Annotated in this window: 42 protein-coding genes (1 of these 42 running past the window's edge); 31 read left to right on the top strand and 11 right to left on the bottom strand. The window is 56.0% G+C overall.

Annotated elements, in window-relative coordinates:
• The 3 genes from G516_RS0118130 to G516_RS0118120 all read left to right on the top strand — a co-directional run.
• Positions 1-36, top strand: partial view of a sodium-dependent transporter gene (locus G516_RS0118130; protein WP_028294850.1) — the final stretch only. Its footprint begins 1,323 nt before the window's first position; 36 of the gene's 1,359 nt are visible here — the last part of the coding sequence; the start codon falls outside the window, past its left edge; its stop codon occupies positions 34-36.
• Between the two features lie 80 nt (positions 37-116).
• A complete protein-coding gene (locus tag G516_RS0118125; RefSeq protein WP_028294849.1) occupies positions 117-548 on the top strand; it encodes a type II toxin-antitoxin system RatA family toxin in 432 nt (143 codons plus the stop codon).
• Positions 541-831, top strand: coding sequence for an RnfH family protein (locus tag G516_RS0118120; protein ID WP_028294848.1), 291 nt, complete (start codon positions 541-543; stop codon positions 829-831). The genes G516_RS0118125 and G516_RS0118120 overlap by 8 nt, the downstream gene beginning before the upstream one ends.
• Before the next feature lie 146 nt (positions 832-977).
• Here G516_RS0118120 and G516_RS23210 read toward each other — a convergent pair whose 3' ends face one another.
• On the bottom strand, positions 978-1,385 hold the full coding sequence (locus G516_RS23210) for an outer membrane protein assembly factor BamE (RefSeq protein WP_036537415.1): 408 nt from the start codon (positions 1,383-1,385) through the stop codon (positions 978-980).
• 93 nt (positions 1,386-1,478) lie between these two features.
• Between G516_RS23210 and fur the strand changes: the two genes are divergently transcribed.
• Positions 1,479-1,886: a ferric iron uptake transcriptional regulator gene (gene fur / locus G516_RS0118110; protein WP_028294847.1), complete on the top strand. Its 408-nt coding sequence runs from the start codon at positions 1,479-1,481 to the stop codon at positions 1,884-1,886.
• Positions 1,887-2,248: 362 nt separating this feature from the next.
• Here fur and recN read toward each other — a convergent pair whose 3' ends face one another.
• On the bottom strand, positions 2,249-3,937 hold the full coding sequence (gene recN / locus G516_RS0118105; RefSeq protein WP_028294846.1) for a DNA repair protein RecN: 1,689 nt from the start codon (positions 3,935-3,937) through the stop codon (positions 2,249-2,251).
• 167 nt (positions 3,938-4,104) lie between these two features.
• On the opposite strand from recN, the gene grpE reads away from it, so the two are divergent.
• From grpE to dapB, 4 genes are all read left to right on the top strand, one after another.
• The gene (gene grpE, locus G516_RS0118100) at positions 4,105-4,692 is read left to right on the top strand and encodes a nucleotide exchange factor GrpE (RefSeq protein WP_028294845.1); all 588 of its coding nucleotides are present in this window, start codon (positions 4,105-4,107) and stop codon (positions 4,690-4,692) included.
• 186 nt (positions 4,693-4,878) lie between these two features.
• Positions 4,879-6,810, top strand: a complete 1,932-nt coding sequence (dnaK, locus tag G516_RS0118095; protein WP_028294844.1) for a molecular chaperone DnaK — start codon at positions 4,879-4,881, stop codon at positions 6,808-6,810.
• Between the two features lie 130 nt (positions 6,811-6,940).
• Positions 6,941-8,065: a molecular chaperone DnaJ gene (dnaJ, locus tag G516_RS0118090; protein ID WP_028294843.1), complete on the top strand. Its 1,125-nt coding sequence runs from the start codon at positions 6,941-6,943 to the stop codon at positions 8,063-8,065.
• Positions 8,066-8,141: 76 nt separating this feature from the next.
• Positions 8,142-8,945: a 4-hydroxy-tetrahydrodipicolinate reductase gene (gene dapB / locus G516_RS0118085; protein WP_028294842.1), complete on the top strand. Its 804-nt coding sequence runs from the start codon at positions 8,142-8,144 to the stop codon at positions 8,943-8,945.
• Between the two features lie 111 nt (positions 8,946-9,056).
• Here dapB and G516_RS0118080 read toward each other — a convergent pair whose 3' ends face one another.
• Entirely contained in the window at positions 9,057-9,635 is a 579-nt protein-coding gene (locus G516_RS0118080; RefSeq protein ID WP_051219592.1) for a TetR/AcrR family transcriptional regulator, read from the bottom strand.
• A gap of 720 nt (positions 9,636-10,355) precedes the next feature.
• On the opposite strand from G516_RS0118080, the gene carA reads away from it, so the two are divergent.
• The 7 genes from carA (at position 10,356) to G516_RS0118045 (ending at position 21,217) form a co-directional block, all read left to right on the top strand.
• A complete protein-coding gene (gene carA / locus G516_RS0118075; RefSeq protein WP_028294840.1) occupies positions 10,356-11,498 on the top strand; it encodes a glutamine-hydrolyzing carbamoyl-phosphate synthase small subunit in 1,143 nt (380 codons plus the stop codon).
• A gap of 17 nt (positions 11,499-11,515) precedes the next feature.
• Positions 11,516-14,731, top strand: a complete 3,216-nt coding sequence (carB, locus tag G516_RS0118070; RefSeq protein WP_028294839.1) for a carbamoyl-phosphate synthase large subunit — start codon at positions 11,516-11,518, stop codon at positions 14,729-14,731.
• A gap of 39 nt (positions 14,732-14,770) precedes the next feature.
• The gene (greA, locus tag G516_RS0118065) at positions 14,771-15,247 is read left to right on the top strand and encodes a transcription elongation factor GreA (RefSeq protein ID WP_028294838.1); all 477 of its coding nucleotides are present in this window, start codon (positions 14,771-14,773) and stop codon (positions 15,245-15,247) included.
• A gap of 193 nt (positions 15,248-15,440) precedes the next feature.
• Positions 15,441-15,920, top strand: coding sequence for a DUF4124 domain-containing protein (locus G516_RS0118060; protein WP_028294837.1), 480 nt, complete (start codon positions 15,441-15,443; stop codon positions 15,918-15,920).
• 486 nt (positions 15,921-16,406) lie between these two features.
• Positions 16,407-17,921: a glycerol kinase GlpK gene (gene glpK, locus G516_RS0118055; protein WP_028294836.1), complete on the top strand. Its 1,515-nt coding sequence runs from the start codon at positions 16,407-16,409 to the stop codon at positions 17,919-17,921.
• 48 nt (positions 17,922-17,969) lie between these two features.
• Positions 17,970-19,685 carry a glycerol-3-phosphate dehydrogenase/oxidase gene (locus G516_RS23205; RefSeq protein ID WP_051219591.1) on the top strand — a complete coding sequence of 572 codons (1,716 nt, stop codon included), beginning with the start codon at positions 17,970-17,972 and terminating at the stop codon, positions 19,683-19,685.
• Positions 19,686-19,819: 134 nt separating this feature from the next.
• Positions 19,820-21,217, top strand: coding sequence for a glycosyltransferase (locus tag G516_RS0118045; protein WP_084645204.1), 1,398 nt, complete (start codon positions 19,820-19,822; stop codon positions 21,215-21,217).
• A gap of 89 nt (positions 21,218-21,306) precedes the next feature.
• Here G516_RS0118045 and G516_RS0118040 read toward each other — a convergent pair whose 3' ends face one another.
• From G516_RS0118040 to G516_RS0118025, 4 genes are all read right to left on the bottom strand, one after another.
• On the bottom strand, positions 21,307-22,506 hold the full coding sequence (locus G516_RS0118040; protein ID WP_028294834.1) for a cation:proton antiporter: 1,200 nt from the start codon (positions 22,504-22,506) through the stop codon (positions 21,307-21,309).
• A 50-nt stretch (positions 22,507-22,556) separates the two neighbouring features.
• Positions 22,557-22,886, bottom strand: a complete 330-nt coding sequence (locus tag G516_RS0118035) for a hypothetical protein (protein ID WP_028294833.1) — start codon at positions 22,884-22,886, stop codon at positions 22,557-22,559.
• A 140-nt stretch (positions 22,887-23,026) separates the two neighbouring features.
• Entirely contained in the window at positions 23,027-24,052 is a 1,026-nt protein-coding gene (locus G516_RS0118030) for a patatin-like phospholipase family protein (protein WP_028294832.1), read from the bottom strand.
• Positions 24,053-24,101: 49 nt separating this feature from the next.
• Positions 24,102-24,932, bottom strand: a complete 831-nt coding sequence (locus G516_RS0118025) for a TatD family hydrolase (protein WP_028294831.1) — start codon at positions 24,930-24,932, stop codon at positions 24,102-24,104.
• A 197-nt stretch (positions 24,933-25,129) separates the two neighbouring features.
• Here G516_RS0118025 and G516_RS0118020 point away from each other — a divergent pair, with 197 nt between their 5' ends.
• The 4 genes from G516_RS0118020 to G516_RS0118005 all read left to right on the top strand — a co-directional run bounded on the left by G516_RS0118020 (position 25,130) and on the right by G516_RS0118005 (position 29,701).
• On the top strand, positions 25,130-25,852 hold the full coding sequence (locus tag G516_RS0118020) for a P-loop NTPase family protein (protein ID WP_028294830.1): 723 nt from the start codon (positions 25,130-25,132) through the stop codon (positions 25,850-25,852).
• A gap of 70 nt (positions 25,853-25,922) precedes the next feature.
• Positions 25,923-26,549 carry a YigZ family protein gene (locus G516_RS0118015; protein ID WP_028294829.1) on the top strand — a complete coding sequence of 209 codons (627 nt, stop codon included), beginning with the start codon at positions 25,923-25,925 and terminating at the stop codon, positions 26,547-26,549.
• A 20-nt stretch (positions 26,550-26,569) separates the two neighbouring features.
• Positions 26,570-27,364 carry a 2,5-didehydrogluconate reductase DkgB gene (gene dkgB / locus G516_RS0118010; RefSeq protein ID WP_028294828.1) on the top strand — a complete coding sequence of 265 codons (795 nt, stop codon included), beginning with the start codon at positions 26,570-26,572 and terminating at the stop codon, positions 27,362-27,364.
• Positions 27,365-27,553: 189 nt separating this feature from the next.
• Positions 27,554-29,701 (top strand): TonB-dependent receptor domain-containing protein, encoded by a 2,148-nt coding sequence (locus tag G516_RS0118005; protein ID WP_028294827.1) that lies wholly within the window; start codon positions 27,554-27,556, stop codon positions 29,699-29,701.
• Positions 29,702-29,794: 93 nt separating this feature from the next.
• Here the strand turns inward: G516_RS0118005 and G516_RS0118000 are convergent, their stop codons facing one another.
• Positions 29,795-30,379 (bottom strand): hypothetical protein, encoded by a 585-nt coding sequence (locus G516_RS0118000; protein WP_028294826.1) that lies wholly within the window; start codon positions 30,377-30,379, stop codon positions 29,795-29,797.
• A 287-nt stretch (positions 30,380-30,666) separates the two neighbouring features.
• Between G516_RS0118000 and G516_RS0117995 the strand changes: the two genes are divergently transcribed.
• Together G516_RS0117995 and G516_RS0117990 are read left to right on the top strand one after the other, a co-directional pair.
• Positions 30,667-31,293: a LysE family translocator gene (locus G516_RS0117995; protein ID WP_028294825.1), complete on the top strand. Its 627-nt coding sequence runs from the start codon at positions 30,667-30,669 to the stop codon at positions 31,291-31,293.
• 165 nt (positions 31,294-31,458) lie between these two features.
• Positions 31,459-32,319 carry an LEA type 2 family protein gene (locus tag G516_RS0117990; RefSeq protein ID WP_028294824.1) on the top strand — a complete coding sequence of 287 codons (861 nt, stop codon included), beginning with the start codon at positions 31,459-31,461 and terminating at the stop codon, positions 32,317-32,319.
• A gap of 19 nt (positions 32,320-32,338) precedes the next feature.
• Here the strand turns inward: G516_RS0117990 and G516_RS0117985 are convergent, their stop codons facing one another.
• The gene (locus G516_RS0117985; RefSeq protein ID WP_028294823.1) at positions 32,339-33,268 is read right to left on the bottom strand and encodes a LysR family transcriptional regulator; all 930 of its coding nucleotides are present in this window, start codon (positions 33,266-33,268) and stop codon (positions 32,339-32,341) included.
• A 93-nt stretch (positions 33,269-33,361) separates the two neighbouring features.
• Here G516_RS0117985 and G516_RS0117980 point away from each other — a divergent pair, with 93 nt between their 5' ends.
• From G516_RS0117980 to G516_RS0117970, 3 genes are all read left to right on the top strand, one after another.
• Complete coding sequence (locus G516_RS0117980) at positions 33,362-34,486, top strand: TauD/TfdA family dioxygenase (protein WP_028294822.1); 1,125 nt, start codon at positions 33,362-33,364, stop codon at positions 34,484-34,486.
• A 2-nt stretch (positions 34,487-34,488) separates the two neighbouring features.
• Entirely contained in the window at positions 34,489-35,097 is a 609-nt protein-coding gene (locus G516_RS0117975) for an HD domain-containing protein (RefSeq protein ID WP_028294821.1), read from the top strand.
• A gap of 223 nt (positions 35,098-35,320) precedes the next feature.
• Positions 35,321-36,913, top strand: a complete 1,593-nt coding sequence (locus G516_RS0117970) for a BCCT family transporter (protein ID WP_084645203.1) — start codon at positions 35,321-35,323, stop codon at positions 36,911-36,913.
• Positions 36,914-37,108: 195 nt separating this feature from the next.
• Here the strand turns inward: G516_RS0117970 and G516_RS0117965 are convergent, their stop codons facing one another.
• Positions 37,109-38,338, bottom strand: coding sequence for a 5-methyltetrahydropteroyltriglutamate--homocysteine S-methyltransferase (locus tag G516_RS0117965; RefSeq protein WP_051219590.1), 1,230 nt, complete (start codon positions 38,336-38,338; stop codon positions 37,109-37,111).
• 196 nt (positions 38,339-38,534) lie between these two features.
• On the opposite strand from G516_RS0117965, the gene G516_RS24145 reads away from it, so the two are divergent.
• From G516_RS24145 to G516_RS0117950, 3 genes are all read left to right on the top strand, one after another.
• The gene (locus tag G516_RS24145; RefSeq protein WP_051219589.1) at positions 38,535-39,551 is read left to right on the top strand and encodes an OmpA family protein; all 1,017 of its coding nucleotides are present in this window, start codon (positions 38,535-38,537) and stop codon (positions 39,549-39,551) included.
• Between the two features lie 307 nt (positions 39,552-39,858).
• Entirely contained in the window at positions 39,859-47,706 is a 7,848-nt protein-coding gene (locus G516_RS0117955) for an Ig-like domain-containing protein (RefSeq protein ID WP_028294818.1), read from the top strand.
• Positions 47,703-48,371, top strand: coding sequence for an outer membrane beta-barrel protein (locus G516_RS0117950; protein ID WP_028294817.1), 669 nt, complete (start codon positions 47,703-47,705; stop codon positions 48,369-48,371). The genes G516_RS0117955 and G516_RS0117950 overlap by 4 nt, the downstream gene beginning before the upstream one ends.
• 318 nt (positions 48,372-48,689) lie before the next feature.
• Here G516_RS0117950 and G516_RS0117945 read toward each other — a convergent pair whose 3' ends face one another.
• Complete coding sequence (locus G516_RS0117945; RefSeq protein ID WP_028294816.1) at positions 48,690-49,706, bottom strand: AraC family transcriptional regulator; 1,017 nt, start codon at positions 49,704-49,706, stop codon at positions 48,690-48,692.
• A gap of 214 nt (positions 49,707-49,920) precedes the next feature.
• Between G516_RS0117945 and bktB the strand changes: the two genes are divergently transcribed.
• From bktB to G516_RS0117925, 4 genes are all read left to right on the top strand, one after another.
• Entirely contained in the window at positions 49,921-51,099 is a 1,179-nt protein-coding gene (gene bktB, locus G516_RS0117940) for a beta-ketothiolase BktB (RefSeq protein WP_028294815.1), read from the top strand.
• Positions 51,100-51,352: 253 nt separating this feature from the next.
• Positions 51,353-53,491 (top strand): fatty acid oxidation complex subunit alpha FadB, encoded by a 2,139-nt coding sequence (gene fadB / locus G516_RS0117935; protein WP_028294814.1) that lies wholly within the window; start codon positions 51,353-51,355, stop codon positions 53,489-53,491.
• A gap of 67 nt (positions 53,492-53,558) precedes the next feature.
• The gene (locus tag G516_RS0117930) at positions 53,559-55,331 is read left to right on the top strand and encodes an acyl-CoA dehydrogenase (protein ID WP_028294813.1); all 1,773 of its coding nucleotides are present in this window, start codon (positions 53,559-53,561) and stop codon (positions 55,329-55,331) included.
• 371 nt (positions 55,332-55,702) lie between these two features.
• The gene (locus G516_RS0117925) at positions 55,703-57,424 is read left to right on the top strand and encodes an electron transfer flavoprotein-ubiquinone oxidoreductase (protein ID WP_036537405.1); all 1,722 of its coding nucleotides are present in this window, start codon (positions 55,703-55,705) and stop codon (positions 57,422-57,424) included.
• Positions 57,425-57,671: the final 247 nt, after the last annotated feature.

Genomic DNA, 57,671 nt, shown 5'->3' with positions numbered 1-57,671 from the left:
GGTTACATCTTCATTAAAGGTCTGGGCATCTTCTGATCCGCGTGATCAGCCAACGTTAGATGCATGCGTCAGCGCCTTCGGGCGCTGGCGCTGTTTTGGCCAAGCAACGAGGTATCATGACCACCATTACACGCAGTGCGCTGGTAATGCACAGTGCCGAGCAAATGTTTGATCTGGTAAATGATGTGCGTCGCTATCCTGAGTTTCTGGATGGCTGCAAGAAAACGGAAGTGATTGATGAGGGCGATGATTTTATCAAAGCCACGCTGACGATCTCGAAGGCCGGGATTAATCAGAGCTTCAGCACGCATAACCGTTTGGTGCATCCCGAGAAGATGGAAATGGAGCTGTTGGACGGCCCGTTTACCCGTTTTCACGGCGTTTGGCACTTTCAAAAACTGTCTGACGATGCATGCAAGGTATCCCTGGACATGGAATTTGAAGTGGCGAACAAGATTACCGGTATGGCCCTCAGTGCCGTATTCAAGCAGGTAGCCAATATGATGGTTGATTCATTTGTAAAACGCGCGAAGGAAATTTATGGCTGAGCAGATTACCGTTGAAGTGGCGTACGCCTTGCCGGAAAAGCAGCGTATCCTCAGCGTAACGGTGCCGGAAGGCACGACCATTCTGGAAGCGGCCAAGCTGTCCGGTATCACCCGTGAATTTCCGGATCTGGATGTTGAAAATGCCAAAATGGGTATTTTTGGCAAGGCGGTGCGTAATCTGGGCGATGCCGTCAACGATGGCGATCGCATTGAGATTTACCGTCCGTTGCTGATTGATCCAAAGCAGGCTCGTGCCAATCGGGCGGCCAAAACCAAGGATTGAAGCTGACGGCTCAGAAAAGCAGTATCAAAAAAGCCCGTGCTGTTCACAGTACGGGCTTTTTGTTTGTGTTTCTTATGCATGGTGCATATTCACGACGCATATTCACTGCAATGCTCACAACAGGCGACTGCCGTGAACGGCGCTGGTTATTCAACCATGTCGGCAGGCACTGTATTCAGGTTGGTTTCTTCTTTTGGTAAGGCATCCAGCGCGTCTTTTTCGTCAACCGCGTTGGTTGGCAAGCTGCCGCTGTAATGGTCGAAGCGATTGTTGGCATCGAAATACACCTTGATGAGGTAGCGGTTGGTTACCTCGTCGTCTTGTTCCAGGGTATACAGGTAGTCCCAACGGTTGGCTTCCATGCTGTTCTTCAGCACCGGGGTGCCCATCACGAATTCAACCTGGTCCTGGGTCATGCCGGGTTGCAGCTTATCCAGCATGTCCTGGGTAACGATATTACCTTGTTGAACATCAAGCTTGTAAACGCCGGGGAAAACGCAGCCTGAAAGGGTTGCAATACCTAGTAAAAAAGTCAGAATTGTCGCACGTATCATTCAGCTGTTGTCTCGTCCGGTGGTTTGCTTTTGGGCAGTGGCGGTGGATGATAACTGAAGAATCAACTTGCTGTGAAATATTCGAGGGTTGCAATGTCCGATCAAAACGTAGAGCTGCGCAAGGCGGGACTTAAGGTCACTCTGCCGCGTATCAAAATCCTGAGCATTCTGGAGAACAATCCGGAAGCCCACCTGAGCGCGGAAGATGTATACCGTTCCCTGATTGACGCAGGCGAAGACGTTGGTCTGGCTACGGTTTATCGGGTTCTGACCCAATTCGAAAGCGCAGGTCTGGTTACCCGTCACAACTTTGATGGCGGCCACTCTGTATTCGAACTGGACCGCGGTGATCACCACGACCACATGGTGGATGTAGATGACGGTACTGTCATTGAGTTCACTAATCAGGAAATCGAGCGTCTGCAACACGAAATTGCAGAGCAGCATGGCTACGAGCTGGTTGACCACTCGTTGGTGCTGTACATCCGCAAGAAGAAGTAAGCGCTAGGGACCCTCTGAATAACTCGGTGCCCGCTCTGGATTACAGGGCGTTGGTGAATCACGAAGCTGGTTTGCAGGCCTGACGGGTCAAGTCAAAAATCAGCGACACAGAGTCAGCAATGCCCTGTCATCCCCATTGGGCGCGGCCTGCAGCCCGCCAGAACGGTGTTGGCGAACTTGGAAATGGCTAGCCATTCCGATGCATTCGCCGCCTTGTTCTGACAACCTGCAGGACCTGCGCAGAGCTGTGCAGAGTTATTCAGAGGGTCCCTAGGCATTGCTTGCAGACTCAAACAAAAACGGCGCCTGTTAGGGCGCCGTTTTTGTTTCTGCGTTGGTTTAAGCTTCGGGGGGAGTGAAGCTCAAACCGCTGCCTGTTGTTTCGCCAGGGAGAGCATTTCCTTGGCGTGTGAAAGGGTGCTGCGGGTGATGTCGACACCGCCCAGCATACGAGCAACTTCGCGTATGCGTTGATCGCCGTTCAGTTCCTGAATGCGGGTGTGGGTGTGCTCATCGCCAGCAATTTTGCTCACCATAAAGTGCTGGTGGGCTTGAGATGCCACTTGCGGCTGGTGAGTGACACACATCACCTGACCTCGATCGCCCAGTGTGCGCATCAGACGTCCAACGCGCTCGGCGGTACCACCGCCAATACCAACATCCACTTCGTCAAAGATCATGCAGGAAATATCACTGGTTGCCGCGGTAACCACCTGAATCGCCAAACTGATGCGCGACAATTCACCGCCAGAAGCGACTTTGCCAAGCGGACCCGATGGCATGCCGGGGTTGGTTTGCACCATAAACTGAATGTGATCGATGCCGTGTTTGTTGTGCTCGTTGTCTGGCAAGGTTTCTACGCGGGTTTCAAAAATCGCCCGCCCCAGCGACATGGCTTCAAAATGACTGCTGATATCGGCATCCATCGATTGTGCTGCGTGCTGACGTTGCAGGCTCAGTTGCTCGGCTTCGGCCCGGTAGTCCAGCTCCAGCTGTTTCACATCGGCGACCAGCTGTTCCAGGTCATCGTCTGACAGGTTCAGCTCGGCCAATGCGGCTTCCTGTTCTTGCCAGTGTTCGTAAAGTCGTTCCGGCTGAATCTGGTGCTTGCGCGCCATACTGAAAATATCACTGAGGCGTTGTTCCACCTGTTGCAGCCGGTGCGGGTTGATATCGACCTGTTCGAGATAGCGGTTCAACGAACTGCCAGCTTCTTCCAGCAGGATGTTGGCTTGCTGCATCAGGTCACGGGCTTCGGCCAGGCTTGGGTGTTCGTCATCGATGCGCTCGAGCTGTTGCAGTGCCATATAGGCAAGCTGGGCTGCACCGTTGTCGCTGTGGTCGCCGCCGTTGGTGGCGGCGAGGGCGTTTTGGCCGTCCAGCAGCATGGATTCGGCGTTGGCCAGTCGCTTGTGCTCCAGCTCCAGCTCATCCAGTTCTTGCTCACCCAGCGCCAGTTCCCGCAGCTCTTCTACCTGATAGCTTAATAGCTGTCGCTGAGCCTGAATTTCACTGCTTTCTTCTTGCAGTCGCAGCAGCCGTTTGCGGCTTGTTTGCCAGTTGGAATACAGCTCTGCCACCTGTTTGGCCAGTGGCTTCAGGCCCGCATAGGCATCCAGAATTTGTCGTGGTGTGTCTTTTTCCAACAGGCGCTGGTGAGCGTGCTGGGAGTGCACTTCAATCAGATGCTGAGCCACGTCTTTCAGATCGGCAGCGGATGCCGGGCGGCCGTTGATGTAGCCACGGGAGCGCCCCTCGGCTGAAATCACCCGGCGAAGCAGAATCTGGTCTTCTTCATCGGGCAGGTCGCGGCTCTTGAGCCAGGCGCGGGCGTTCGGCGTAGGCAGGAAGCTGGCGCACACTTCGGCTTTATCTGCACCTTTGCGCACCATGCCGCCTTCGGCCCGTTGCCCCAGAGTGAGGCCGAGGGCATCCAGCAAAATGGACTTGCCTGCACCGGTTTCGCCGGTGATCACGGCCATGCCTTTGGAAAATTCCAGCTCCAGGTGTTCAACCAGAGCGAACTGATGAATTGACAGATGAGCGAGCATAACGGGCTCCGTATCTGAATGGATATACAGTGTTTTTATATACAGTGGTTTGATCTGTCAACTCAAAAAATGATCAATTTGAAAAAACCTGTTCCATTTTGCCCTTGAATCCCGATTTGGCAGCCCCATATAGGCTCCAGTGCAGATTTTCGAGAGAGGAAACATTCATGTCTGAAGAGCAAAAGGTTCAGGAAGAAGCAGTTCAGGCTGCGGAAGAGCAGCAAGCAGAAGCGACGGTAGAAACCCAGGAAGACGTCGTTGAACAAGGCAATGAACTGGAAGGCCAGCTGGAAGCAGCACAGGCTGAAATCGCCGAGCTGAAAGAGCAGGTGTTGCGTGTTCAGGCAGAGATGCAGAACGTTCGTCGTCGTGCCGAAATGGACGTTGAAAAAGCCCACAAGTTTGGTCTTGAGAAATTTGCCAATGAAATGCTGAACGTGGTCGACAATCTGGAGCGCGGTTTGGCCGCAGCGCCGGAAGAAGACGCCACCAAAGCGATTCGTGAAGGCATTGAAATGACCCTGAGCGGTTTCACCAGCGCACTGTCCAAATTCAGCGTTGAAACCGTTAACCCACAGGGAGAAACCTTCAATCCGGAATTGCATCAGGCAATGACCATGATTGAAGTACCAGGCACTGCGCCAAACACCGTTATTGACGTGATGCAGAAGGGTTACACCCTGCACGGTCGTTTGCTGCGTCCTGCCATGGTTGTGGTCAGCAAAGGTGGCCCGGCCATCGACGAAAACGCCTGATCGAATGGCGTGAACAGACGGTAAATTTGTTAAAAAAATTTACCGTCGGCCCTTGAAACAAAATGTTTCGGGCCCAGATAGAAGACATGGGACAACGACAGCCCGGCAGAGTGATTCAGAACGGGTTGTCATCGAAATCAAGATTATGCAGGCAGCAAGGGCTGCCCAAGTTTGGAGAGATTTATCATGGGTAAGATTATTGGTATTGACCTCGGTACCACCAACTCTTGTGTGGCAATCCTGGACGGCGAAAAAACCAAGGTTATCGAGAACGCAGAAGGCGATCGTACAACCCCTTCCATCATCGGCTACACCGATGATGAAGTACTGGTAGGCCAGTCTGCCAAACGTCAGGCGGTAACCAACCCAACCAACACCCTGTTTGCTGTGAAGCGTCTGATCGGCCGTCGTTTTGAAGACGATGTGGTTCAGAAAGACATCAAAATGGTGCCTTACAGCATCGTCAAAGCCGACAACGGCGACGCGTGGGTTGAAGTAAAAGGCAACAAGATGGCTCCGCCACAGGTTTCCGCAGAAATTCTGAAGAAAATGAAGAAGACTGCTGAAGACTACCTGGGCGAAAAAGTAACTGAAGCGGTTATTACCGTTCCTGCTTACTTCAACGATGCTCAGCGTCAGGCCACCAAAGACGCCGGTAAGATTGCCGGTCTGGACGTGAAACGTATCATCAACGAACCAACCGCTGCGGCACTGGCTTACGGTATCGATAAAGAAGGCGGCGACCGCACTGTTGCCGTATACGACCTGGGTGGTGGTACCTTCGATATCTCCATCATTGAAGTGGCAGACGTTGACGGCGAGAAGCAGTTTGAAGTTCTGGCCACCAACGGTGACACCTTCCTGGGTGGTGAAGACTTCGACATGCGTCTGATCGAGTACTTGGCGGAAGAATTCAAGAAAGAATCCGGCATCGATCTGCACAACGACCCACTGGCTCTGCAGCGTTTGAAAGAAGCCGCTGAAAAAGCCAAGGTTGAGCTGTCTTCCAGCAGCCAGACCGACGTAAACCTGCCGTACATCACTGCAGATGCAACCGGTCCTAAGCACCTGAACGTAAAAGTGACCCGCGCCAAGCTGGAAAGCCTGGTAGAAGAACTGGTTACCCGTTCTCTGGAACCATGCAAAATGGCTCTGAAAGACGCTGGCCTGTCTGCTTCTGAAATCGACGAAGTGATTCTGGTGGGTGGTCAGACCCGTATGCCACTGGTACAGAAGAGCGTTGCTGACTTCTTCGGCAAAGAGCCACGTAAAGACGTGAACCCTGACGAAGCCGTTGCCGTTGGTGCTGCGATTCAAGGTGCGGTTCTGTCCGGTGACGTGAAAGACGTACTGCTGCTGGACGTTACCCCGCTGACTCTGGGTATTGAAACCATGGGTGGCGTGGCGACTCCTCTGATCGAGAAGAACACCACCATCCCGACCAAAAAGTCCCAGGTGTTCTCTACTGCTGACGACAACCAGACTGCCGTGACCATTCACGTTGTTCAGGGTGAGCGTAAGCAAGCGGCGCAGAACAAGTCACTGGGTCGTTTCGACCTGGCCGACATTCCGCCAGCACCACGTGGTGTGCCACAAATTGAAGTTACCTTCGACATCGACGCCAACGGTATTCTGAACGTTAGCGCCAAAGACAAGGCGACTGGCAAGGAACAGTCCATCGTGATCAAGGCCTCTTCCGGTCTGAGCGATGACGAAATCGAGAAGATGGTTCAGGACGCTGAAGCCAACGCTGAAGCGGACAAGAAGTTCGAAGAGATGATTCAGGTGCGTAACACTGCCGACGGCATGATCCACGCAACCAAGAAGACTCTGGAAGAAGCAGGCGACAAAGCCACTGCTGAAGAAAAAGAAGCCATCGAAAAAGCCATCGCCGATCTGGAAGAAGCCCTGAAAGGTGATGACAAGGACGATATCGAAGCCAAGACCAACGCGCTGACCGAAGCGTCCGGTACTCTGGCCCAGAAACTGTACGCTGAGCAGGCCCAGGCCGAGCAAGCGGCAGGCGGCGCTGACGCCGGTGCTTCCTCTTCCTCTTCCAGCAAAAACAACGACGATGACGTTGTTGACGCTGAATTCGAAGAAGTGAAGGACAAGTAAGGTCGCTTCCTGAAACAGGGAGTAGTTCGCCCCCGGCGGGCTACTCCCTTGTTTTGTTTTTGGAGGTTTTGTTTCTGGAGGTCTGCTTCAGAACACAGAAGAATATTTCTGATTTGAGGCGTTTAAGACAATGGCCCAACGAGATTATTACGACATTCTGGGTGTTTCCCGGGATGTAGACGGTAAAGACCTGAAAAAGGCCTACCGCAAACTGGCGATGAAGTATCACCCGGACCGTAACCCGGACGATAAAGACGCCGATGCCAAGTTCAAGGAAGCCACCGAAGCTTACGAGATTCTCGGTGACCCACAAAAACGTGCCGCTTACGACCAGTACGGCCACGCGGGCGTTGACCCTAACGCCGCTGGTGGTTTTGGCGGTGGCGCAGGCGCTGGTGGTTTCAGTGACATCTTTGGTGATGTGTTCGGCGATATTTTCGGCGGCGGTGGTGGTGGCGGCCGTGGTGGCCCACAGCGTGGTTCCGACTTGCGCTATACCCTCGACCTGACCCTGGAAGAAGCCGTTCGTGGCGTTGAGAAGAAAATTCGTATCCCGACGCTGGTTGGCTGTGAAACCTGTGACGGTTCCGGTGCCAAGCCGGGCACGCATCCAAAAACCTGTGGTACCTGTAACGGTATGGGTCAGGTGCGGATGCAGCAGGGTTTCTTCTCTGTTCAACAAACCTGTCCGACCTGTCGTGGTCAGGGCACCATTGTTGAAGATCCATGCAACAGCTGTCATGGCCGTGGCGTAAAAGAAGAAACCAAGACCCTGTCGGTGAAGATCCCAGCTGGTGTGGATACTGGCGACCGCATCCGTCTGGCGGGTGAGGGCGAAGCTGGCTCCATGGGTGGCCCATCCGGCGACCTCTATGTGCAGGTGTCGGTACGTGATCACGCTTTGTTCAGCCGTGACGGTCGTAACCTGTACTGCGATGTGCCAATCAGCATTGTTGATGCAGCACTGGGCGGTGAACTGGAAGTGCCAACACTGGATGGCCGCGTGAAGCTGAAGATTCCGGCCGAAACCCAGTCTGGCAAGATGTTCCGTCTGCGCGGCAAGGGGGTAACCCCGGTGCGTGGCGGTGGTGCTGGTGATTTGATGTGCCGTGTACAGGTTGAAACGCCGGTGAACCTGACCGAACAGCAGAAAGACCTGCTGCGTCAGTTCCAGGAATCCCTGACCGGTGAGAAGCATTCACCGCAGAAGAAGAGCTGGTTCGAAGGCGTGAAGAAGTTCTTCGAAGAGATCTGATTCAATTTTTTGAAAAACATCAGCCCGTGCTCGGTTACACTGCCGTCACGGGCTTTTTATTGTTGGGAAAATAACCATGACACGTATTGCGGTTACCGGTGCTGCCGGTCGAATGGGACGCGTATTGATTCAGGCAGTCGATGCGGCTGAAGGTGCCGAGCTGGGCGCTGCTATTGTATTGCCGGGTGATGCAATGGAAGGCGTGGACGCGGGTGCCATTGCCGGCCTGGGTAAAGACCTGGGCGTGAAAGCGGTTTCCAGCCTGGAAGCTGTCGTCGACGACTTTGACGTACTGATCGACTTTACCTCTCCGGCGGCGACGCTGGCGAACCTGAAAATTTGTGGCCAGCACGGCAAAAAAATCGTCATCGGCACCACGGGTTTGGACGAAGCCCAGAAAGTCGAGCTGCAAGCCGGTGCCGAGCAAACTGGCGTGGTGTTCGCCCCGAACTACTCCGTGGGTGTGAACCTGTGCCTGAACCTGCTGCGCATGGCGGCATCCGTAATGGGTGATGAAAGCGATATCGAAGTGATTGAAATGCACCACCGTCATAAAGTGGATGCACCTTCCGGTACCGCGCTGCGCATGGGCGAAGTGGTTGCAGAAACCATGGGTTGGGATCTGAACGAAGTGGCTTGCTACGGCCGTGAAGGTCAAACCGGTGCGCGCCCTCACAAGCAGATTGGTTTTGAAACCATTCGTGGTGGTGACGTAGTCGGCGACCACACCGTGATGTTTGCCACCGAAGGCGAGCGCGTTGAGATCACACATAAGGCTCAAAGCCGCATGACCTTCGCCAAGGGCGCGGTTCGCTCTGCGTTGTGGGTAACCGGCAAGGACAGTGGCCTGTTCGATATGCAGGACGTACTGGGCTTCTGATAACGAATCAGCAAGTTATCAAGAGCGTGAAGAACGCATAAAAAAACCGGCGCAAACGCCGGTTTTTTTATGGCTGCTTTTCAGGGCGGCTGTTTGGCGTCAAGAGCCAGACTATTTGACGATCAACAGGTGATCCAGCGCCCGGTCGAGCATTTCGTTCATGTTGTCAGGCTTGCCCATCGGGTCGAACATCATGCCGGTCAGCATCTGGCTGTTGCCCAGTAACCAGCGAGCGCGCTCGTCGGCAGGCAGGCCGCCTTTCAGTTCGCCGTTGTCGATACCGGCCTGCAACTGCTCGGTCAGCATCGCCAGCAGCTCGGATTGCAGACTCAGGTATTGTGGCCACACTTCCTCGCGCGGGGAGGCGCTCCATTCCAGCCACACCTTGATGTAGTCTGGCGTTTCTTCGCAGCTGCGCAGAAAACGGTGGAAGTAGAGGCGGATGCGCGCCAGTGGCGACAGCTCCTGATTTTCAAAAGACGACTGCGCAATGTTCAGCATGAACTGAGCAACTTCAGCCAATACGTCGTTGACCAGAGCTTCGCGAGTCTTGAAGTAGTTGAATACGGTGGCGACGCTAACGCCACCCAGTTCTGCGATGTCGGTGTGGCCACCTCGGCCAATGCCCCGACGGGAAAAAATCTCAACCGCGTAAATCATCAGCAGACGTTTGCGTTCTTCCGGAGCCAAACGCCTTCTTCCTTCTACGGCTACAGGCATAGTGTCCCTCATCTATGGTTTGTCGATTTGCCTGGGCTCTGGGGTTGGTGACTCGCTGATCGCGCGAGTGTTCCGGCAGGGCTTCTGACGTCTGGCTTGGCCGGTAGGCTGACGACCGTTAAATCAGGGCATTGAATGTCACCAGTGCCCTGGTGTAGCGGAAATCGGCGCTTGAATCCGGTGTTTTTGATGAGCTCAAACGAACAATAGACGGCCTGCTGGGTCACTTGAAGTCATCCAGAGCTGTTCCATGGCTACTATGTAAAGAGTTACCTGAGATGATGTGAAGTTTTTTACGGTTTAATTTTGTATGTTACAGAATGTAATCATGTGATGCGTGTCTCAAAAATTGTGCTATGCCTGATGATCGGTATGAATTTTGATCAGTCTTTGGGATTTATGGGCATCTGCCGAGAATATTGTCATTGAGACAGGGTGAAAGGTGAATTTCCACTGCAATCCCCCTGCAAAGCAGCAGTAAGTAGCGTGGACAGGATTGCTCAGTTTGCGTATAATTCGCGGTTAATTTAAGCGGGGTTAAAGATGCCAAAGCATCCGGTAGAAACCTCCAACAGAATTCCAAAAATAGCGGGATGCCGATTGTTTGATCAGCATTCCGCTTTTTTACGCATGGGGTACAGCGCTCCTGTGCCTCACGTCACCTGATTTTCTTAGCTCGGGGATAACGTTTTGTCTACGCCAGCCATTCTTGCTCTTGAAGACGGCAGCCTGTTCAAAGGCACCAGTATTGGTGCTGAAGGGGTATCCGTTGGTGAAGTTGTGTTTAACACCTCCATGACCGGTTACCAGGAAATCCTTACGGACCCTTCCTACACCAACCAGATCGTGACACTGACCTACCCACACATCGGTAACTACGGCATCAGCCCGGAAGATGTGGAATCCAACAGCATTGCAGCCAAGGGTCTGGTTATCCGTGACCTGCCACTGATTGCATCCAACTTCCGCAGCGAGCAAGCGCTGGACGAGTACCTGCGCAGCCAGAACATTCTGGGCATCGCTGACATCGACACCCGTCGACTGACTCGCATCCTGCGCGAAAAAGGCTCCCTCAACGGTTGCCTGCTGGCGGGCGCAGATGCCTGGTCTGAAGAATCCCAACAGAAAGCACTGGAAGAAGCTCGTGCTTTCCCAGGCCTGAAAGGCATGGATCTGGCCAAGGAAGTGACCGTTAAGGAAGCTTACAAGTGGACAGAAACCGACTGGAAACTGGGTCAAGGTTATGGTCAGGTTGAAGCACCAAAATACAAGGTTGTTGCTTACGACTACGGCGTGAAATTCAACATCCTGCGTCTGCTGGCCGAGCGCGGTTGCGACCTGACGGTTGTACCGGCTCAAACTCCAGCCTCCGAAGTACTGGCAATGAATCCGGACGGCGTATTCCTGTCCAATGGCCCTGGTGATCCGGAGCCATGTGACTACGCCATCAAGGCGATTCAGGAAATTCTGGAAACCGATATTCCGGTATTTGGTATCTGTCTGGGTCACCAGCTGCTGGCGCTGGCCTCCGGTGCCAAGACCGTGAAGATGGGCCACGGCCACCACGGTGCCAACCACCCGGTACAGGATCTGGAAACCGGCAAGGTGATGATCACTTCCCAGAACCACGGTTTTGCGGTTGATGAAGAGTCCCTGCCTGCCAACATCAAGGCCACTCACAAATCCCTGTTCGACGGTACGCTGCAGGGCATCGCCCGCACCGACAAGCCTGCGTTCAGCTTCCAGGGTCACCCTGAAGCGAGCCCTGGCCCACGTGATGTGCAGCCACTGTTTGACCACTTCATTGAACTGATTGAAAAAGCCAAGGCGTAAGAGAACAGGACTGAGTCATGCCAAAACGTACTGACATTAAAAGCATTCTGATTATCGGCGCCGGCCCAATTGTTATTGGCCAGGCGTGTGAATTTGACTACTCCGGCGCCCAGGCTTGTAAAGCCCTGCGCGAAGAGGGTTTCCGCGTCATTCTGGTGAACTCCAACCCGGCTACCATCATGACCGACCCGGCCATGGCGGACGCGACTTACATCGAGCCAATCACGGTTGAAGCGGTTGCCAAGATCATCGAAAAAGAGCGTCCAGACGCGCTGCTGCCAACCATGGGTGGTCAGACTGCCCTGAACTGTGCACTGGGTCTGGAAGACGCTGGCGTACTGAAAGAGTTCGGTGTTGAAATGATCGGTGCTAACGCCGACACCATCGACAAGGCCGAAGACCGTGACCGTTTCGACAAGGCGATGAAAGCCATTGGTCTGGAATGCCCACGCGCCGGTATCGCCCACAGCATGGACGAAGCTCGTGAAGTGCAGAAAGGTCTGGGCTTCCCGTGCATCATCCGTCCATCCTTCACCATGGGTGGTTCCGGTGGCGGTATCGCTTACAACAAGGAAGAATTCGAAGAAATCTGTGCTCGTGGTCTGGACCTGTCGCCAACCAACGAGCTGCTGATTGACGAATCCCTGATCGGTTGGAAAGAGTACGAGATGGAAGTTGTTCGCGACAAGAACGACAACTGCATCATTATCTGCTCGATTGAAAACTTCGACCCAATGGGTGTTCACACGGGTGACTCCATCACGGTTGCGCCTGCCCAGACGCTGACCGACAAGGAATACCAGATCATGCGTGACGCCTCTTTGGCGGTACTGCGTGAAATTGGTGTTGAGACCGGTGGTTCCAACGTTCAGTTCGGTATTTGCCCGAACACCGGCCGTATGGTCGTGATCGAAATGAACCCACGTGTTTCCCGTTCTTCTGCACTGGCATCCAAGGCAACCGGTTTCCCGATCGCCAAAGTAGCGGCCAAGCTGGCAGTGGGTTACACCCTGGACGAACTGCAAAACGACATCACTGGCGGTGCGACTCCGGCGTCTTTCGAGCCGTCCATCGACTACGTGGTGACCAAGATTCCTCGTTTCACCTTCGAGAAATTCCCGCAAGCTGACGGCCGTCTGACTACTCAGATGAAATCCGTTGGTGAAGTGATGGCCATCGGCCGTACCCAGCAGGAATCCATGCAGAAAGCCCTGCGTGGTCTGGAAGTAGGCGCGACCGGTTTCGATCCTAAGGTTGATCCAGCCGCTGAAGACGCTCGTGAAACCGTGATCGCTCAGCTGGTCACCCCACAAGCCGAACGTATCTGGTACGTGGCCGACGCTTTCCGTCTGGGCATGACCGTTGAAGACGTATTCAACTACACCAAGATCGACCGCTGGTTCCTGGTTCAGATTGAAGACCTGGTGAAAGAAGAGCAGAAGGTTGCTGCTACCGCTCTGACCGCACTGGACTTCGATGCGGTATACCGTCTGAAGCGCAAAGGTTTCTCCGACGCTCGTCTGGCCAAGCTGATGGGTATTTCCGAGAAAGCCTTCCGTAAGCACCGTCAGAAACTGAACGTGCGTCCGGTTTACAAGCGCGTTGATACCTGTGCTGCCGAATTTGCTACCGACACTGCGTACATGTACTCCACGTACGAAGAAGAGTGTGAAGCAGCGCCAACCGATCGCGACAAGATCATCGTTCTGGGCGGTGGTCCGAACCGTATCGGTCAGGGCATCGAATTCGACTACTGCTGTGTTCACGCGGCGTTTGCTGCGAAAGAACTGGGCTACGAAGCCATCATGGTTAACTGTAACCCTGAAACGGTTTCTACCGACTACGACACGTCCGACCGTCTGTACTTCGAACCAGTGACCCTGGAAGACGTGCTGGAAATCGTTGAGAAAGAAAAGCCAAAAGGCGTGATCGTTCAGTACGGTGGTCAAACGCCACTGAAACTGGCCAACGAACTGGAAGCCGCTGGTGTGCCAATCATTGGTACTTCTCCGGAAGCCATCGACCGCGCTGAAGACCGTGAGCGTTTCCAGCAGATGATCCAGCGCCTGGGTCTGAAGCAGCCTGTCAACGCCACTGTTACTTCTACTGAAGAAGCCGTTGCCAAGGCCAACGACATCGGTTACCCGCTGGTGGTTCGTCCATCCTACGTACTGGGTGGTCGTGCGATGGAAATCGTTAACAGCGAAGAAGCCCTGCGTCGTTACATGACCGAAGCGGTTTCCGTATCCAACGATTCTCCGGTATTGCTGGATCACTTCCTGGATCGCGCTATCGAAGTCGACATCGACGCGGTATGTGACGGTGAACAGGTTGTTATCGGCGCCATCATGCAGCACATTGAACAGGCCGGTATTCACTCTGGTGACTCCGCTTGCTCCCTGCCGCCATACAGCCTGCCGGCTGATCTGCAGGACAAGATGCGTGAACAGGTAGCGGCGATGGCACTGGAACTGGGCGTAGTGGGTCTGATGAACACCCAGCTGGCGTACCAGGACGGCGAAATCTACGTGATCGAGGTGAACCCTCGTGCTTCCCGTACCGTACCGTTCGTATCCAAGTGTATCGGTACTTCCCTGGCGGCCATTGCTGCCAAGGTGATGGCTGGCAAGACCCTGGCGGAACTGGGCTTCACTTCCGAGATCGTACCTCCTTACTTCTCTGTGAAAGAAGCGGTATTCCCGTTCAACAAGTTCCAGGGCGTTGACCCGATCCTCGGCCCTGAAATGAAGTCCACCGGTGAAGTCATGGGTGCAGGCAAAACCTTCGGCGAAGCTTTCTACAAAGCCCAGCTGGGTGCCGGTGCCAACCTGCCAGAAAGCGGTACTGCGTTCCTGTCTGTACGCGATGCCGACAAGGGCAGCCTGGTTGCCGTTGGTCAGGGCCTGATCAAGTCCGGTTTCAAACTGGTATGTACTGAAGGTTCCTACAAGGTACTGGAAGCCGCGGGTGTTGAAGCTGAACGCGTGAACAAGGTTACCCAGGGCCGTCCACACATTGTCGACATGATCAAGAACGACGAGATCGATCTGATCATCAACACCACTGATGGTGTGCAGGCAATCAAGGACTCTGCTGATATCCGTCGCAGCGCGCTGCAACACAAGGTTTACTACACCACCACAATGGCCGGTGCAGAAGCCGTTGTTGAAGCCCTGCAGTCTGACGGTCTGGCAGAAGTACACCGTCTGCAAGAGCTGCACGCGAGCGTTTAATACGCTCGCTTGCCAACTGAATAGATAAGGAGTTCAAGCATGCAAAAGTTTCCCATGACTCTGGAAGGGGAAAAGGCATTGCGCGAAGAACTGCAACACTTGAAGAGCGTTGAACGCCCGAAAGTGATTGAGGCCATTGCCGACGCTCGTGAACACGGTGACCTGAAAGAAAACGCCGAATACCACGCTGCCCGTGAGCAGCAGGGTTTTATCGAAGGCCGTATTCAGGACATCGAAGGCAAGCTGTCCAACTGTCAGGTCATCGACGTGACCAGCATTCCACACACCGGTAAGGTGATTTTTGGCACTACGGTTGCCATCATCAACCTGGATACTGATGAAGAAGTGGAATACAAGATCGTTGGTGACGACGAAGCCGACATCAAGAACAACCGTATCTCGGTTTCTTCTCCAATCGCCCGTGCGCTGATTGGCAAGTCCGAAGGTGACGTTGTGGTTGTTCAGATTCCAAGCGGTAGCGTGGAATATGAAATTGACGAAGTGAAGCACATCTAAGCGCTTTGCGGATTCGCTTGAACGCCTCCTTCGGGAGGCGTTTTTGTTTTTGGGCTTTTACCACAGTGCCAGCACGGCAGTGTCAGAAGAGCAGGGCCAGCAGAGCAATGTCAGTTTGTGTGGAATTGCTTCTCGCTGCCGTCATCAAATTCCATTAATCTTGCGGTTATTTCTCACGTTCAGGGATCAGGAAATGACTCGCTTGATGCATGTCGCCACCTTACTGGCTTGTCTGGCCGGTGTTTCGTTTTCGGCATCGGTTTCGGCCCAGATTTACAAATGGACCGATGATCAGGGACGGGTGCACTACGGTGATATGCCTCCCCAGTCGGCCGACAGCCAAAGCATGAACATCTCTCAGGGCAGCCGTGCTCCGGTGTCTTCCGGTAGCTCTGCCTCGCGGCTTGAATCCCAACAGCAATACCTGCAGCAGCTGGACGAAACCCGTGCTGAAAAGGCCGCCAGAGAAGCGGAAGCCGAGGAAGCCCGTCAGAAAGAAGAAACCATGGCTTCCATGTGTAACCAGCTGAAGGCCAAAGCCACCGAAGCTGCAGCAGGCGGTCGCCGTATGTACCGTTACAACGAAGCCGGTGAACGTGAATTCCTGAACGATGAGCAAATCGACATCGAACGCCAGCGCATTCAGGACGAATACCGCAAACGCTGTGGCTAAGCCGGGGTAATTTCTTCTATCTTTTCCTGGGACCCTCTGAATAACTCTGCACAGCTCTGCGCGAGTCCTGCAGGTCGTAAGAACAAGGCGGCGAATGCAGCGGAATGGCTGGCCCTTTCCAAATTCGCCAACGCTGTTCTGGCGGGCTGCAGGCCGCGCCCTACGGGGATGGCAGGGCCTTGCTGACTCTGTGTCGCTGATTTTTGACGCCTGCAAATCAGCTTCGTGACTCAGAGTCGCCCTGTCATCCAGAGCGGGCACCGAGTTGTTCAGAGGGTCCCTTGCTAAAGCCGCCAAAACTGGCGGCTGCCTTCCCCTTTCTATACTGTTTTTAACGACCAGCAGCGCAGCGATACAGCGACTGCCAAGGAACCATTGCTGTGGGATCGGTCGGAATAACAAGGCAATGCGCCGATTGGCTAACTGACCAGCCGAGCGCCAACTGGCTTTCCAGCACGCCAAAAGCAGAATAAGAAGGGAGACACCATGACCCAACAGCCAGCCGTTCTGGCCGTCGATCAGGGCACCACCAGTACCAGAGCCGTCATCTTCAACGCACAAGCCAGTGCCCGTGGCTCGGCACAGCAGGAATTCAAACAGCATTACCCGGACGATGGCTGGGTAGAACATGCGCCCGATGATCTCTGGCAAACTACTCTAACGGTCATCAGAGACTGCCTTCAGCAAGCGAACGAACAACAGCTACACATTCAGGCGCTGGGCATCACCAACCAGCGGGAAACCACGCTGGTGTGGGATAAAACCACCGGGAAGCCGATTTATAACGCCATCGTCTGGCAAGACCGCCGTACCGCTGCGCAGTGCGAAAAGCTGGCTGAGAAGGTGTCCGCTGACTGGCTTCAACAGCGCTCTGGGCTACTGCTCGACCCATATTTCTCCGCCACCAAAATCGCCTGGATTCTGGATCATGTGGACGGCGCTCGTGCGCGAGCGGAAAACGGCGAACTGGCGTTCGGTACCGTCGACAGCTGGCTGATCTGGAACCTTACCGGCGGCAAAGCCCACCTGACGGATGCCACCAACGCCTGCCGCACGAATCTGTACAACCTCACCAGCGGTGACTGGGACGATGAGCTGTTGGCGCTGTTTCGGGTGCCCAGAGCCATGCTGCCGGATATTCGCGACAGCAGCGGGGACTTTGGCCAACTCGACAAAACCCTGCTGGAAGGCATTGAGGGATACGGTGCGGCAAGCGACCCAGCGATTGCCATCACCGGTGTCGCCGGTGACCAGCAAGCCGCCAGTTTGGGGCAGTGCTGCTTCGAGCGTGGTCAGGTTAAAAGCACCTACGGTACGGGCTGTTTTGTACTGCTGAACACTGGCGATGAGTTGAAATTCTCGAGTAATCGATTGCTCAGTACCGTGGCCTTGCAGCTCGATGGTCAGCGGACGTTTGCCCTTGAAGGGTCGATTTTTATTGCCGGTGCCGGAGTGCAATGGCTGCGGGATGAGCTGGGCATTATCGAACAGGCGTCCGATACCGAAACTCTGGCCCGCAGTTTAACGTCCAATCAGGGTGTATATCTGGTGCCTGCCTTTACCGGCCTTGGTGTGCCCTGGTGGCGTGCCGATGCCCGTGGCGCCATCGTCGGCCTGACCCGTGGTAGCGGCAAGGCCGCGATTGCCCGTGCTGCGCTGGAAGCCGTTTGTTATCAAACCGCCGATCTGTTCGATGCCATGGAAAAAGACGGCGTTCGTCCTAACGATTTGAAAGTGGATGGTGGCATGACCGCCAACGAGTGGATGCTGCAGTTTTTGGCTGACGTGCTGGATGTACCGGTTCAACGACCGGAGTTGCTGGAAACTACATCCCTGGGGGCGGCCTATCTGGCAGGACGAGCGATCGGTTTGTACGGATCGACCAGCGAATTTGCCACGTTGTGGCGTTGTTCAACAGAAACCCGGCCTAACATCGAAGACACTCACAGGCGCGCTTTGCTGGCAGGCTGGCACAAGGCTGTTGAACAGGTGATGTGCTGAGGCAGCGTTTCGGTTATGTCTGTGTGTTCGGGAATTGAAGGAGACAAGGTGCTGCAACGACAACAGGTTCTGGAACAGTTGGAAAGCCGGGTTCACGATGTGCTGATCATCGGCGGTGGTATCAACGGTGCTGCTGCCGCAGCGGCGGCATCGGGTGGTGGTGCACAGGTTGCTCTGGTCGACAGCAAGGACGTTGGCAGCCAAACCAGCGCCAACAGCTCCAACCTGATTTGGGGTGGCATCAAGTACCTTGAAAACGGCGACGTTCGGCTGGTGAATGAGCTGTGCCGGTGTCGCAATCAGTTGCTGCAAAAGTACCCTTCGCGCATTCGTGAGATGCGCTTTCTGGCGACCATTCCGGCGGGTTTTCGCAAGCCGCCCTGGATGGTGTATGCCGGTGCCTGGCTGTACTGGTTATTTGGCCGTGGCCAGACTCAAATACCGTTGTTGATGGGGCCACAAACACTGACCGCCAATGAAACCATGGTGAATGCCGATCACGCCCGCGGGGCGGTGGAATATTCCGACGCCTGGTTGGTCGACAATGACGCCCGCTTCACCTTCGATTTCATCAAAAGCGCCATGCGCCGTCGGGCGCTGGTGGCCAATTACACCCGTGCTGAACAATCCTGGTATCAGGATGGCCTGTGGCATACCCGTATCTGCGATCAGTTGGCCTCTGGTCAGTCTAACAAGAGCGCCAGCCGTATTGTGCGCTCCCGGGCGCTGGTGAATGCGACCGGCCCCTGGGTGGATGGCTATCACCGTCACAGCCAACAAGTTAGCCAGCATCATCATGTGTTTTCCAAGGGCATTCACCTGGTGGTGCCCAAAATTACCGAAGCGGAACGGGTGTTGGCGTTCTTCGCCTCCGACGGCCGGCTGTTCTTTGTGATTCCGATGGGCAACCGCACCTGCATAGGCACCACAGATACCCGCGTCGATAGTCCGGAAGCGGTGGTTACGGATGAAGACCGCCAGTTTGTTCTGGATAACGTTAATCAGCGTCTGAAGCTGTCAATGCCGCTGCAGGCGAGCGATGTGCTGTCTGAGCGTTGTGGTGTCAGGCCTCTAGCGGTCAGCGGTGGAGCGGCCCTGCTAAGTGGGGGAGCGGCGCCTGACCGTGAGTCGGGCAATGTTCAGACAATGTCCCGTCGCCATATCATTGAGGCGGACCCTCACAGCAAGCGGCTAAGCATCTTTGGCGGCAAGCTGACGGATTGCATCAACGTTGGCAACGAAGTGTGTGACCAGCTCAAAGCCTTTGGCCTTGCCATGCATCACAACCCGGACTGGTTTGGCGAAGCTGATGAAAAACAACGTCAGGCGTTTTATCAGACCGCCGCAGACGCTGGACTGAACGACTGGTGCGAATGCCTGAACGAACCGCTGACGCAGCGCTGGTGGCGTCGTTACGGTATGGATGCCTTTGTGCTACTTGAACGGGTTCAGCAGCAACCAGAGTTGCTGGGCAAGGTATTTCCATCGGTAGAATCCGGGCCAGAGCAAGCCGCTTTGGATGACATTCGTCTGGTTGAGCTGGCATACGCCCGCGACCACGAAATGGTCGCCACGCTGGAAGACTTTGTCCGCAGGCGCACCATGATGGAACTGACCATTGGCAAGCAGGCCTTGCTGGCGTCTGACGCTCTCAAGGTCATCGCCGAGCAGCTGTTTGGCAGCGATGCCGAGGCGCAATTGCAGGCCTATGCCCATGGGCATTCGGTAACTTCGTGTGCGGATTCCCGGGCTTCCTGTTCCTGAGCAGTTTCTGAAGCATAGTGAAGCATAGAGAGAACCGCTGTTTCACAGACGCAGACAGCAATCACAGGCAGCCTGATTAACCCATGGTGATCAGGCTATACTGGCCGCCTGTTTTGCCCCTGTTGACGACATCCATGACATCCTCTGCTTCTTCGCCTTCTCCTATATCTTCCCCCTCTTTGCCGGGTTTATCGGAATCTCATTCTGCCAATACCCTGCTGATCATTGGTTACGTTTGGCCAGAGCCGAACTCCTCGGCGGCAGGCAGTCGCATGATGCAGTTGATTCAGGCCTATCAGCGCCAGCAATATCGGGTGGTGTTTGCCTCACCGGCGGATTGGAGCCCGCACGCCGTTGCGATGGAAGAAGAGGGCATTGAACCGGTACGCATTGAGCTGAATTCCAGCAGCTTTGATGATTTCGCCCGCCAGCTCAACCCGACGGTGGTGATGTTCGACCGCTTTATGATGGAAGAACAATTTGGCTGGCGGGTAGAGTCTGCCTGCCCACAGGCGGTGCATATTCTCGATATGGAAGACGTTCACAGCTTGCGTCACGCCCGTCATCAGGCGATCAAACAGCGTGATGCCGCCAAGGGCCAGTCAAAAAACAGTGATTCAAACACTGATACGGCCAGCATCGTTATTCAGGAGCTGCCACAAACACTGGTGCATTCGGAACTGGCAATCCGCGAAATTGCGGCCATTTTGCGTTGCGACCTGACGCTGGTGATTTCTGAACACGAAATGCAGTGGCTGCAACAGCAGTATCAGGTACCTGCCGCACAGCTGGTGTATTGCCCTTTTATGCTCGACGCTGCACAGGTCGATAGCACCCCGAAAACCTTTGAGCAGCGCCAGCACTTTGTGTGTATTGGTAATTTCCGGCATGAGCCTAACTGGGACGCCGTTCGCTGGATGCGTGAGCAACTGTGGCCGAATATTCGCCAACAGCTGCCCAACGCCGAGCTGCATATTTACGGCGCCTATCCGCCGAAAAAAGCCACCCAGTTGCATAATGAAAAGCTCGGGTTTCTGGTCAAGGGCTGGGCCGAAGATGCCCTTGAGGTGGTGCGTAACAGCCGCTTGATGCTGGCACCGCTGCGCTTTGGTGCCGGGCTCAAAGGCAAGCTGATCGACGCTGCCATCACTGGTACACCGGTTGTTACCACTTCGGTGGGCGCTGAAGGAATCTACAACCCGGCGACCGAAGCCGCTGCTTGTGTCGCGGATTCCATGGACGCATTGGTGGCCGGCGCTGTGGCCTTGTATCAGCAGCCGCAGTCATGGGCGCAAAGCCAAACCGCGGCGTTGCAATTGATCTCGCAGCGGTTTGAACGCGGTGTTCATGAAGCGGAGTTGTTGGCCCGCACAGAGGCGGTACTGGCCGATCCACAAGCCCACAGAATGCAGGGTTTTTATGGCATGATGCTGCGCCACCACAGCATGAAAAGCACCCGCTATATGTCGCAGTGGATTGAAGCCAAAACCCGGCTGGCGGAGGTGTTGGAGGGGCCGCCAGAGGAGAGTTGAGGTCTGGCGTCAGGGGCTCATTCGCCATAACCGGTATCGGGAATAAATTCCCTCCTACAACACGGAGCTCCTCAGGCCAGGTTGGATACTTATTTCGGCCAGCGTTTCCAGATATGGGTAGATACGCCGTGCAGCACAATGCTTAGTAGCACCGTCAGCACCGTGGTGCCAAACACGTCGTCGTAGGCGCTGATACGGTCGGCGTAGCCCATCGATTCAATGGCTATTAACAGGTACAGAATACTGGCGATGCCACGAGGGCCGAACCAGGCCAGAAAGGCCTTGTGGCCAAACGGCAGGCCGGAGCCCGCCATGCACAGCATCACCGGGATCATGCGTATCAGCGTCAGGCTCAGCAGCGCGTAAACCAGCTGTTGCCAGTTCCACAGCGGGAGCGCCTCGTTAACAAAAATCAGCCCGAACAGGAAAAACACCAACAGGCTCAGCAAGGCTCCTTCAGCTTCGCCAAATTCCCGCAAACGTCCCACCACCACGGTGCGCTTGGCCTCCATAAACAGACCAGCCATAAACGCCGCAATAAAGCCGTTACCACCCAGTTGCTCGGCGGCGGAATACGCCAGCAGCGCCAATGAAATGGCCGACAGGCGTTGGTACACCTCCGACATGTTGTTGCGCTCCGAAGCCCACTGCACCAGCAAACCTCCCCAGCGGCCGCAGCCAATGCCGATCAATCCGCCCATCACAAACTGTTGCAGCATAAACAGCGGCCATTCGGTGTGGCTTTTAAAGCCGTACTCACCGGCGCTCATCAGCGCCAGAATCATCAACAGTACCGGTAAGGCCAGGCCATCGTTCAAGCCGCTTTCCACCGTAATTGTGTGGCGCAGTTTGAGGCTGATGCGGCGGTCAGAAAAGATCGACTGCGCCAGTGCAGCATCGGTCGGTGCCAGCATCACCGCCAGCCAGGCTGCGGCCAACCACGACAGTCCCAGCAAGGGCACGGCCAGCAGCCAGCCGGCGACAATGGTCAGCGGCAAACCAATGGCCAACAAGCGAATTGGTAGTACGCCGTACTTCATCAGCTGATGGCGGTTCACCTGACTGGCGTCGGTGAACAGGATGATCGCCAGCGCCAGTTCCGACAGGTATTCGAGGCCCTCGCCGTCAATGCTGCCGTCGATCAGGTTCAGCATCAGTGGTCCCACCACAATGCCTACGGCGGTCATCAACATTGGCGCGCTGACGCCAGTCTGGTCAATGCGTTTGGCCAGCAGGCCGTAAAACAGCAGGGTGGTGGAAAGAATCAGCAGCAGGGTGATTTCATCCATGAAGCATCGCCTTGGGCAAAATGGCACTGCGTAAGCAGCGCAGGAAAGGGTTACTCGTCGACCCACACCACGCGTAGGGGTTCGCCAAAGTCATCGTAGATGATTTTCTTGCGGGGGCGCTTGCTGCGGGTGCGGGAACCGGCCGGTTTTTTGGGCGCTTTTTGCTCTTGCCGGCGTTTGTCGATGGCCTGCAGCACTTCGTCGACGGGGGTGCGTTCTTCGCGGGGTTTTTCAAACGCCAGGGTGCGTTCGTCGTAGCGGCCGTTATCAAGGCCGGATTCGCCGCGTTGTACCTGTTTTACTTCGCCGCCATGCTGCAAATACTGGTCGACCTGCTGGTCCAGCTGGCGTCGTATTTCGGCTTTGGTGGGACGTTTCATGGGCAATCTGTCTGCGAAGTTGCAAGCAATTAGTCAGCTTGCCAGAGCAACGGTGGGAGTTCAATAAATGCTCGCTATCAGGGGGGCTTTCGGTTATTGCCCGGTACTGTGGTGTTCGTTCGGCCTGCATTTAATTGGGCCTACATAAAGGTTTTGGCCAGGTCGACGGTGGAACGCTTGCCAAGTGATTGATGGTGTTTCTTGAGCCAGCGGTCGGCCTGGCGCTGGCCCATCTCTTTCAGGGTGTTCAAAAGCTCGGCATCCGGGGTGACCCGGGTGGCGCTGGGCAGTTTTTCCAGTTCGCCATCGGGGTCGATCAAATGGAAGTTCAGCCGTCGCATGGTGTGCTCCAGTTGGCCGAACAGTTTAAAACGGCCGCCGCCGCACATGGCGCGGGTTTGGGCAATGATGCGCATCTCGCGCAGGAAGCCGGCGTTGAAGGAAATGTCCACCGCCCGCGCCTTGATTTCATCGACGCTGGTGGGCATCTCGCCATGCACCATAGGGGCCAACAGAATCATCAGAATATCGCTGGCGTCGCAGTGCTGGTAAAGCGGGAATACTGCCGGATTGGCCGAATAGCCCCCGTCCCAGTAGGGCTGGCCCTTGATCTGAATGGTGTGGTGTACCGTTGGCAAACAGGCCGATGCCAACAGGGCTTCACTGCACAGGTCGTTGTTGCGGAACAGTTTCAGACGGCCGGTGTTGGCATTGGTGGCGGCAATGAACAAATTAACCGGGCTGTTTTTCTTCAACGCCTTGAAGTCGAACTGCGACTCGACGATGTCGCGCAGCGGGTTAATGTCGAGAGGGTTGAGCTGATAGGGCGAGAAATACTGGGTCAGCCCCATCATCCAGCCAACGGTGGGGGACATGGATACGTCGCCACTGGCGCTGGTGGAGGTCATCTTGAAGGGCGCGCTGGCGGCTACCGCGTTCCAGAAGGTTTCCAGTTGCAGCCGAGCGCCTTCGTTGCCGTTTTCCATCAGCCCCTGAGCCAATGCTACTGCGTTCATAGCGCCGGCGCTGGTGCCACTGACGCCATTAAGCCGCAATCCGGGCTCCTGTAACAGCCGGTCGAGCACGCCCCAGGTGAAGGCGCCGTGAGAGCCACCGCCCTGAAGGGCCAGGCTGATGGGCTTGCGTTTGCGTTTAAGCAGGGCCATGCGTTCTCCTTGCGGTGCTGGCAGGCCCTGTTGATTTTGCCGCCGTCGGTTATACGACTTCGGCGGGGAAGAAGGTCAGCAGGGAGTTTTGCCAGGTCTGTTGCAACACGGTTTCAACATCCAGCCCTTTGACGTCGGCGATTTTCTCGGCCACAAATGGCAGGTATTTGGGCGTGTTCTCAATACCACGATAGGGCATAGGAGTCAGATACGGCGAATCAGTTTCAAGCAGCAGGCTCTCGATAGGCGTTGCGGCCACAATTTCCCTGACATTCTCGGCTTTGTTGAAGGTCACAATGCCGTTGATGCCCAGCATAAAGCCCAATTCAACGCCCAGCCTGGCCAGCTCCATGCCGGAGGTGAAGCTGTGAATCACGCCTTTGCGGTTCATGCGCGGGGCAAATTCCTGCAGGATTGCGGCGGTGTCTTCGTCGGCCTCGCGGGTGTGAATGACTACCGGCAGGTCGAATTCGATGGCCAGTTCCAGCTGGCGGCGGAATACGTTTTTCTGCACCTCGCGGTCGCAGTGGTCGTAGTAGTAATCGAGGCCAATTTCACCCACCGCAACTACCTTGCCCAGGTTATTCGCCTTGGCAGCGTGTTCACGCATATAGGCTTCGGTGGCGTCGTCGAACTCCGCGGCTTCGTGAGGGTGAACCCCGAGGGTGCAGAACACGTCATCAAACCGTTGCGCCAGTTCCATTGCCTTCGGCATGTTGTCTGGCTGTACGCTGATGGTCATAAAACGGTCAACACCAATGGCCCGCGCGGCGGCCAGAATGTCTTCGGCCGGTGCTTCCTTCAGGTAATCCAGATGGAAGTGGGTTTCCAGTATTGGCAGGCCATACTGGGGAATTTCGCGCTTTTTCTTTTTGCTCATGGTGGGTCCGCTAATCACTAATTTGCGCTGCATTATAAAAATTCTGCCTTACCGGTTTCCAGCACAACCGTTGACCACAACTCTGTGTTACAAAGGGTGCCGTTGCAGGGAAGTCGAATGCAACCCAAACAGTCCGCCAACGCCTGTGGACATGTTCGTACCCGGCGTTGGTATCAGAGCAGGAAAAGGAAAGCATTATGAGCATGATTCATTTCGTTGGTGGTGAAAAAGGCGGTGTGGGCAAATCGGTGATGGCGCGGGTGTTGTCGCAATATTGCCTCGACAAGGGCATGCACTACGTCGGCCTCGATGGCGACCAGTCCCATGCCACTACCACCCGTTACTACCGCGATTTCACCCGCAGTCTGAAGCTGGATCAGTTCGAAAGCTCGGATGGCATCATGGAGCTGGCACTGCAACAGGACCAGCAAGTGGTGGTGGACATGCCAGCCCAGAGCCAGCGCTTTCTGGACCGCTGGATCGACGACAACGGCGTGCTCGATCTGTGTGAAGAAATGAACATTCCGCTGGTGTACTGGTATCTGGTTGACGACAGCCCGGACTCACTGCAACTGCTGGAGAAATTCTTCGCCAAGTACAAGCTGTACCTCAACTGCGTAGTGGTCAAAAACGAAGGCCGTGGCAGCGTTTTCAGCGATATCGACGCCGTGATCGAAGCCAATCAGAACGACGAGCTGACCCGCATTCAGTCGATGGTATTGCCAGGGCTGCACTCGCCAACCATGTTCAAGATCAACAAGAATGAGCTGTCGTTCTGGGCCGCGGGCAATCAGACCGAAGGCGGCTTGAGCCTGATGGAGCGTCAGCGCACCAAGGTATGGATGCGCAAGGCCTACAGCGAGCTCGACAAGGTGTTCTCCCGCGTTACCAGCACCAACACTGAAATTCTGATCGACTGAGCCAGTCGACAGTCTGACCGCAAGCCGTCACACTAGGCGGCTTGTTGGTTGCCGAAGTCCTGTGCTGTTCATGTCGTCCGTTTACCCCGTTCCTGCCGTTATCGAACCCCACCTCCATGAGCTTGAGATCAAGCGCAGCCAATTCATTACCTTTGTCGGCCGAGCCGGTAATCGGGACGAAGCCGAAGCGTTTATTCGCTCGGTGCGGGATATCCACCCCCAGGCGCGGCATGTGTGCTGGGCTTATATTGCCGGGGCGCCGAATACCACAGTGATGTCGATGAGCGACGACGGTGAACCTTCGGGCACCGCCGGCCGTCCGATGCTGAAAGTGCTGGAGCACAGCGGGCTCGGCGAAATCGTGGTGGCGGTGGTGCGCTATTTTGGCGGCATCAAACTCGGTACCGGCGGTTTGCAGCGAGCCTATTCTGATGCGGTATCGCTGGCACTGGAAGACCTGCCGACCGAAGAGCGTGTGCCGCAAACCCGGCTGATTCTGAGCTACGACTACCCGCACGAATCGGTAGTGCGTCATCTGGTAGAACAGTACCCAACCCAGCAAGAAAGCTGCGACTTTGGCACTCAGGTAACCCTCACCGTGCTGGTTGCCAGCGCTGAAAAAGACGCCTTTACCAGCGAGCTGGTCAACAAAAGCGGCGGTGGCGTTCTGGTCACAATCGACGATTCGTCTCACTAATTCGCGAAGGAGATAGACCTGTGATTCCACAACCCGGATTCGGAACCTACAAACTTGGCGATCATGCCTACGATGCCATCTCATCAGCCATCGAGTTGGGCTATCGCCACCTGGACACCGCCCAGTATTACTTCAATGAAGACATCGTTGGCCGGGCCGTTAATGACAGCGCTGTCCCGAGGGGGCAGCTGTTTGTGACCACCAAGGTCTGGCATGACCGGCTTAATCAGCGGGATTTCCTGCCAAGCGTGGAAGAGAGTCTGGAAAAGCTGCAACTGGACTACGTCGACCTGCTTCTTGTCCATTGGCCTGAGCCAACGGGGCAGGTGCCAATGGCGGAATATTTGGATGAGTTGGCAAAGGCCAAACAGCAAGGGCTGGCCAAGCATATTGGTGTGTCCAACTTCACCATCAAACTGCTTGATGAAGCGGTGGATATCCTCGGGCCGGGAGAAATCCTCACCAACCAGATTGAGGTACACCCGTTTCTGCAAAACAGCCGGGTGCGTGCCCATTGTGCGCAGCTGGGGATTCAGGTTACCGGCTTTATGCCACTGGCTCGGGGACGGGTGTTCGAGGATGACACCCTGCGTCGTATTGCCCAGCGCCATGGCGTCAGTCCGGCGGATATTGCGGTGGCGTGGGAGAATCAGTTAGGGGTCATTACCATTCCTGCATCGACCAAAGTTGCCAATCAGCAAGCCAACCTGGCCGCTCTGAACATCACCTTGAGCGATGCCGACATGGCCGATATTGCAGCGCTGGATCGTGGCCAGAGGCTGGCCGATTCTGATTTTGCGCCAGCATGGGATTAGCCTGATTAACACTCGTTATTGTGGTGAATCCACCTGTCTTATTGATAAAAAGCAGTTTAGAAACGCTGTGTTTTTGATCTTAAATAATAATGATTCTCACTAGTAAATAAAATTCATTTCCTTAAGATTCCGGCCCGTTATTTCAGTTTCATTACATTCTGTATACGAGTTGAGTCATAAGGAGATGAAGTGAATATCAAGCCTTCCTTGCTGGCTGTGGCGATCGCCATGGCTACCCAATCCGCATTTGCACTGCAAACTCTCGAAACCACCAGCGTTGATGGCAACGACAAGAAAGCCCAGTCGACCACCGATGCACGCGTCAGTGAAGACGAAGGTGCTTCCATTGTTACCGCCGAAGACATCGAGCAACGTCAGGCCACCAGTCTGGAAGATGCCTTGGCTGGCAACGCCGGGGTCGTAATCGAGGAAACCACCAACGGTGGCAGTGAAATTACCATTCGTGGCCTCAGCTCCGACAACGTCAGTGTTCGTGTTGAAGGCGCACCGAACAACCGCCGCCTGACTTCTCACCGTACCACCGACTCAGCCGGTGATACCGTATGGCTCAACATGGATATGTACGAATCGGTCACCGTGATTCCCGGTGCAGCGGCCAACACCTATGGTTCCGGCTCCACCGGCGGTGTGGTACTGCTGGAAACCAAGGACCCGGAATCCGTGCTGCGTGGCGACGATTTTGCCGCCAACCTGCGTTACACCTACACCACCAATGGTCAGGGCAACCGCATCAGTGGTGACGTGGCGAAACAGTTTGGCGACGTTTTTGCCCTCAACGCCACCTTGTCGACCAGCTCGGTAGAGCCTGCGGAAGACGCCAATGGCAAGCAGCTGACGGACAACGACGAAACCACAGATGACCTCAGCTACCTGATCAAGGGTGTGATCACACCGACCCAAAGCCAGCGCATTGAGCTGAGTGTGATGAACGACAAAACCGAATACGCCGCCAACACCCCGGACACGTTGGAGAAATTCCGCGTTGAAGACCGCACCTTTGCAGCTCAATACGGTTACAACCCGCAAGACAACGACTGGGTTGATTTCAAGGCCCGTGTTTCTCGTGCCAACAACGAACGGGAAAGCGACGAGCAAACCGGCGACTGGACTTCTACCGGCAGCGTGGAAACCACCTACGCCGAAATTGAAAACACCACCGTGCTGGGCGCAGAAAGCAGCATGACCCATCGTTTGCGTTACGGTGCGGATTACACCCTGGATGACGTCGACTTCCAGAACGGGTACACCTTCAACGGCGTGCGGCTGTCCAGCACTCGTAAGCAGATTGGTGGCTACCTGACGGATACCATCAGCTTTGGCGACGCTCTGAAAGTCTCCGGCAGCCTCCGTTACGACACGTATTCTGCCGATGGCTTTGGTGCCGATGTGGATGGCAAGTCGTCGTTCAATTCCAAACTGAGCGCGGTTTGGCATCCGCTGGAAGGCACCGCAGCCAAGGGATTGGGCTTTATTGCCCTGATTGGCTCCGGCTACAAGGTACCGCAACTGTTCGACCTGTACGGCAAACACAAGGTCAAGGTATTCCAGGCGACCGACAATGGCGATGGCACCTTCACCACCGACGACATCAGCCCATGTCTGGACACCGACTCCAGCAACAAGGGCAGCGGCACCTGTTTCCTGCCGAACCCGGATTTGAAAGGGGAGTCCTCTCTCAGCCGCGAGATCGGTTTCACCTTTGACCGTGACGACCTGGTGGTTGACGGCGACCGTCTGTCTACCCGGGTGAACTACTTCCACACCGACCTGAAAGACCAGATCACCACCGAAACCGCTGGTACCGTGACCTACGACGGCACCACCTACGACGTTAACCAATCCGTTAACCGCGACGAAGCCGCTGTGTTCGGTTGGGAAATTGAAGCCTCCTACGACAGCCGTGGGCTGTTTGGCCACTTCAGCATGCAGGATATTGCCGGTTACTCGGTCAACGATGACGATTCGCACACCAAGGATACCTCGCTGGTGCCGCGCATTATCTCGACCAGCATTGGTACTTTCTTTGCCGACCAGAAAGGCCGTGTGGGCATCGACGGCAAGTACCGTCAGGGCCGTTCCTACAGCTCTACCAGCCGTGGCGTAACGTCTGAGTACGTGTACCGCAGCTACTACGTGTACGACCTGTTCGCCTCCTGGCAATTTACTGAAAACCTCGGCGTGCAGGCCCGCATCGACAACGTCACCGACGTTGCCTACAGCAACAGCTCGAAAGCCGAGGACGCCGATACTGGTGAAGACACCACGGCCTACAAGGCGGGTCGCAACGCCAAGCTGAGCGTGGCCTACCGCTTCTGATGATCCATGCCTCTGGCGCTGTGCCCCGTTTTGCAGGGGCAGCGTTGCAGGGGGGCTATGAAATAAGCACCTTCGGGATCATCAATGTTGCTCTTAACCTCCGCTCAACTGCTGCTGCATCAGTTGCAGCAGCTGACCTTGCAGCTCGCTCAGCTCGCTCATTTTGGCCTCCAGCTGCATGGCGGCAGCCTCGTCGTTCTGGGCTTTGGCGGTTAATTCAGAGACCTCTTGCTGAACGTCGCTGATCTGCTCTTGCAGATCGGCGATTTGTTCTTCGATGCTACTGGAGGAGCCGCTGGAAGCACCGCCTCCGGCTGCGGCCTGGCCGGATTCCTCAGTGGCTTCGGCTTCGTCCGTTACCGTTTCATCCTCGGTGCTGTTTTCTGTATTCGTTGCAGGGCTGCTTTCTGATTCCGTTGCTGAGCTGCTGAGCGTGGCTGTGTCGGAGCCTCGCTGATCCGGGTTGGCTTCCATGTCGGCCTGATTCAGCGCCTGAATCGCTTGCGGGGAGATGGTTACAATCTCGCCTGCGGTCTGGTTGCCATAGCTCACGACGTTATCTGTTTGGGCGTCGGAGGACTCTTCTTCCAGTACGTCTGAGGTCGCCGTTGAGACAGCCGTGCTGCCGTCGCTACTGGCTTTCAGGTTGGTGCTGAACAATGAGGTAATGGTATTCATAGTGGCCACCTTGAACGGTCTGAATCGCTCTGTTCAGCCCTGTCATTCCAGAGCATGTATTGAAGTGATCAGAAGGTTCTTTGCGTATTGGTGACTAAAGAGTAGGCGCTGGTAGTGGTACTGCAGCCCGAGCTTTGAAAGGCTTTGCGGTGAAATGTCAGGCAGTGCAAACCGGGCTGTCAGATGTGCTTTTACAGCTCCTTAAAGGATTGGCGTTACTTGCCATATTGGCAAAGTGGACAATTTGAACGACAATTCAGGTTCGTTCATTTTAATTTGAAAATTCAATGATTCCTTTAGAAACCATCAGCGTCTTTTTTGCCATTTCAGTGATGATGGCGATGGCTCCCGGCCCGGACAATCTGTTTGTACTGACCCAGTCTGCCATTCATGGCCGTCGCACCGGGTTTCTGGTGTTGCTGGGGCTGTGTACCGGTCTGATGGGCCACACTGCCATGGTTGCTTTTGGGGTGGCGGCTATTTTCCAGCAATCGGAATTGGCCTTTAACCTGTTGAAAGCCGTGGGCGCTTTGTACCTGTGCTGGCTGGCGTGGCAGGCCTTTACTGCACAACCCGCTGATATGAGCGCGCAAACCGAATCGCAACGCAGTGCCAAGGCGCTGTTTTTGCGCGGCGTGGTGATGAACCTCACCAATCCCAAGGTGGCTATTTTCTTTCTGGCGTTTTTGCCCCAGTTCGCCAAGCCAGAGAACGGCTCACTGGCGATTCAAATCCTGATGCTGGGTGCCTTGGTGATTGTCGCCACCTTGCTGGTGTTCTCGGCCATCGCCTGGGGGGCCGGTAAAATTGGCGATTACATGAAGCGTTCTGTGGCAGCGCAAACCGTGTTGAACCGCATTGCCGGTACTGTATTTGGCGCGCTGGCTATCAAACTGGCACTGGCTGATCGCTGATTCCCGTGTGAATCCAGACACGTTGTCAGTTTGCCTTTGCTGGGTATCATGGCGTTTTCGGGCTACGTGCTCTGATTTCTGGTTCAGTGTGTGAATCAAGGCTTCAGAGCAGGGTCAAATCCCGCTCAATAATAAAACGCCATCCGCTAAAAGGTATTACGCAGCATGTTCTCTTCTGTAAAACTCACGTTTGCCACCGTGGTGGCGCTTGCCGTCGGGCTTATGGGTGGTTGTGCCACGCTTAAAAACAGCCTGGATGTGGTTCGCCCCAGTGCCGAAGTGACCTCTGTTCAGGTCGCCGGGCTGACGGCCGACAGTGTCGATCTGGTGGTTAATCTGGCCATTCACAATCCCAATCGCTTTGCATTGGACGCCGTTGGCGTGGACATGGAACTCAAGGTGGAAGACACCTCGCTGGTCAGCCTTAATCAGGCGGATCGCGGCCTGAGTTTGCCCGCCAATGGCTCGGCCAGTGCTGGGCTGCCGGTGTCGCTGCGGTTTGCCGATGTGTACAACACCTTCACCAGTTTGCAGGGCAAAGATACCTTCGACTACCGCATTGATGCAGGCTTTCTGCTGAACCTGCCTGTGATCGGAAACGTACGCATTCCAGCGGAATTCAGCGACTCCTTACCGATTCCGAAAATGCCGCAAATCACCTTCCGCTCGGCGACTCTGACCGACATCAGCTGGCAGGGCGCCAGCATGGCGCTGGTAGTGGATGTTCTGAACCCCAACAGCTTCGGTATTGACCTCAATAGCCTGAACTATCAGGTGGTCAGTGGCGGCAAGTCGTTAGCAGCGGGTAAGGTATCGGCAGCGACGTTGGCCGATGGCGAGCAACAGCAGCTGACGATTCCATTGTCACTGGGCTTTGCGGAACTGGGCAGCAGCCTGATTCGGCTGTTGCAGGGCAGCCAGCCGGTGGATATTGGCCTCACCGGCAACCTCGATTTCACCCCGGAACTGAGTATCTGGAAGCCTGCGCCAGTGACCTTTGATGTTCATCGTTCTTTAAGCAAGTAATCCAAACAGGCAGATTGAATCAGAGCGGGGTGTTTGGCTGGGCGGGTTCTTCCACTCTGGCGTTGAACCAGTCCAGCAAGCTTTTGATCAGACTCGTATGGGGGTAATCCGAACAGATGTGATACCCCCGATGAGCACATGTGATTTTGGGCCCCAGTGGCACCACCAGGCCATCGTCGATCAGGGGTTCAATTAATCCCACCCAGCCCAGTCCAATCCCTTGCCCTGATTTGATGGCATCGATTAGTAGCGGGTAATTGTGGTAGTAAAAAATGGTCGATTCCTGTTTGTTCTCTATATTCAGAATCTGACTCCAGTCGCCCCAGTCAAACCAGTTGGAATTATTGGCATCCATATGCAGTAGCGGGTAATCGCTGATGGACACCAACGTCTTTCCAGCCGTCAGGTTGTGTGATTCGGCAAAGGATCGGGAACATAGGGGAATCACTTCTTCCGTTATGATTTGCTTCTCGTATTTGTATTTCTGCTCGGATTTTCCGAAATAAAATACAATATCCGACTCGCTGTTCTTGTCACCGTTGATTTTCACCGAAGGCTGAATATCAAACTGCACATCCTCAAACTCACTTTGCAGTTTTTGCAATTTAGGCAATATCCAGAAGAACATAAACCCGAACGGCGCCGCTATTTTCACCCTCGGCTGTTCATTAGCCTGTTGTTTGACCTGAGCGACAGCGGCTTTAATGCCCATGATGGACGCTGCAATTTGTGCATAAAACTTCTGCCCTGCCTGGGTCGCTTGTACCGGCTTGCTGGCGCGGTCTACCAGGACGATACCCAGGTCTTCTTCCAGCGAACGGATGCGTTGCGACACCAGTGGCTGGCTGATGTCCAGCTCTCTGGCAGCGGCGCTCATGGAGCCGAGTCTGACCGTCGACTCAAACGACAGCATGGCTTTGATGGAGGGCAGATCGGAATCGGTAGTCATAAGAAAACTGCAAGTTAGTTATTAGCAAAGCCTGACTGCCAGTCTAGCAATACAGGGGAGATACTGAAACTGCATACTTCAGGAGCATATATTATGTCTAATGTGCAGTTTTCTATTGATCCGGTCAGTCTGGCCATTAATGCCAGTGGTATCGGGTTTAACCACGAGTTATCGCCATTATGGCTTCGTGAACGTTGTCAGGACGCCGATCACCTTGATCAGATAACACAGCAGCGATTATTTAATCCTCACGACCTTTCCGTCGACCTGAAACTCATCGATGCGAATACAACGCCTGATGGCGATTTAAAGCTGGTATTTAACGATGGTTATCAAGGGATATATAAAACCGACCTGTTCTTGCCTGATTTCGACCCGGACGACGGCTTACCCGCCCAGATTGCCTGGAAAAATGATTTCGACAAATCGGTTTTTCACGTTGATATGGCCGATCTTGAAACCGAGGCAGGGCTTTTTGACGCCATCGGCAAGTTCATTCAATACGGCATCATTATTATCAACGACGTGCCGAATGACCCGGAAGCGGTAACCCGGGTGGGCAGTCGCTTCGGCCACGTCAGAACCACCAATTTCGGCCGCTATTTCGAGGTGTACTCGCGGCCGGATTCGAACGATCTGGCGTACCGTACCGTGCCCCTGGCAGCCCACACCGACAATCCTTACCGTGACCCGATGCCGGGTATCCAGTTGCTTCACTGCCTGTTCAATGGCACCACCGGTGGTCTTTCAACGCTGGTCGATAGTCTTTCCGTGTTGAAGCAACTCAAGGCTGAGCAGCCGCAAGGCTACGAGCTGTTGACGAAAATTCCGGTGCGCTACCGCCACGTTGACAGCGACATTGAGCTGATTGAGCGCCAAACCATGATTCAGACGGATTACATGGGGCGGGTAACGGGTGTTACCTACAGCCCGCGACTGGACTATTTGCCGCTGTTGTCTGAACAGGATACCCGCACCTTTCACAAGGCACGCCAGCGCATGGGTGAACTGTTTGCCGACCCGGAATATCAGTGGGAGTTCCGGCTGGAGCCGGGGCAGATTCAGATGTTCCACAACAGCCGGGTACTGCACGGCCGAACAGAGTTTGATGCCAACGAAGGCTTCCGACATTTGCAGGGCTGCTACATCGATATCGATACCCCGAAAGGGCTGTATCGGGTACTGAAGAACAAGATCGACCGCGAGGTGAGCAAGTGACCATGAAGGCTGTGGAATTTACCCAAATGAAAGACGGTACTCGCGAAGAGTATCTGTTTCTGGACGAGCTGGAGAATGGCTACGCACTGGAATTACCGGAACGCATCATGGCGGCACTGCGTGGACTTGAACACACCCTGTCGGGCTATCGCGTCAGCCGTCTGGATCATTCCCTGCAAGCGGCGTCCCGGGCGTTCGACGACGGCGCTGATGAAGAAATGATTGTGGCGGCCCTGATCCATGATATTGGCGACGAGCTGGCTCCCTACAACCACTCCCAGTATGCGGCTGCGGTCATTCGCCCCTACGTTCGCCCGGAAGTCACCTGGGTGATTAACATGCATGGCGTGTTTCAGTATCACTATTACTTGCATCACCTTGGCGGTGACCACACCCAGCGGGAGAAATACCGCGATCATCCCTGGTATCAGTCGTGTGTCGATTTCTGTGAGAAATACGATCAGGCCTCGTTTGATCCTGAATATCCGAGTCGTACGCTCGAATTTTTTGAACCGATGGTGAAACGGATATTTACCCGCAAGCCTTTTGACTCATCCCATATGGGGGCGGAGGTCATGGCGGAAGACGGTATTGACGCAAGGAACATCTGATATCCCCTTTAGCGCGTTCGATATTTGAAGTGTTTGAAAGATATAAAAAATACACACCACCGGAATAGCGTTCCTTTCGCTCGGGTCATCGCGTTCGTTTAATCATGGTCTGAACAATTGGCCAGGCCAACGCCTGTGTCCGTGCCTGGATAGCGTTATTCCGAAGGTCTATAACGATAATTAAGAACAGAACGGGATAACCCGTTCTCTTATGGTGACGGCAATGTTGAGTTTGAAGGTCAAGGGTAAGTCAGCTCCTGTACTGATAAAAGACGAGGATGACAATCCTTATGTTTATACAGGAGCACCATTTTACGGGTTTGATGTACATACCTCGGTATTTGGTATTTCCTCGTTATTTATGCTGTTGTTGGTAGTGGCCAGTATCCTGTATCCCAATGAAGCCAACCAGATATTGGTGGGTATGCGTGGTTGGATTATTGAAGACCTCGATTGGCTGTTTATGATTTCGGCCAATTACTTCGTTTTGTTTTGCCTGTTTCTGATCGTTATGCCTACGGGCAAGATTCGATTGGGTGGCAAAAACGCAGTCCCGGAATATTCCACGTTCTCCTGGCTCTGTATGTTATTTGCGTCGGGCATCGGCATTGGCCTGATGTTCTGGGGCGTGGCAGAGCCGGTGGCGTACTACACCGACTGGTATGGTACCCCGTTGGGCGTTGAAGCCCACACCCCGGAAGCGGCGCGCCTGGCGCTGGTCTCGGCAACCTACCACTGGGGCATTCATGGCTGGGCGGTGTTTGCCATGATCGGTTTGGCGCTGGCGTATTTCTGCTACAACAAGGGCTTGCCATTTACGGTGCGGTCTACCTTGTATCCCATTCTGGGCGAGCGTTGCTGGGGCGGGTGGGGATCATTGATTGATGTTATTTCGTCCATTGCCACCGTGTTTGGCCTGGCGACGTCTTTGGGCCTTGGCGCTCAGCAAGTTGCCAGTGGCTTGCATCACCTCTTCGGTCTGGATAACAGCATTGCCACCCAGTTGGCGGTGATTGCGGTGATTACGGTGGTCGCAATGTTCTCTATTTATCGTGGTATGCACGGCGGCGTAAGGCTACTGAGCAATGTGAATATCCTTCTGGCTCTGGCCTTGTTGGCCGTCGTTTTCATCCTTGGGCCAAGTCAGATTTTGGCCAGCGATGTGGTTATGACCATTGTGGGCTACTTGCAATATGTTGTTCCGCTGTCCGACTGGATTGGCCGCGAAGACAGCAGCTGGATGCAGGGCTGGACGGTGTTCTACTGGGCCTGGTGGATGAGCTGGTCGCCGTTTGTGGGTCTTTTCATCGCCAAAATTTCAAAAGGCCGGACAGTACGTGAATTTCTGGCCGCCACGCTGGTAATCCCGACATTGCTGATTGGCGTCTGGATGGCGGTGATGGGTGGCACAGCGATTGATCAAATCAACAACGACGTGGGCAGTTTGAGTGGTGGTTTGGGAGATGTTTCCCTGGCGCTGTATCAAATGTACGAGGGGCTGTCGTTCTCCGAGATTCTCTCGGCGGTATCGATCGTCTTGCTGGTGATTTTCTTTGTCACGTCGGCGGATTCCGGTTCCATCGTGATGGATTCGATCACCGCTGGCGGCAATGTTAATACACCGACCAAGCAGAAGCTGTTCTGGGCTTCGATCATTGGTTTGATTGCCGGTGCCCTGTTGTACGGCGGTGGCAAGGATGCGTTGTCGGCCTTGCAGGCGGCAACGGTGAGTGCAGGCTTACCCTTTATGATTATTTTGCTGCTGATGTCCTGGGGGCTGTACCGGGAACTGGCATCCGACAGCTCTCGCTCATAAACGGCCTCTGCCGCTTATAAACGACTTTTGATGATGTAAAACGATAACAAGCCCCGGAGCACGGCGTGTGCTGCAGGGCTTGGTTTTCGCTGGTTCAGGCAGGCTGATTCATTCAAACCAGTTCATTCAAACCAGTTCATTCAAACCAGTTCATTCAGATAAACCCGTCCAGACGTATGATAAAACGGCCTGACACTACACCAGCTCACGCAGTGAGTTTTCTCCCCACACCTTGTCGGCCACTTGTTTTACCAGCGCAATTTTTTGCCACTGCTGTTGATCAGTCAGTTCGTTGCCTTCTTCCGTTGATGCAAAGCCGCACTGGGTGCTGAGATAGAGGTTTTCCAGTGGCACAAATTCTGCGGCTTCGCGGATGCGGGCTTCCAGCGCCTCGACGGTTTCCAGTTCCGGCAGTTTTGAAGACACCAGTCCCAGTACCACTTTTTTACCGGCACTCAGGTGACGCAGTGGTTCGAAGTTGCCCGCCCGTTCGGTATCGAACTCCAGGTAGTAGGCGGTAACGTTTTCCTTGCCCAACAGCACATCAGCCACTGGCTCGTAGCCACCACTGGCAGCCCACACTGAACGGTAGTTACCCCGGCACACGTGAGTGGTAATTACCAGATCGGCCGGTGCTTGGCTGATGGCAGCGTTGTTCACCTTCAGCAGGGTGTCTTTTAACGGCGCAATGGCGGCCGCGTGGTCGAATGGCGCGTTGTCGGGGTGGCAATCGCAGCTGTCGTGTTTGCCCGGTTCAGCCGGGTTGGCAACTTTGGGGTCGGTCAGCATGCCCCAGGTGCAATCGTCGATTTGCAGGTTGCGGCAACCGGCGGCGTAGAGGTCGGCAATCACGGTTTGGTAAGCGGCTGCAATGTCGGCCAGCAGTTCGTCCTGGTTCGGGTACACCGCGCGGGTACTGTCGGCGTTGCAAGGGCGTTGCAGTTCTTTCAGAAACTGCGCCGGAGCCGGAATGGTCAGGCGTGGCAGCACGCTGTCGTCAGCAAGGTTGATCAGGAACTTGAAGTGTTCGATAAACGGGTGGTTTTCGCCGCTGATTTTGCCGCTCAAGCAGGCGCTTTCGGCACGGGTTTCGACGCTGGCAAACTGGTAGCCCTGTTCAATCACCACCTTTTCAACGCCCACCAGACCCCACATAAAATCCAGGTGCCACCAGCTGCGGCGGAACTCGCCGTCGGTAATCACTTGCAGTCCTGCGGCCTTCTGTTTTTCCACCAATTCGATAATGGCTTTGTCTTCGGCAGCGGTCAGCTCGTCCTGATCAATCAGGCCAGCGCTGAAGGCTGCTCGGGCTTGTTTAAGAGCGTCCGGGCGCAGATAGCTGCCCACCACATCGGCTCGAAACGGCGCTTGCAGAGTGGTGGTGCGGTGGTTTTCAGAAGATGGGGTGTTAACGGCGATGTTCATAGTGGGTTCTCGGTTCCAGTGCGGTTTGCATGAACAAAAGGCTACCGAGCATGATTATTAACACCAGTGATCATTTTTCAGAATTACTTGAAAATTACTCATTTTGAACGTCAGTCCCCGAGAAAATGCGGCTTCTTTCGGCACTGTGTGTTTTCAGCGTCTAGGCTGAAAGCAGACATAGATCAAGAGACCTGACATGAAATCCGCAGAACCGATTCGCACGTCACTCGCTTTGGCCGTTCTGGCTGCCAGTCAAACCGTGTTTGCCGATGGCTATGCCTCGCTGGGTGTTAATCACACCGATATGGGGATGCGCAGCGGGGCGATCTCTTACGATGAGCAGTTCCGCCACGGCTACCAGTACGAGGCCATGGCGGGATGGTATCTAACGTCGTCGCTGGCGTTGGAAGGAGCGGTGGCGTTGCCTGCCATTACCCAGGATGAAGACCGTCCGGAGCTGAAAGGCTATCGCCTCAGTGGCTTGTGGCTGTTGGACGATGACGGCTTCCAGCCCTACCTGCTGTTAGGTATGTCGAAAAACCAGCTGGATAACCAGCAGCCAGGTATGACGATGTCGGGCAAACTGACGGCCATGGACATCGGTGTGGGTGGGCAATATCACTTTTCCCCGCGCTGGTTTGGCCGGGCTGAAATTCGTCATTCAGAAGGGTTGGCCAGCGACGAACGTTATGCCCATTTCCAGCTGTCGTTTGGCTACCGTTTTGGCAGCCTGAAAGAGGGTTTGATGGCACCTGAATCCGTGCCTGACAAGTCGCTGCCAGACCCGACCAAAACCTTGCTGGCCGGTGCCGTTGTGTCCGTTGCCGAACCAGAACAGGCAGAGCCGGAAGCGTGCGTCGAAGCTTGTATGGATCAGGGCTGGACGCTGGAGGGCGTGGGCTTCGAAAGCAACTCCGATGCGCTGACCGCGACGTCAAAAGTGGTGCTGGACGAAGTGGTGGGGGTGCTGCAGGCCGACCCGGATATTCGGGTGGCCATTCATGCGCATACCGATTCACAGGGCTCCGATGCCTACAACCTGTGGTTGAGTAAGCGGCGGGCGCAGTCGGTGAAACAGTATCTGGTGGATCACGGTATTGCCTCCGACCGCCTGCACAGTGAAGGCTTCGGTGAAAGTCGACCGATTGCCACCAACGACACTCCACAAGGTCGCGCCGCCAACCGTCGGGTAGAGCTGTGGGCGCAGCCTTGAAATACGCCTGAACTAACGTATGAAGAACGGCCTGCCGGGTATTCAAATCCGCTTCCCGGCGGGCACTCCCCGCTGGACTATCTTTTAACTGATTCTCATTTCTCAAGGTGTCACATTAGACACTCATCCGTCTGTAAATATTACACGATGCTCACACTGTGATCGCTTGGCTGAACTAGCCTTTATGAGTAACCCAGTATTTTACTCAGCTACTCAGTGGTGCTTCATGAAACGAGCAGCAAGTCGTACAAATCGGATTTTCTCCCTGCCAAGGTGCATAGGCTGCGCGTTAGCTCTGTCCTCGCCAATGGCATTGGCCAACACCCCCATGGTGTTCAACAACGCGCCGATTGTTAATGGTGATGGTACTGCAGGTACCACGGCGCTGTGGGAAGACGTCGCCGTCGTCAATGGTACTGCTGTCGATGTGGTGGGGCGCATTACTTCGATTGGTGCAGGGGCAACGATCAATTTTGCCACTTCCAACGATGACGCCCAGGCACAGCTGCTGTATGGCTCCGCCAGTGGCAACCTGAATGCTTTTGTTGACTACGAGTTCTATGAAGCCAACACCTTTGGCACCGCCAGTCCGGTTCCTATTGAGTTGATCCCGTCGGCGGTGTTCAAGGACATCGACCAGACGCAAACCGAAGCCGTCGCAGCACTGGAAACAGACGTTGCTGCCTATACGCTGGAAAATCCGACCAACATTGTTGTGGGCAACACCTCCGGCTATGTGTATTTCACCTCCAATGCTGATGGTACTGCCGCGGATACGAATCTTGCGGTACAGATTGACTTCAAAGGCGGTTCCAAAATCAGCGTGGTCTACGCCAGCAGTGGCGGTAACCGCTTCTTCGACCTCGACGGTGACCTTGACCTGGTTTTCTCCAATCCACAGAAAACATCACTGGACACAACCCCACCGGTTGTCCCAACCGTCGACAGTCAGCTGACCAATGATCCTACGCCGGTAATCACCGGTACTGCCGAAGCCACCACCACCCTGACAGTGGTTGTCGCGGGTGCCACCTACACCGTCATTGCAGAATCCGACGGCACCTGGAGCCTCGACACCGGCGCTTTGACGCCAGACTCCGGCACGTTCGCGCCCAATACCAATGGCTTTAACGAGGTTGCGGTTACCAGTACCGATGCCGCTGGTAACAGCAGCAGCGACACCAGCAACAACGAGCTGGAAATCGACACCACCGCACCTACTGTAGATATTCAGGGCGAGCCGACGCTGACCAACGCGCCGTATTCGGTGACCTTTGAATTCAGTGAAGACGTCACCGGCTTTGCGGTTGGCGATATCACCGCAGGCAACGCCACGCTTTCGGACTTCACCGCTGTTGACGCCAACACCTATACCGCCACTGTTACGCCGACCTCCGATGGCACAGTAACGCTGGACGTTCCGGCCAACGGTGCTCAGGACGCGGCCGGTAACGGCAATACGGCGGCGACTCAGGCAACGACCACCTACGACGCCACCAAGCCGGGCGTGAGTATTTCTGCGCCGTCAGATACCAATGCTGCCTTCACAGCGACGTTTGAATTCACCGAAGACGTGACCGGCTTTACCCAGGGCGATATCACCGCCGGTAACGCCACGCTGTCCAACTTCACCGCCGTCGATGGCAACACCTATACCGCAACGGTCACACCGACTTCTGAAGGGCCTGTGACGCTGGACGTCGCGGCCGATGTTGCACAAGACGCGGCCACCAATACCAACACCGCCGCCAGCCAGTCGGTCACCAACTACGACATTACGGCGCCAACGGTGGCGATCCAGAACGTGCCCGCCAACTCCAACGCGCCGTTTACTGCGACCTTTGAGTTCAGCGAAGACGTAGTCAACTTCACCCAGGGCGACATCACCGCAAGCAATGCCACGCTGTCTGGCTTTACCGCCGTCGATGGCAATACCTACACAGCGCTGGTTACACCAACCTCCGATGGCACTGTGACTCTGGATGTACCGGCCAACGGCGCTCAGGATGCCGCGGGCAATAACAACACTGCTGCTACTCAGGCCAGCAGTGAATACGATGCCACACCGCCAACGGTTGCCATTCAGAACGTACCGGCAGACACCAACGCTGCGTTTACCGCAACCTTTGAGTTCAGCGAAGACGTCACCGGCTTTGCGGTGGGTGATATCACCGCCAGCAATGCCACGCTGTCAGACTTCACCGCCGTCGATGGCAATACTTACACCGCTACGGTGACGCCAACCTCCGAAGGTGCCTTTACGCTGGATGTACCAGCCAACGGCGCTCAGGACGTTGCCGGTAACAACAACACCGCAGCGACTCAGGCGGGCGGTAACTTTGATACCACCGCACCGACCGTTGCCATTCAGAACGTACCGGCCGATACCAATGCGGCATTTACCGCGACCTTTGAATTCAGCGAAGACGTCACCGGCTTTGCGGTGGGTGATATCACCGCCAGCAATGCCACACTGTCGAACTTCACTGCGGTAGACGGCAACACCTACACCGCACTGGTTACGCCAACGTCGGAAGGTGCCTTCACGCTGGACGTACCGGCCAACGGTGCTCAGGACGCAGCGGGCAATAACAACACGGCGGCCACTCAGGCGGGCGGCAACTTTGATACCACCGCACCGACCGTCGCTATTCAGAACGTTCCGGCAGACGCCAATGCGCCGTTCACCGCGACCTTCGAATTCAGCGAAGATGTGACCGGCTTTGTGGTAGGGGATATCACCGCCAGCAATGCCACGCTGTCAGACTTCACCGCAGTAGACGGCAACACCTACACCGCCACGGTAACGCCAACCTCCGAAGGTGCCTTTACGCTGGATGTACCGGCCAATGGCGCTCAGGACGCAGCGGGCAATAACAACACCGCAGCGACTCAGGCTGGGGGCAACTACGATATTACGGTGCCAACCGTTGCGATTCAGAACGTACCGGCCGACACCAACGCCGCATTCACTGCGACCTTTGAATTCAGCGAAGACGTGACCGGCTTTGCGGTAGGTGATATCACCGCCAGCAATGCCACGCTGTCGAACTTCACCGCAGTTGATGGCAACACCTACACCGCCACGGTAACGCCAACCTCCGAAGGGGCCTTTACGCTGGATGTGCCAGCCAACGGTGCTCAGGACGCAGCGGGCAATAACAACACCGCAGCGACTCAGGCGGGCGGTAACTTTGATACCACCGCACCGACCGTTGCCATTCAGAACGTACCGGCCGATACCAACGCCGCATTTACCGCGACCTTTGAATTCAGCGAAGACGTGACCGGCTTTACGGTGGGTGATATCAGCGCCAGCAACGCCACGCTGTCGAACTTCACTGCGGTAGACGGCAACACCTACACCGCGCTGGTAACGCCAACGTCGGAAGGTGCCTTCACGCTGGACGTACCGGCCAACGGTGCCCAGGACGCAGCGGGCAATAACAACACCGCAGCGACTCAAGTTGGTGGTGATTTTGATACCACGTCGCCAGACGTTGCGTTCCTGAACGTGCCGACGGTGACCAACGGCAACTTCGATGTGACAGTGGAGTTCAGTGAAGACGTCACCGGCTTTAACGCCGCGGACGTTGTGGTCACCAATGCCTCTGTGGCCTCCGTGACGGCCGTTGATGGCAACACCTACACCGTATCGGTGGTTGCGGATGGCAATGGCACTGTGACGCTCGACATTAATGCCAACATCGCCACGGATGCAGCCGGTAACGGCAATACCGCGGCAGCGCAGGCCAGCGTGAATTACGACCCGACCATTCCGTCTGTTCAAATCCAGAATGTGCCGGACGACACCAACGCTGCCTTTACCGCGACCTTCGCCTTCAGCGAAGACATGACCGGCTTTGATATCAGCGACATCAGCGCCAGCAACGCCAGCTTGAGTAACTTCACTGCGGTCGACGCAGCGACCTACACCGCCACCGTAACCCCGGACAGCGAAGGCAGCTTCAGTCTAGCGGTTGCCGCGGGCGTAGCCCAGGATCTGGCCGGTAACGACAACACGGCGGCAACCACGGTTAGCGGCAACTACGATGTCACCGCACCGCAAGTGCAAATCAACGGTGCGCCAACCGTGGTCAACAACACCGACCCATTCGTGGTGACGCTGGCCTTCAGCGAAGTGATGCAGGGCGTCACCAGCGGTGACCTGCTGGTACAGAATGGCAGTGTCAGCAGCTTCAGCAGCAGCGACAACCAGACCTGGACGGTTGAAATTACCCCGGATGGCGTTGGCAATATTGCCCTCGACCTGGCCGCCAACAGCGCCCAGGACGCGGCGGCCAATGGCAATACCGCCGCCAGCTCGGTGCTGGTGGTACTGGACTCCGATGGCGACGGCATTGACGACGAAACCGAGGGTACCGGTGATACCGACGGCGATGGCATTCCGGACTACCTGGATACCAGCAACGACGAAGACGGTGACGGCGTGCCCGATGCCATTGAAGGCGCGCTGGACAGCGACGGTGACGGCATCAACGATGCGCTGGAAGCCGATGCTGACAACGACGGCATTCCGGACGGCGTGGAAGTGGGCATTCTGTCCCGCGACAGCGACGCGGACGGCATTGATGACCGCTTCGACGTTGACCAAACCGGCGGCACCGACGCCAACGGTGACGGCGTGGACGATGCCGTAGCAGCCATTGATACCGACGGCGACGGCATTGCCGACTTCCGTGACACCGACAGCGATAACGACGGCGTGCCGGATCGCATTGAAGCGGCTGTCAGCAACCTCGACAGCGATGGCGATGGCATTGACGACAGCTTCGACGTTGACCAAACCGGCGGCGTAGACTCCAACAACGACGGCGTTGACGACAGCGTGGTGGTGGTCGACTCCGACGGTGACGGCCTCGCCGACAACCGCGATGCTGACGCCGACAATGACGGCCTGCCGGACCCGCTGGAAGCCCAGCTGAGCTTTGTTGATACCGACGCCGATGGCATCGACGACACGTTCGACGTTGATCAAACCGGTGGGGTGGATGCCAACAACGACGGCATCGACGACGCCTTCAGCCTGCCGGATCAGGACGCCGACGGCACTGCCAACCTGCGCTCTGGCGACAGTGACAGCGACGGCGTTGCCGACCAGCTGGAAGTGGCAGCCTCCGGCCTCGACAGCGATGCCGACGGCATTGATGACAGCTTCGACGTTGACCAGACCGGCGGTCTCGACGCCAACAACGACGGCATTGACGACAGCGCCGTGGCGCTGGACACCGACAACGATGGCGTGCCGGATTACCTCGACCTGGATTCCGACAACGACAGCATCAACGACATTGTGGAAGCGGGCCTTGATGACACCGACCACAACGGCTTGTTGGACGACGGCGATCTGGCCACCCTCAGCGAGCGTGACAGCGATGACGACGGCATTGCCGACCGCATCGACACCGACAGCAACAACGACGGCGTCAATGACATCGCAGCAACCAGCTTTGCCCGTCTGGATGCCGACCAGGACGGCGTGATCGACAACGCCACCGCAGCAGACAATGCCGACGCCGATGGTGACGGTATTCCTGACCTCACCGACGGTGATCAGGGCGTGCTGGGTACGGATCGTGATTACGACGGCGACGGTATTCCGAACCCGCTTGATCCTGACAACGACAACGACGGCCTTAGCGACGTTCAGGAAGGTGCCTTGAGCAATGGCGCTGCCAGCCTGATCGACAGCGATGGCGACGGCATCACCGATGACAACGACCTCGACAGCGATAACGACGGCCTGCCGGACTGGCAAGAAGCCTCTGGCGTGGCACCAGACGGCACGGATACCGACGCTGACGGCATCGACGACGCCTACGACATCGACCAAACCGGCGGTGTGGATAGCGGTGCAGGCACAGGCGCGATTGGTGGCGGTGCCGGAGATGATGCCGGTGCTGCGGATGGCATTGACGATGCCGTTCAAAGCCGCCGTGACAGCGACAACGACGGTGCTATTGATGCTCTGGATGCCGACAGCGACAACGACGGTTTGAGCGATGGCACTGAGGCCAACCTCAGCGCCGCCAGCGGCAGGGACAGCGATAACGACGGTGTCGACGATGCCTTCGACAGCGCCAACAACGCCGCCTTTGTTGATTCCGGTACAGGAAGTGGCTCAGGCAATGGTACAGATGACCTCAATGGAGATGGCATTGCCGACGTCACACTGGTTGATACCGATGGCGATTCATTGGCCGACCTGCGTGACAACGACAGCGACAACGATGGCATCACCGACGACCTGGAAGGCAGCGGTGACAGCGACAACGACAGCGTTGCCGATTACCGCGACTCGCTGCTGGACGAAGACTTTGACGGCATTCCCGACATTGTTGAAGGCAGCAGCGACAGCGACGCCGATAACCAGCTCAACGCCTTCGACGTTGACGTCGACAACGACGGCATCCCGGATGCGCTGGAATCTGGCCTCGCCAGCACCGACAGCGATAACGACGGCATCATCGACGCCTTCGATGTCGACCAGACCGGTGGCCTCGACGGCAACGGTGACGGCATCGACGACGCCTTTGCGACCGCGCTGGCCAACAACAGCCTGCTGCTCGACAGCGACGACGACGGCATCATCGATCTGATCGACGCCGACAGCGACAACGACGGCATTCCGGATGCACTGGAAGCCGGTCTGAGTGGCCTCGACAGCGATAACGATGGCATTGATGACGCCTACGACGTCGATCAAACCGGTGGCGTTGACGCCAATGGCGATGGCATCGACGACCAGCGTCGCCTGCCAGACAGTGACGGTGACGGCATTGCCGATGTGCGCGACAACGATAGCGACAACGACGGTGTGCCTGATCTGCTGGAATCCGGCTTTGCCAATGCGGCGGGTGAACTGATCGACAGCGATGGCGACGGCATTGCCGATGTGATCGACGTCGACAACACCCTCGGCACTGACGCCAATGGTGATGGCATCGACGACCTCGCAGCGCTGGCCGACAGCGATGGCGACGGCGTGGCGGACTACCTCGACCTCGATTCCGATAACGACAGCATCAACGACGTTGTCGAAGCGGGTCTGGAAGACGCCGATAACGATGGCCTGGCCGACATAGCGGGCACGCTGGTGACCTCTGCACTCGACAGCGATGGCGATGGCGTGGCCGACCGGATTGACCTCGACAGCGATAACGATGGTGGCTTCGATATCCAGAATGGCCTCTATCGCAACGCCGACAGCGATGGCGACGGTCGCATCGACCTGATCTCCGATTTCGACGGTGATGGTATTGCCGACGTGGTCGACGCCGAACCGGCCAGTCGTGGCACCACACTTGATAGCGATGGGGATGGCATTGCCAATCACCTCGACAGCGATGACGACAACGACGGCATCAGCGACTTGCTGGAAGGCAATCTCGACAGCGACGGTGACGGCATTGTGGATCGACTCGACCGCGACAGCGATGGCGACGGCGTGCCAGACAGTGTTGAAGCAGGCCTGACCCTGAGCGGTAACGACAGTGACGGCGACGGCATTGACGACGCCATTGATGTTGACCTGATTGGCGGTGACGACCTCGACGGTGACGGCATCAGCGACGCCCTGAGCCTGCGTGATACCGACGGCGACGGCATCCCGGATGCACTGGATACTGACAGCGACGGTGATGGCATTGACGATTGGCAGGAAATCTTTGGCTTCGCACCAACCGGCTTCGACAGCGACGGTGACGGCATTGATGACGCCATCGACGTGGATCAGGTGGGCGGTGAAGACCTCAATGGCGACGGCATTGCCGATGCCCTGATGAACCTCAGTGACCTGGACGGCGACGGTTTGCCAGCCTATCTGGATTCGGATGCTGACGGCGATGGCTTGTCCGATGGTGTTGAGCTGGGCGACTACGACGGCGATGGCATCCCGGACAACGAGCAAAGCCCAAGTGAAATTGAAACCGCCCTCAGTGGCAGCGGTGCGGGCTACAAGGGACTAGGCTTACTGTTACTGGCCGCCGTGGTTGCGGGTGTGTACCGACGCACCCATCCAAAAGGCAAGCATCACAAGGGACATCACAAGGGACATCACAAGGGTCGTCACGGCTCGAGTCATGGCAATCAGGGCCAGAATCAGAAGGGTTCAGACAAAGGGACATCAGAATGAAGCAAACCAACGCCAGCTGCACATCAACACCGCTGTGGCGTACCAGCCTGACCGTGGTCGCCCTTGCGGCGGCCACTCTGGCCAGCCCAGCTCAGGCAGACTGCCAACGCTACGGCGACGATGACACCCTCGATAACGACGATGCCTGCTGGTACCTTGCCGCAGGCCTCAACTACAACTACCTGCACCCGGACGCCAGCAACAGCAGTTGGCGGGTGACCGACGAATACGACACCGGCGCGGAGTTCGCCATTGGCTATCGCATGAGCCGCCACTTTTATCTGGAAGGCAGCTACGCCAATCTGGGGACCGCAGGCCTCAACAGCCTCAACCCTCTGATTACTAGTACCGAACGCATCGACTACAAGGTACCGGCCTTATGGCTGCAATATCGGCTGTACGCCAGCGATGTGATGAAAAGTCTGGATGGCGAGCTGATTGGCGACGACTGGGATATCTTCCTGCGGGTAGGCATGTCGCGCATGAAAAACGACAGCTCCAGCACCATTCTTCCGTACGAAGCCCAAACCCGGAATCAATACACGCTGGGGGTCAGTCTAAATTGGAATCCCGACGACGACTGGGGGCTGCGGCTGAAGCTCGACAGCTACGACAAGGACGCGGTATCCCTGGGTATCTCGTTGATGCGTAATATCGGTATTTGACCCGCGCCGTTTAGTCGGTGCTATATAGGGACCCTCTGAATAACTCAGTGCCCGCTCTGGATGACAGGGCGACACTGAATCACGAAGCTGATTTGCAGGCCTGACGGGTCAAGTCAAAAATCAGCGACACAGAGTCAGCAATGCCCTGCCATCCCCGTAGGGCGCGGCCTGCAGCCTGCCAGAACGGTGTTGGCGAATTTGGAAAGACTCGGCCGGACAGGTCAGTCATTCCGCTGCATTCGCCGCGGGGGTGTTGTAAAGAGCCAATGACAACCTGCAGGACTCGCGCAGAGCTGTGCAGAGTTATTCAGAGGGTCCCTAGTTCCGATATTCCTTCGGCGACTTGCCCATCCACTGCTTGAACGCCCGCGAAAACGCCGCCGGGTCGGAAAAGCCCAGCTGGCTGGAAATCTCACTGATGGTCAGCTCCGGCTGGCCAAGCAAGGTGACGGCCAACTTCTGTCTTAATTCATCTTTCAACGCCTGAAACGAGGTGCGCTCAGCGGTCAACCGGCGGCGCAAGGTGCGGCTGGTGATGTGCAGGTGGTCGGCGGCGGCTTCCATGCTGGCGCTGGTCAGCGAGCCGTGTTGCTGCAAATGGGTTTCCAGAAAATTCGATACCTTGCGGGCGGTAAAGGCATGAAAGTTGGGCCGGGTTACCCACACCAGCGGGGCGTTATCCAGATGCTGCTTGAGGGTATCTTCGGTTTGCGCCAGCGGCTGGTCGAGGATAGAACGGTCAAACACCAGCGCGTTCACCGGCATGTTAAAACGGGCGTCGCAGGGGAACATCAGCCGGTATTCCTTCTCGTGGGGCGGTGCCGCATAGCTCAGTTCAACCCGTTTCAGCGGTGTGAACTGGCCAACCAGCCAACCCGGAAAGCGATGCCAGATCAGCAATAAAAACTCGGTCAGAAAATGCGCGCGGTCCAGCTCAGGCCGTGCCAGCGTCAGCTCAAATCGGGCCTCATTGCCTTCTTCCACCAAATGAAAGCGCAGGTCTTCGGTAAACAGGTCATAAAAGCGGCTGATGTGCCGGTACACCCCGCGCAGGTTGCGGTTGTTCACTGCCTGACGCGCCATCAACACAAAGGTGCCGTTCTTCGACGGTCGTTCCGTCCGCCCCAAAAATTCATCGTTGGCCAACTGACGATAGCTTTGCAGCAGGTCGGCAAATTGCAACGGGCTCATACGTTGGTCGCTGGTGTGGGTAACCACGTCCGCCGACAGGCCTGCCATACGCAGCAGCTGGTGGTCATCCAGGCCTTTGCTGCGGGCGGTTTGGGCCAGCTCACGGGCGTAATGCATCGAAATGGAGGAGCGTTCAAACGTCATGGCGATTCTATTTATTTCCACGAGAGACGACGAAACCGGACACAACTCTGCCATAAATTGGGTCGCCTGTCCGAAAATATCAAGAAATCGACTGCCGCTGTCATGGGATCAGCTATGACTTTAACGCTTAATGATGTTCTGTCTGTGGTGAACGGGAAGGGGTTGGCTGCAGGCAGCCCAAACAAGATAAGCGGAATCGGATTCGGAGGTTGCAATGAAAGACGTGGTGGTTGTGAGTGGTGTACGTACCGCAATTGGCAGTTACGGTCAGAGCCTGAAAGACACCAGTGCCTGCGATATGGCCAGTGCGACTGTGGCAGAAGCCATTAAACGCGCCGGTATCACGGGTGACGACGTCGACCACACCGTATTTGGCAACGTGATTCATTCCGAGCCGCGCGATATGTACATCTCCCGCGTGGCGGCCGTTAACGGCGGTGTACGTGAATCCGCCCCGGCGTTAACCGTTAACCGTCTGTGCGGCTCCGGCCTGCAAGCCATTGTCACTGCCGCGCAGCAAATTCAACTGGGTCAGGCCACCACTGTGGTGGCGGGCGGTGCCGAATCCATGAGCCGTGCGCCGTACCATCTGCCAACCGCGCGTTTTGGTCAGCGCATGGGCGATGGTGCCATGATCGACCCGATGGTTTCCGCACTGACCTGTCCGTTTAATCACTACCACATGGGCGTGACCGCCGAAAATGTTGCCGAGAAATTCGACGTTAGCCGCGCCGATCAGGACGCCTACGCCGCCCAGGGCCATCAGCGCGCCCAGTCGGCCATTGAAAACGGCTACTTCGAAAGCCAGATCCTGCCGATTGAGCTGAAATCCCGCAAAGGCACTGTTGAATTCAAGCAAGACGAGCACGTCCGTATGAACTGCTCGGTGGCGGATATGGAAAAATTGCGTCCGGTGTTCAAGAAAGACGGCACCGTGACGGCCGGTAACGCCTCTGGCCTTAACGATGGCGCTGCGGCCATAGTAATGATGGAGCGCGAAGAAGCCGAAAAACGCGGCGCGCCGGTACTTGGCAAGCTGGTCGACTACGCCGTGCACGGCGTTGATCCAAAGATCATGGGCATTGGCCCTGTACCTGTTATCCAGCAGATTCTGGATCGTCAGGGCCTCAGCGCCAATGACATCGACGTCTACGAAGTCAACGAAGCCTTTGCCGCTCAGGCACTGGCCGTGGCCCGCGAGCTGAAGCTGCCAGAGGAGCGCCTGAATCCGAACGGCAGCGGCATTGCGTTGGGTCACCCGGTGGGCGCGACCGGTGCCATTATTACGGTGAAAGCCCTGTACGAGCTGCAACGCATTGAAGGTCGCTACGCCATGGTCAGCCTGTGTATCGGTGGCGGTCAGGGCATTGCCGCCTTGTTCGAGCGTGTCTGATTCATAACGTCACACCTTGCGGCCCTGTCTTCTGCCAACGCTGAGCGATTCCGCCGGTAAGCGCAGCGGCGGGGCCGGAATGTACGACATTGTATGAAGTTTGCGTGAAATTTGGTCAAAAAGCCGGTTTGTCTCAATACACAACAATAACGAAAGGCGCATCATGGACATTCTTCCTTCCGCAGTGGACACCATCGTGTCCGGAAGCCACCGGGTAACGCGCCGCAGAGCAGACATTCTTGGGAGCTTTCATATGTACGCAGGTCAATCCGTCACACTCACCATGACCCCCGGCGGCATCGCCGAACTGGTACTCGATACCGCCGATGCTTCCGTCAATGTATTAAACAGCCAATTGCAGGACGAGCTGGGTCAGGCCCTGGCGGCTTTGGGCACCAGCTTCGATGTTAAAGGTTTGCTGATTCACAGTGCCAAACCGGCGTTTGTACTGGGTGCTGACATTACCGAATTTTCCGGGCTGTTTGCCCACGAGGCCACCGAGATTTCCCGTTGGGCCAGCAAGGTGCATGGCCTGCTGAATCTGATGGAAAAACTGCCGTACCCAACCATGACCGCCATCAACGGCATGGCGCTGGGCGGCGGCATGGAACTGGCGCTGTCGACCGACTACCGCGTTGCCGACAGCCGCTGCAAACTTGGTTTGCCGGAAGTCACCTTGGGCATTTGCCCGGGCTGGGGCGGTACCGTACGACTGAACCGTCTGATCGGCGCTGAAAACGGTCTTGGCTGGATGCTGTCTGGCAAGCCGGTTAACGCACAAAAAGCGCTGCAACAGGGCGCTATTGACGCCGTGTTTGAAGCCGACGTGCTGCTGGACGAAGCCCGCGCCATGCTGCAAACCGTGATTCGTGAAGAACAGGACTACCTCAGCCGTCGCTCTGCCAAACAACTGGCGTTGCCTGCTTCTGAACAAACCGAAACCGCCATGCAGGCGTTGCGAGATCAGTTTGGCAAAGGCCTGGACAGCCGTTACCCGGCGGCACCGGCCATTCTGGATACCGTCACCAACGCCATGAGCCGTGATTTCCACGAAGCACTGGCCATGGAAGCGAAAACCTTTGGTGAGTTGGCTACCGGTTCGGTGGCCAAAAACCTCATTGGTCTGTTCCTCAACGACCAGTTCCTCAAACGCGAAACCAAGCGCTGGGCCAAACAGGCGCAGCCGGTGAATAAAGCCGCGGTTCTGGGGGCAGGCATCATGGGCGGCGGCATTGCCTACCAGGCGGCGCTGAACAAGGTGCCGATGCTGATGAAAGACATCAGTAACGAAGCATTGGACCTGGGTGTGGCGACCGCCAGCAGCATCCTCGACCGCAGCATCAGCAAAGGCCGCATGACCGAAGAGGGCAAGGCGGCGGTGATGGCCAACATTCACTCGACCCTGACCTACGAAGGCTTTAACGAGTTGCCATACGTCGTTGAGGCCGTGGTGGAGCGGGCCGACATCAAGAAGTCGGTACTGGCTGAAACCGAAAGCAAACTGCCAGACCACGCGATTCTGGCCACCAATACCTCGACCATTTCCGTCAACGAACTGGCCACCGCACTGAAGCGCCCGCAGCAGTTCTGCGGCATGCACTTCTTTAACCCGGTGCACGCCATGGCGCTGGTAGAGATTATTCGTGGCGAGCAAACCAGCGACGAAACCATTGCCACCACCGTGGCCTTCGCGGCAGCGATGGGCAAAACCCCGATCGTGGTGAACAACTGCCCGGGCTTTCTGGTGAACCGGGTGCTGTTCCCATACTTCAACGGCTTTAACCGTTTGTTGATGGACGGCGTTGATTTCGAGCGCATCGACAAGGTTATGGAAGACTTCGGCTGGCCCATGGGCCCGGCCTATCTGGCCGACGTGATTGGCCTGTACACCATGGTGCACGCCGATCAGGTAATGGAAGAAGGCTTCCCGGAACGCATGGGCCACAGCGACCGTCCGATCATTGAAACCCTGCTGGATCGCGGTGGTCAGGGCCAGAAAAACGGCCTGGGTTTCTACGAATACGGCAAGGACGAACACGGCAAACGCTACAAGCGCCGTTCTGCGCTGGTGGACGAGATTCTGGCCGAGCGCGTCAGCCGTACAGAAGACGTCAGCGATGCTGAAATCATCGAGCGCATGATGATCCCGATGTGCATGGAAACCGTGCGCTGTCTGGAAGAAGGCATTGTGGCGACGGCCACCGAAGCCGACATGGGCGTGATTCTGGGGCTCGGTTTTCCGCGCTTCCGCGGTGGCGTACTGCGCTATATCGACACCCTTGGCCTCAGCACCTTTGTCGCTCAGGTCGAGGCCCATGCCGAACACGGTCCGCTGTACCAGCTGACCAGCGGCATCAAAGAACGTGCCCGTAACGGCAAAACCTTTTACTGAACACAACCCGCTTGCAACGATATGACAAGCGTTACAAGAGCTAACCGGAGTTAACAGGAGCCAGGCTATGAGTGATTACAAGCATCCTTACCGTGACACCGAATTCGTGCTGGACCAGCTGATCGGCTTTGATGCCCTGTGTGAAGCCGCCAAGCTGGAAGGCATCAACATGGAACTGGCCGCTACCGTGGTAGAAGAGGCTGGCAAATTGGGTGCGGGTGTACTGGCCCCACTGAACTGGGAAGGCGACCAGAAAGGCGCTCATATTAACGAGCAGGGCGTTCAGCAAACGCCGGGCTTCAAGGAAGCCTACGACCAGATGGTCGAAGGCGGCTGGTTGTCGCTCAATGCGCCGGAAGAATTTGGCGGCCAGGGCCTGCCGAAAGTGCTGGCCTCTGCGGTTAACGAAATCTGGCACTCCTCCAATATGGCGTTTGCCCTGTGTCCGCTGCTGAGTCAGGGCGCGACCGAAGCCCTGGCCCACCATGGCAGCGACGAACTGAAAGCCACTTACTTGCCAAAACTGGTGTCTGGCGAGTGGACCGGCACCATGAACCTGACCGAGCCAGACGCCGGTTCTGATCTGGCGGCGGTAAAAACCAAGGCCATTCCGGAAGGCGACGCCTACCGCATCAGCGGCACCAAGATTTTCATCACCTGGGGTGATCATCAGATGACCGACAACATCGTCCATCTGGTGTTGGCGCGTCTGCCGGATGCTCCTGCCGGTGTGAAAGGCATTTCGCTGTTCGTGGTACCGAAGTTCCTGCTGGACGAAAACGGTGAAACCACCGACCAGCGCAACGGTGCGGTGGCACTGTCGCTGGAGCACAAGCTGGGCATTCACGGTTCCCCAACCTGTGTGATGGAATTCGACAACGCCGTCGGTTACCTGGTGGGCGAAGCCAACAACGGCCTCAGCCACATGTTCACCATGATGAACGATGCCCGTCAGGGCGTGGGTGTGCAGGGCCTGTCGATCACCGAACGTGCCTACCAGCACGCACTGCAATACGCTAAAGACCGTATTCAGGGCACCCTGCGTGACGGCAGCCGCATTGCCATCATCGAGCACCCGGACGTACGCCGTATGCTGATGACCATGAAGTCCACTTCCGAAGCCATGCGTGCCTTGTGTCTGGTGGCTTCTGCCGAACTGGATTACGCCCGTATGGTGGGTGGCGACAACGCCGCCACGCACATGGCCCGTGCCGAACTGCTGACCCCAATCGTGAAAGGCTGGTGTACCGAACTGTCGGTCGAGATGACCTCGCTGGGTGTGCAGGTGCACGGCGGTATGGGCTTTATTGAAGAAACCGGTGCGGCCCAGCACTTCCGCGATTCCCGCATTCTGCCAATTTACGAAGGCACCAACGCCATTCAGGCCTTGGATTTGATCGGCCGTAAGACGCTGTCTAACGGTGGTGAGGTATTGACTGGCCTGCTGACCGAAATGCAAACCGCCGTTGAAACTGCCAAAGCCGCAGCAGCGATTCCAGCCGCAGCCATTGCCCAGTTTGAAGCGGCGGTAGCTACCGCGTTTGAATGCCGCGACTACATTCTGGCAGGTGCGAAGGAAAACAAGGCGCTGGCAGGCTCGGTTGCCATGAACATGCTGATGCAGTTGGGCTACACCGTTGGAGCCTGGTTGATGGTAGAGAGTGCTGGCAAAGCCAAGGCGAAACTGGACGCCGGTGAGGGCGATCCGGAATTCCTCAACGCCAAGCTGGCTACGGCACAGTTCTTCTGTGAACACCTGCTGCCTCGTCAGGCGTCGCACGCCATTACGTTGAAGGCAGGCACAGACAGCATCATGGCGATCAGCAACGACCAGTTCTGATCGTCGCCAGATGCAGCAAGTTTCCACTGGCCGGTCCTTACCCTGTGCTGGTCAGTGGGTCGGTGGGTTGGTGACAGAACCCCAAAACTCCTTCTTCTCGGGCAGGAGTGATGGAGATGATCAGGAACCTCGCAATGCCTCTGCGGCACCGGCTTTTCCCCACGACTGGCATTCAACAGTGTCTGTCGTGGGGTTTTTTATCAAATTGGCGTCGTTGCGGTTACAATGCGCGCCCTTAAATTTTTAATGGTTGTCCGAGAGCGCGGTTTTTGACCGCCAAATCGACATCAGGCAAGCCCATAAGAAGGCTCCAGAGACCTGAGCGTATCGAACCGGCAGCCCGAACAGATTCAGCAAGCTGAGAGGAAAACATGACCGAACGCGAATCCATGGCCTACGACGTAGTCATCGTAGGTGCTGGCCCTTCCGGCCTCTGTGCATCCATCCGTCTGGCCCAACTGGCGCAGGAAGCCGGTCAGGAACTGACCATCTGTCTGGTCGAAAAGGGTTCCGAAGTGGGCGCTCACATCCTCTCAGGTGCGGTGATTGAATCCCGCGCGCTGGACGAGCTGATCCCGGACTGGAAAGAAAAAGGCGCACCGCTGAACACCCCGGTGATCCGCGATGAGCTGTACCTGCTGAAAGACGAAAAAGCCGCTACCAAGCTGCCAGACTTCGCTGTGCCAAAAACCATGCACAACGCACCGGGCCACACGACTCATGGCGATGCCAACTACATCGTCAGCCTGGGTAATGTCTGCCGCTGGTTGGCGGAACAAGCCGAAGAACTGGGCGTGGAAATCTACCCGGGCTTCGCCGCCGCTGAAATCGTCTACAACGACGACGGCTCTGTTGCTGGTGTGGCCACCGGCGACATGGGCGTTGACGCCGAAGGCAATCCAAAAGACGGCATGTACACCCCGGGTATGAACCTGCTGGGCAAATACACCATCTTCGCCGAAGGCTGTCGTGGCCATCTGGGCAAACAGCTGTACAGCAAGTTTGACCTCGCCAAAGACGCCGACGCCCAGCACTACGGCATTGGCATCAAAGAACTGTGGGACATCGACCCGGCCAAACATCAGGAAGGTCTGGTACTGCACGGCGCAGGCTGGCCACTTACCGGTTCTGCCAAATCCGGCACCGGCGGTGGCTTCTTCATGTACCACACCGAAAACAACCAGGTGGTGGTGGGTCTGATTGTCGACCTCAACTACAAAAACCCATGGTTGAGCCCATACGACGAGTTCCAGACCCTTAAACACCACCCGGTACTGGCGCAGTACCTGGAAGGCGGCAAGCGCGTATCGTACGGTGCCCGTGCGATCACCAAAGGCGGCTTCAACGCGCTGCCCAAAATGCACTTCCCGGGCGGCCTGATCACCGGCTGTAACGCCGGCACCCTGAACTTCGCCAAAATCAAAGGCACCCACACAGCCATGAAAACCGGCATGTTGGCTGCTGAAGAAATCTTCAAGGCACTGGGCGAAGAAGCCAAGAGCCTGGAAGAAGGTGCAGAAACTACTGGTGGAAAGGACCTGACGTCCTACGCCGACACCTTCAAAAACTCCTGGGTATACGAAGAACTGTACACCACCCGTAACTTTGGTCCGGCGATCCATAAATACGGCACCTTTATTGGTGGCGCATTCAACTTCCTCGACCAGAACATCTTCGGTGGCAAACTGCCAGTGACCCTGCGCGACAACCACGAAGACTACGCCCAGATGCAAACCGTCGATCAGGCCACCAAAATCGACTACCCGAAACCGGACGGCGTACTCAGCTTCGCCAAACTGGACTCCGTGTTCCTGTCGAACACCTACCACGAAGAAGACCAGCCGTGTCACCTGACGCTGAAAGACAACAGCATCCCGTTGGCAGTAAACCTGCCGAAATACGCAGAACCCGCCCAACGCTTCTGTCCGGCCGGCGTATACGAAGTGGTAGACGGCGAAGACGGCCAACCGAAGTTCCAGATCAATGGCCAGAACTGCGTCCACTGCAAAACCTGTGATATCAAAGACCCATCCCAGAACATCACCTGGGTAGTACCGGAAGGTGCCGGTGGTCCGAATTATCCGAATATGTAAGCGCGTTCAGCTTGCTACACAACAAAGCCCGCAGCCGCGGGCTTTGTTGTATATGGAATTTGTAGGAGGGAATTCATTCCCGAAAAACGATCATCACTGCAGACGGAGCTCGCCTCACGTATTTATCTGAATTACAGATTTCTGCCGATTCCTGTAGATACCATCTCTCCTAACCGTCCTCAAGAGGCTAAATGGCCACCTGAGGACGGTATTCGCTTTGATGTTTCACAACACCAAAACAAATCTG

Origin of the sequence: Oceanobacter kriegii DSM 6294 (genome assembly GCF_000422845.1) — a bacterium.
GTDB classification, from domain to species: domain Bacteria; phylum Pseudomonadota; class Gammaproteobacteria; order Pseudomonadales; family Oceanobacteraceae; genus Oceanobacter; species Oceanobacter kriegii.
This window is presented reverse-complemented; position numbering and strand designations above follow the sequence as displayed.

Excerpts from the sequence above, each read along its gene's own strand:
- G516_RS0118125 (WP_028294849.1), top strand. The coding sequence starts at position 117 with ATGACCACCATTACACGCAGTGCGCTGGTAATGCACAGTGCCGAGCAA.
- G516_RS0118120 (WP_028294848.1), top strand. The coding sequence starts at position 541 with ATGGCTGAGCAGATTACCGTTGAAGTGGCGTACGCCTTGCCGGAAAAG.
- G516_RS23210 (WP_036537415.1), bottom strand. The coding sequence starts at position 1,385 with ATGATACGTGCGACAATTCTGACTTTTTTACTAGGTATTGCAACCCTT.
- fur (WP_028294847.1), top strand. The coding sequence starts at position 1,479 with ATGTCCGATCAAAACGTAGAGCTGCGCAAGGCGGGACTTAAGGTCACT.
- recN (WP_028294846.1), bottom strand. The coding sequence starts at position 3,937 with ATGCTCGCTCATCTGTCAATTCATCAGTTCGCTCTGGTTGAACACCTG.
- grpE (WP_028294845.1), top strand. The coding sequence starts at position 4,105 with ATGTCTGAAGAGCAAAAGGTTCAGGAAGAAGCAGTTCAGGCTGCGGAA.
- dnaK (WP_028294844.1), top strand. The coding sequence starts at position 4,879 with ATGGGTAAGATTATTGGTATTGACCTCGGTACCACCAACTCTTGTGTG.
- dnaJ (WP_028294843.1), top strand. The coding sequence starts at position 6,941 with ATGGCCCAACGAGATTATTACGACATTCTGGGTGTTTCCCGGGATGTA.
- dapB (WP_028294842.1), top strand. The coding sequence starts at position 8,142 with ATGACACGTATTGCGGTTACCGGTGCTGCCGGTCGAATGGGACGCGTA.
- carB (WP_028294839.1), top strand. The coding sequence starts at position 11,516 with ATGCCAAAACGTACTGACATTAAAAGCATTCTGATTATCGGCGCCGGC.
- greA (WP_028294838.1), top strand. The coding sequence starts at position 14,771 with ATGCAAAAGTTTCCCATGACTCTGGAAGGGGAAAAGGCATTGCGCGAA.
- G516_RS0118060 (WP_028294837.1), top strand. The coding sequence starts at position 15,441 with ATGACTCGCTTGATGCATGTCGCCACCTTACTGGCTTGTCTGGCCGGT.
- glpK (WP_028294836.1), top strand. The coding sequence starts at position 16,407 with ATGACCCAACAGCCAGCCGTTCTGGCCGTCGATCAGGGCACCACCAGT.
- G516_RS0118045 (WP_084645204.1), top strand. The coding sequence starts at position 19,820 with ATGACATCCTCTGCTTCTTCGCCTTCTCCTATATCTTCCCCCTCTTTG.
- G516_RS0118040 (WP_028294834.1), bottom strand. The coding sequence starts at position 22,506 with ATGGATGAAATCACCCTGCTGCTGATTCTTTCCACCACCCTGCTGTTT.
- G516_RS0118035 (WP_028294833.1), bottom strand. The coding sequence starts at position 22,886 with ATGAAACGTCCCACCAAAGCCGAAATACGACGCCAGCTGGACCAGCAG.
- G516_RS0118030 (WP_028294832.1), bottom strand. The coding sequence starts at position 24,052 with ATGGCCCTGCTTAAACGCAAACGCAAGCCCATCAGCCTGGCCCTTCAG.
- G516_RS0118025 (WP_028294831.1), bottom strand. The coding sequence starts at position 24,932 with ATGAGCAAAAAGAAAAAGCGCGAAATTCCCCAGTATGGCCTGCCAATA.
- G516_RS0118020 (WP_028294830.1), top strand. The coding sequence starts at position 25,130 with ATGAGCATGATTCATTTCGTTGGTGGTGAAAAAGGCGGTGTGGGCAAA.
- G516_RS0118015 (WP_028294829.1), top strand. The coding sequence starts at position 25,923 with ATGTCGTCCGTTTACCCCGTTCCTGCCGTTATCGAACCCCACCTCCAT.
- G516_RS0118000 (WP_028294826.1), bottom strand. The coding sequence starts at position 30,379 with ATGAATACCATTACCTCATTGTTCAGCACCAACCTGAAAGCCAGTAGC.
- G516_RS0117995 (WP_028294825.1), top strand. The coding sequence starts at position 30,667 with ATGATTCCTTTAGAAACCATCAGCGTCTTTTTTGCCATTTCAGTGATG.
- G516_RS0117990 (WP_028294824.1), top strand. The coding sequence starts at position 31,459 with ATGTTCTCTTCTGTAAAACTCACGTTTGCCACCGTGGTGGCGCTTGCC.
- G516_RS0117985 (WP_028294823.1), bottom strand. The coding sequence starts at position 33,268 with ATGACTACCGATTCCGATCTGCCCTCCATCAAAGCCATGCTGTCGTTT.
- G516_RS0117980 (WP_028294822.1), top strand. The coding sequence starts at position 33,362 with ATGTCTAATGTGCAGTTTTCTATTGATCCGGTCAGTCTGGCCATTAAT.
- G516_RS0117975 (WP_028294821.1), top strand. The coding sequence starts at position 34,489 with ATGAAGGCTGTGGAATTTACCCAAATGAAAGACGGTACTCGCGAAGAG.
- G516_RS0117970 (WP_084645203.1), top strand. The coding sequence starts at position 35,321 with ATGTTGAGTTTGAAGGTCAAGGGTAAGTCAGCTCCTGTACTGATAAAA.
- G516_RS0117965 (WP_051219590.1), bottom strand. The coding sequence starts at position 38,338 with ATGAACATCGCCGTTAACACCCCATCTTCTGAAAACCACCGCACCACC.
- G516_RS24145 (WP_051219589.1), top strand. The coding sequence starts at position 38,535 with ATGAAATCCGCAGAACCGATTCGCACGTCACTCGCTTTGGCCGTTCTG.
- G516_RS0117955 (WP_028294818.1), top strand. The coding sequence starts at position 39,859 with ATGGCATTGGCCAACACCCCCATGGTGTTCAACAACGCGCCGATTGTT.
- G516_RS0117950 (WP_028294817.1), top strand. The coding sequence starts at position 47,703 with ATGAAGCAAACCAACGCCAGCTGCACATCAACACCGCTGTGGCGTACC.
- G516_RS0117945 (WP_028294816.1), bottom strand. The coding sequence starts at position 49,706 with ATGACGTTTGAACGCTCCTCCATTTCGATGCATTACGCCCGTGAGCTG.
- bktB (WP_028294815.1), top strand. The coding sequence starts at position 49,921 with ATGAAAGACGTGGTGGTTGTGAGTGGTGTACGTACCGCAATTGGCAGT.
- fadB (WP_028294814.1), top strand. The coding sequence starts at position 51,353 with ATGTACGCAGGTCAATCCGTCACACTCACCATGACCCCCGGCGGCATC.
- G516_RS0117930 (WP_028294813.1), top strand. The coding sequence starts at position 53,559 with ATGAGTGATTACAAGCATCCTTACCGTGACACCGAATTCGTGCTGGAC.
- G516_RS0117925 (WP_036537405.1), top strand. The coding sequence starts at position 55,703 with ATGACCGAACGCGAATCCATGGCCTACGACGTAGTCATCGTAGGTGCT.